Here is a 55,755-nt window from a genome sequence, read left to right as displayed (position 1 = left end):
CAGCCGAAGCCCTGGCCCGCGGTGATCAGCCCGGTCCGGACCAGTTCTACTTCCGGACGACCGTGTCGATCGAGACGTCGACGCCGCGGTGGGCCCACCTGGAACGGTCCCTGTTCATCGCGTCAGGTCTGCGTGACGCGGACACCGTGCGCTACACCGCCTACCGGGTGAGCTGACCGTGCACGACGGCGGGCCGCCGGCCGTGAGCAAGGTGCGGCGCCGCCGTCGTCGTCGGTCAGTTCACAGTCTGTTCGCGTGCAGCGGGCCGCCGCAGGAAGACGGCGAGCAGGACGGCCATCGCCAGGCAGACGCCTGCGTTGACGATGATGGCCGTGGAGAGGCCGCCCAGGATCGCGTCCGGTCCGGCGGCCCCGGCGCCCGCTCCGGCCAGGTGTGCCGTGACGATGGCGCTCATGATCGGGATCCCGAGCGTGATCCCGATCTGCTGGCTCATGGTCGCCAGACCGGTGGCGAGGCCTTGCTCGCTGTCGGGCAGTCCCGAGGTCGCAGTCACGGTGAAGCCGACGATGACCACGAGGTTGGCCACTCCGCCGACGAAGGTCGCGATCAGAAGGAGGATGATCGACCCGGGTTCCGGACGCAGCAGCACCAGGATGCCGGTGGCGATGGCCTGCACGGCGAAACCTCCGGCCAACGCCCCCTTGGTGTCGAACCGGGCGATCGCCCGGGGCCCCAGGAGACCACCCAGGACGGTGCCGAGACCCAGGACCGCGAAGGACAACCCTGCGCCGAGCGGGCTGTACCCGAGGACACGCTGCAGGTAGAGGGTCAGGAGGAACACGAGGGACGTCTCGGTGGCGAAGGCCATCAGACCGGCCAGATTACCCCACGCGATGGCCGGACGGCGCACCAGCCATAGGGGCACGAGAGGTGCGGCGGCCCGCCGTTCCACCAGGACGAAGGAGAAGAACAGAACGGCTGCGGCCCCCAGCGCGAGGAGCGTGAAGGGTGAGGTCCAGCCGGTCTCGGCGGCCTGAGTGAGCCCGAGGACCAGTGCGAACAGGCCGAGCGTCACGGTGATCGCGCCGGGCACATCCAGGGTCTGCCGCTTGGCCGGACGGCTCTCGTGGAGTACCAGCGGACCGGCGATCAGCACGGCGAGGGCCACCGGGATATTGAGGAAGAAGGCCCAGCGCCAGCTCAAAATGTCGGTCAGGAGGCCGCCCAGCACGGCTCCCGTGGTGAACCCCGCCGCCATGAGCGCGCCGTTCAGACCCAGGGCCTTCTCCCGCAGCGGGCCCTCCTCGAAGGCGGCGAGGAGCAGCGCCAGGGCGGACGGGATCACGAGCGCCGTGGCGACGCCTTGCCCCACCCGGGCCGCCAGGAGCAGTGCCGGTTCGGACGCGATCCCGCCGGCGAGCGATGAGATGCCGAGAAGCGCCATGCCGGTTAAGAACACTCGGCGTCGGCCGAGCAGATCGGCGACCCGTCCGGACAGCAGCGTGAGTCCGGCCGCGCACAGCGAGAACGCCGTGGCGATCCATTGCAGATTCTCCAGCGCGAAGCCCACCTCTCTGCCGATGACCGGAAGCGCGACGTTGAGGATCGAGAAGTCGACGGCGAGCGTGAAGCCCGCTGTCAGCAGCACCACGAGCGCAATTCGCTGGTGCCGGGTCATCGTGGTGCTCGTGTCGCCGCCGCCTGGGCTCGCACCGCCGTCCGGTGTGGCGGCGGGCGTCCCGCTGTCCGTGTGCGGTCCCGAGGGAATGGTCATGCCATGGCTCCTTGCTCGTGGGGTCGATCCCGCCTCAGGTGGCGGTGCCTTCACTGTGCGGCGGTTGCCGGATCGCAACCAGACCCGGCCCTGCCTAGCACTCCCAGGGACAGGACAGCCGCCTCTCCACGGGGCAGAATGGCTTCCATGAATCCTCAGAGCGAACTCGGCGAGTTCCTTCGGCTCCGCCGCGCCGGCATCCAGCCGGATGACGTGGGCCTGCTGCACCACGGGGTGCGGCGCGTGCCCGGGCTGAGGCGCGAGGAGCTGGCGATGCTCGCCGGGGTGAGCCTGACCTACTACACCCGGCTGGAACAAGGTCTCAGCACCAATGCGTCGGATGCCGTGCTCGACTCTCTGGCCCGGGCCCTCCGCCTGAGTGCCGACGAACGGATCCACTTGTTCGATCTGGCCCGGCCGACGAAGAGGCCTGGCCGTCGCAGGCCGGCCCGCCCGGATGCAGCCCGGCCGGGCACCATCCGGTTGGTTCAGGCCATGACGGGAGTGCCCGCCGTCGTCCTGGGCCGTCTCGGCGACGTGCTCGCGTGGAATCCGCTGGGGCACCGCCTGGTGGCGGGCCATCTGGACTTCGAGGCGCCTGCCGTGCCGGAGACGAGACCTAATCTGCACCGGCTTCTCTTCCTCGACCCGCACACGCGCGAGCTCTACTCGCGCTGGCCCGAGGAAGCGTCCCGCGCCGTCGCATCGCTGCGCCTGCTGGCGGGACGGGCCGACGACGGCGCGCTGGCCGCGCTGATCGGTGAACTGACGCTCCACAGTGAGGAGTTCGCCCGGCTCTGGTCCCGGCATCCCGTGCAGAATTGCGTCTCGGGCGTCAAGCTGCTGAAGCACCCCGAGCTGGGTGAACTGGAGCTGTCGTTCGAGGTGCTGGACTCCCCCGACGACTCGGGACACCGCATCCTCCTGTACACGGCGGAGCCGGGCAGCCCGGCCGAGGAGTCGCTGAAGCTTCTGGGGATCCTGGCGGGGTCGACCGGCAACGCCGTGCCGGACGCCGGAATCAGGCCCGGGCCATCCTCTCGACCAGTCGTCTGAGAGGATCCGGGACCTCGCTCGGCTCCAGTTCGGCCGCGAGAGCACCGGCCAGGAGCTCCTTGCGTCCTGACGCGACCCCGCAGAAGCGGTGAAGCTGGTCGGCCAGGGGCCGGCCCTGCCACGCGGGCTGCTGCTGCAGCGTGGCGAGCTTGGGCCCGAGCCCGAGTCTTTCGATGACCGCCACCGTCCGGGCCGTCCCCAGAGCGCGGATCAACTCCTCCTCGAGGTCGGCGTGGCACACGAAGAACCCTCGGGAGGGCAGCTCACGTTCGTGAGCCACTCCGAGGCCTGCCGCTTCCAGTGCCCACAGCACGAAGCGCACCTCGCCGGCGTCGCAGAGACCGAGAACGTCGGATTCGGGCCTGGTGTGGACGATCTCCAGCAGGACCCGCCGAACGTTGGTCACTCCTCCGAGATCGACCAGATGCACGGACGAGAGATCGACGCCGAGGCGGAGGGCGACCGCCCGTACGGCCGCGACATCACTGACTCCCTCGAGGAGCACGGTGGACGCGCAGAACATCTCATCGGTCTCCGCCCAGGTCAAGCCCTCCATAGCGGCCCAGTCTGGCAGTCCCGTGCCCAGCGGACAAGGCCTCTGCTGGCCAGAAGGTGCTGCCCTGGCCTTGGATCCCCCGCTCGTGAAGCCTAGATTCGAATCATGCTGGTCATCGGTTCGGTGGTGTTCCGTGTTCGCGATCTGGCCGCGCAGACCGCCTTCTGGTCCGCGGCGCTCCACTATGTGGTGAGGGAGCCGCCAGGCGACGACTTCGTCCTGCTCCACTCCCCTGACGGGCGCGGCCCCAATGTGTCGCTGGACGCTTCGCCCTCGGACCGCATGCTGCCGCCGCGCCTCCATCTCGACCTGTACGCAGAGGACCAGGCGGTGGAGGTCGAACGGCTCGAGACGCTGGGGGCGCGCCTCGTCCACTGGGCGGGCAGGCCTGACGACGCCGACTACCTCATCATGGAGGACCCCGAAGGCAACCGCTTCTGCGTGATCGACGCCGCCGAGTGGGGTGGGTGGGGCGGGTGGGCGCGCGCTGAGCCGCGCCCAGGACTCACCTGACGATCGAGGGTCCCCAAGACTCTTCCCATTCGCACGGCTAACTTGCTAGCATGCTCGCATGACAGAGAAACAGCCGAAAGTGCAGTTCAACGTCTACCTCCCTCCGGAGCTGATCAAAGCCGTCAAGCATCGCGCGGTGGATGAGGGCGTCTCGCTCTCAGCCCTCGTGGAGAACGCCCTGTCGGAATACTTGAAGGAGAAGCCATGATCCCCGAACTGACCGTCAGGCCTATCGTCTACACCACACACTGCGACGAGTGGCTTGCCCTGCTGGAGTGCCTCGGCGCAGTCCGGTTGACCAACGACCCGTCGTGGACCGTCCTCGGATTCCGCAGCGGGCGGGTCGCTCTCCACGCGGCCGAAGGCGACTACCCGGACGGCACCGTGAGCCTGGGGTTTGAAACGGAGAGCCTTGAAGCCTTCCTGGAGGCCGTGCCGTCCACTCCTGCCCTGCGCGTCGAGCGTCATCTCGCGGGGCACGGTGAATCGGTCCAGGTCACGACGGCGGACGGCCTGCGGTTCCTCGTGGACCCTCGAACGCCCTCCGGCTCCGAGCGGGCCGGCCTGGACACCTGGGTGGAAGCTCTGAGGATGAGCGCAGATGTCCCCGGGGCCGCGGCCGAACTCGAGCACCTCGGCTTGAAGCGCCACCTGAGCGAGACCAATGGTCAGACCATCACGCTGCGTGCCGCGGAGGGAACGGTGCTGGTGCACATCGGCGACGCCGGAGCGCCCGCCGCCGCATTCGCCGTCGGGACTTCGGATCTGCAGCGCTGCCATCAGCGCCTCCTGAACGCGGGCATCCAGCACGATGTTATTGACGAGACATTCGGCAGGACCTTGCACGTCCCGTGCCCCGGACCGGAAGGGAGCACGCTCTGGATCTCCCAGCCGGACGATGATCCGGTCGGCGCTGTCCAGCATCCCTGACGCAGCAGGCAGAATGGACTCATGAGTGTCATCAAGATCAACGCCATCACCGTTCCCCCAGACTCCGGCGACGAGCTCGCCAAACGCTTCGCCGCCCGCGCCACCTCGGTGGACGGCCAGCCCGGCTTCGAGGGCTTCGAGCTCCTGCAGCCGTCCGACGGCCGCAACGTCTGGCTCGTGCTGACCCGCTGGGCCGATGAGGAGAGCTTCAACGCGTGGCGCGAGTCGGCGTCGTTCGGTCATGGTCACCGCCCTTCCGGAGACGACGACGGCGCGCGCCAGCGCCCGGTGGGAGTGTCCGCCGAGCTGTGGAGCTACAGCGTCGCGGACCTCAGCAGCGGAGAGTGACGTGGAGGGGGCGGTCGCGGGCGAAGATCCCGCGGCCGCCCCTTCGTCGAGCAGGTCAGAGCGGCAACAGACGGAGCGGAAACGCGGGAGGCTAGACTCCCCGTGTGCCGATCTTCCACCACCTCGAGCTCTGGACTCGCGATCTTCCCGGGGCCGAGCCGTCCTTCGACTGGCTCCTGTCCCGCCTCGGTTTCGTCAAAGAGGACTCCACAGATTGGCCGCAGGGCAGGATCTGGCGGCATCCGGAGGGAAGCTATCTGGTGCTGGAGCAGTCCCCCGCGGTGCTGGACGAACCGCATGACCGGCTCCGTCCGGGGCTGAACCATGTGGCCTTCACGGTTCCAGGACGAGCCTTGCTCGATGAGCTGCGCCGGGACGCCGCGGCGCACGACTGGCAGGAGCTCTTTCCAGAGGTCTACCCGCATGCCGGCGGACCGCAGCACACCGCGCTGTACCTGGTGAACGGGCAGGGCTTCGAGGTCGAACTGGTCGCCTGAGCGGATCAGTGCAGGAACACCAACTGCGCGGCGATGATCAGCATCGTCACGGCGATGGCCGCGTCGAGGAGGCGCCAAGCGGCCGGTCGGGCGAAGACCGGGGCCAGGAATCGAGCGCCGAAACCCAGCAGGCTGAACCAGACGACGCTCGCCGCCGCGGCACCCGCGCCGAAGGACCACCGCGCCTCCCCGTGCGCAGCACCCAGAGAGCCGAGCAACAGCACCGTGTCCAAGTAGACGTGCGGGTTCAGCCAGGTCAGGGCCGCCACCGTGCCGAGAGTCGCCCAGAGACCGGCGCTTCCTCCGCATTCTGCGGAGAGGAGGGAGCTCTTGCTCATCACTCGCCGTGCCGCCGTGAAGGCGTAGACCAGAAGGAACGCGGCACCGGCCCAGCGCGCCACCACCAGAATCCACGGCGCTGCCTCGATCGCCGCGCCCACTCCCGAGATCCCGGCCAGGATGAGCACGGCGTCACTGCCCATGCAGAGCAGCACGACCGGCACCACATACTCTCGCAGGAGACCCTGGCGGAGCACGAAGGCGTTCTGCGCGCCGATGGCGATGATGAGGGACAGTCCGGCGCCGAAGCCGGCGAGAAGCACGGGGATATCAGGGGAAATCACCCGCTCACGCTATCCACGCCCTGGCCGGAAGTGAAGCTAATCCTTCTTCAGGATCATTAGAATCATTCATGTGATAGCTCATCCCGATCAGCTCCGCGCCCTGAGCGCCGTCGTGGAACATGGCACCTTCGACGCCGCAGCCGCCGCCCTGCACCTCACGCCGTCCGCGATCAGCCAGCGCATCCGAGCGCTGGAACAACAGGTCGGGAAGGTACTGCTCCTGCGCTCCAAGCCCGCCGTGGCCACGGCCCCCGGTCGGGCGGTGCTGCGTCTGGCACGTCAGATCGCACTCCTGGAACAGGAGACGGCGGTGGAGCTCGGGCTGGAGGACCCGCACGGGGCGCGCATCCCCCTGGTGGTCAATGCGGACTCGCTCGCCACCTGGGTGCTCCCGGCCCTCGCCACCGTGCCCGGGGTGCGTTTCGAGATCCTCGTGGACGATCAGGATCACACGACCGCGTGGCTCCGCGAGGGTGTTGCGATGGCGGCGATCACCTCGGACACGAGCCCGGTGCCGGGCTGCCGCGTGACGTCACTGGGGGTGATGCGGTATCACGCCATGGCGAGTCCGGAATTCCGCGACCGCTGGTTCCCCGAGGGTCTGAGTGCCGACAGGCTCTCCCGTGCCCCTATGCTCAATTTCAACCGCAAAGACAGCCTGCAGGACCGCTTTCTGGCTCTCCACAGCCCGGAGAAGATCCTGGATCCGCCGTGCACTCATGTCCCCTCCAGTTCGGAATTCGTCAAGGCGACCGAGCTGGGGCTCGGCTGGGCGATGCTGCCGGACATCCAGACCGAGGAGGGCCGTGCCGCGGGCCGATTGGTCGTGCTGGATGCCGGCAACACGGTGGATGTCAGCCTTCACTGGCAGCAGTGGGCGGTGGGCTCGGCCGCTCTCGATTCCGTCGCGGCCGCGCTGCGCGAGACCGCCGACCGTGTGCTGCACTGAGCTCGTGTTCTGCTCGTGTTCTGCTGGCGCGCCAGGGTCAGTCGCCCCGGAAGTACTCCGCCATCCCGGGAATGGCGAACCGCAGTTTCCCGTGTCCCGCCGCCTCGATGAGACCGGCATCGATGAGCCGGGTCCGGTAGTTGCCGACGGCGCTGGCCCTCATGCCGATCCGCTGACCGATGTCCCCGCTGGTGGAGATCCCGTCCGGGTCTTCGGCCATCGCTTCGAGGAACTCCCGGTCCCTCGGCGAGACGGAGGCCAGCGCCGCTTCGATCACGGTCCGGTCATGACGACGGCGTGCGGCCGCTACCGCGCGCTGAACGGCTTCGTCGCCGAGCGGCCCGACCTCGGCTTCCTTCCAGAGGAAGTACCCCACCAGCTGGATGAGGAAGGGGTACCCGCCCGTCGCCTCGGCGGCCCGCGCGGCCTGATCCGTGCCCAGTGCCCAGCCGCCTTCGGCGAGGGTGTCGCGGAGGGACCGTTCGACGTCGTCGAGCGCGGCGGCATGCAGGTCGATGCGGTCGGCGCGGCGCAGGAAGGTCGCCACGCCCTCGTTGAGGAGGTCCGAGACGGCGGAGGGCAGCCCCGCGAAGACGAGCCCGATCGGCAGCGACTCCCGGATCAGGTGCTGGACGTCGGCGGCCAGGAGGGCCAGCTCGGAACGGTTGGCGGCGTGGATCTCGTCCACGGTCAGGATGAGACCGGTTCCCTTCTCGGCGAGGAGGGCGAGCAGGGCGATCGCCTGATCACGCCACTGGACCTGCTCCTCGGGCGCCAGCTGCGTGGTGATCCCGAATCCGGCGACCGAGAGTGCGGTGACCCGCCGGGCCGCCCGCCCCTCCCCCAGTTCCTGGGTGAGCCGGCGCATGTGCTCGCCGATCCTGGCCACGAATCCCGGTGTCGCAGTCTCGGAGATGACCGCCCAGCCGGCTTCCAACGCCGCATCCTCGGCGGCGCCTAGCATGACGGTCTTCCCCACACCTCGCACACCTGTGAAGATGGTCAGCAGACCCGGCGCGCCCGAGCCCAGGTGTAGTCCGTACGTGAACTCGTCCAGGAGGCCTTCCCTGCCGATCAGTTCAGGCGGAGTGGCCCCGGCGGTCGGGCGGAACGGGTTCTTCATGGGGTGAGTCTAGCGATGAGTTTGTGTGAATTCTATGAATTTTATGAATTTACGCGAACGGGCGCTCCGCAAGATGCCGCAGCCTGCTGACGAACCGCGCGGCGTCCCGCACCCGGAGGGCCAGCTCCTCCTCTGACGGCAGCGGGGACTCCGACGCGAAGAGGACGTCCACCCGCTCGTCGTACAGCACGTCGACCAGGTGCGCCCAGCGCTGTGCCGGCTCACGCTCCAGGCGCTCGACGCCGGGCACCCCGGTCACCGCCCATGTCCTCCACTGCCGTGCGAGGACCAGATAGTCCTGCGCTGAGAGCGGGTCTTCGCAGAGCCTGGCGAACTCCACGACGAAAACGCCATCGCGGGTCAGCCCTGCCCGCAGGCTCCGGCTGCCGCCTCCGAGAGGCACTTTCAGCTCCTGCGAACCTCCGGCACGGCCCCTGCTGTCGGACGGCGTGTACGGCCCTCTGAGCCAGCCCGGCCGGCCTGGTCCGTCCGGGGTCCCGGTCCGCCGGTGATCCCACGTCCCTGTCAGCTCGATGACCTGGAAGCCGGATTCGATCGCCCGGATGGCCGGCAGGGCGGCTTCATGGAACAGCGGATCGGGCAGGAGGCTGTGCGGTGGGTAATTCGATGTGGCGAGGATCCGCACCCCGGCCCCGAGCGCGCGCGGGAGCCAGCGATTCAAGAGGTGGGCATCGGCGACGTCATGGAGGAGGAATTCGTCGAAGAGCAACACCGGGGCTTCCGTGCGGTAGTCCGCCAGCACGTGCTCGGCGCGTCCGGGAGCGGCTGCCAGCGCGGACTGCAGTCCGCTGAGGAAGGTGTGGAGGTGGACGCGCTGCCGGGATTCCACCGGGAGGAGGGTGAAGTGCTCCTCCAGTAACCAGGATTTGCCGCGGCCGACGGCGCCCCAGAGGTAGATGGAGGCTGAGCCGGCTGCTTCCAGCCGGTCGAGGGCCTCCTCTTGGGCTTCGTCGAGCTGCCGGCCTTGGGCTTGGACGTTCCGACGGACCGCTGCCGCGGTGGGCAGCGCGGAGGTTTCGCCGATGGAACGGAACAGGCGGGACAGCATGCCAGTACTCTACATCTATAGAGGAAATGGACATCTACAGAGGATGACATCTACAGAGGATTGGGAGGCGGCGTGATGAGACAGGACCGGCGAGACGCGATCTGCGAGGCTGCGGTGGGATTGCTGGCGCGGGATGGCGCGCGGGGGCTGACCCACCATGCGGTGGACCGGAGCCTGGGCCTGCCGCTCGGTTCGGTCTCGTACTACTTCAGGACACGGCACGCTCTGCTGGAGGCGACTGCCCGCTGGATCGCGGAACGGTCCCGCGCCGAACTGGACCGGGGTCTCCCCGGCCCGGCGGACGCCGGCCCTGGGGCACTGAGGCGCGATGGCCTTCCCGGGGCTGCCGCCGTCGTCGCCCGTCAAGTGGAGCTGCTCCTGACGGTCCGACGCGATCAGGCTCTCGCGCGGACCGCTCTGCTTGGTGAGACGTCGCTGCCGGGTGGACTCCGCAGCGCCCTGGCGCACTGTCTGTTCTCGCGCCGGCTGGCCGAGGGTCTGATGGCCGGTCTCGGGGCTCGGGAACCCCGGGAGGCTGCGCAGGACCTCGTGACGTTCCTGGAGGGCCTGGTCGCCGAGGACCTGTGGAGCGTCTCCGGGAGTCCCGCTCCTTCCGTGCTGGCCACTCGCGTGGAGCGGCATCTGGAGCGGCTGCTCGCCGTCGCCTGAGCAACGGCGGTCTTCTACGCGATCACCAGGGCGCCACCCAGCCCGAGGGCCGCGACCAGGGCCGTGGACCCGGCGGCCAGAGCGAGCAGCCTCCCGCTGCCGGACAGGAGTGACTTCACGTGGACTCCGGCGCCGAGCGCGAACATGGCGGCCGACAGCAGGAATTCCTGGGCTGATGAGGCCAGCGCCAGCACCTCGTGCGGCACCGGCAGAATGCTCCGGACCACCGCTGCGATGATGAACCCCACGAGGAAGAGGGGAATCACGGGAGGGTTTTTCGACGTGGCGCCCTGACTCACGTCACCCTCCGGCGCGAGCGCGCGTGAACGGGCGCCGAGGATGGCCGCCACCGGGGCCAGCAGCAGCACGCGGGCGAGCTTCATACTGACCGCCAGGCCAAGCGCTCCCCCGCCGAGCAGACCTCCGATCGCGACCACCTGCCCGACTTCATGCACCGACGCGCCCGCCCAGAGCGCCGTCTGGTCCGTGCTGAGGCCCAGGAGGGCTCCGAGGCCGGGGATCAGCGGGATCATGAGGGTTCCGAAGAGGACCACGAGTGCGACGGCGGTCACCGTCTCCTTCTCGCGGGCATCCACGCTCGACTCGACGCCGGCGACGGCGGCGGCTCCGCAGATCGAGAATCCACACGCCACGAGCAATGCTTGCTTGCGCTCCACCCCGAGCAGGCGGCCGAGGCCGAGCGTCCCCACGATGCCGACGCCGACCACGAGGACCGCCAGCACCGGGATTCCCCAGCCACGCGCGAACAGCTCGGGCAGGGACAGCTGCAGGCCCAGCAGCACGATGCCCAGGCGCAGCGGCACCCGGGAGGCATAGCCCAGGCCGGGTTCGCTCGTGCGGGGCAGGATGCCGGCATTGCGCGCGACGACCCCCACGATGATCGCGATCAGCAGCGCACTCACTCCCGGAGCGAGGTGGGAGATCACACAGGCCACGAGGGCCACGGCTCCAGAGAGGAGCAGTCCGGGACGTTGCAGAGCGGTAGGCATGTTTCCATGCTGTCAACGACGGTCGACGGCCAGTAGACGGCAAACGGGCATGGAGCCATATGCTGGTGATATGACCGTACGAGACTGGGATCTGCGCCATTTCCGCTTGCTGGACGCGCTGGCCGAAGCGGGCAGCATCGGCGCTGCGGCCCGCCTTCTGGGACTCGCGCAGCCCAACGCGTCCCGGCTGCTGGACTCCATGGAACGCAGTGCCGGCTTCCCTCTGGCAGAACGGTCCGCGCGGGGAAGCCGCCTCACCGACCGTGGCCTGGTGCTGGCGGGTCTGGCCTCGGAAGTCCTCGCGGCGGCGACCCGGGTGACCCACGCCGTGGACGCCCTCGCCGGCCAGGGTGGCAGCCTCCGCATCTGTGCGAGCCTCACGGTGGCCGAACACCTCATGCCCGGCTGGCTGGCGACCGCCCAGCAGCGGCTTCCCTCCCTTTCCATCACCCTCGACGTCGGCAATTCGGCGTCCGTGTTCGAACGGCTGCGCGACGGCAGCGTCGATCTCGGCTTCGTCGAAGGGCCCACCATCGAGACGGGGTTCCACTACCTGGATCTGCTACGGGACGACCTCGTGGTGGTCGTGCCGGCCTCGCACCCCTGGGCCGGACGCGGAACCGTTGGTGCCGAGGAGCTCGCGGGCGCCACCTTGGTGGTCCGCGAAGCCGGCTCCGGGACACGGCAGGTGGCCGAGCGGGCCCTTGCGGCCCATGCGCGAGGCGACACCGGACCGTCACGGCTCGAGGTGGGGAGTAACGCCGCACTCGTGGCGAGCGTGGCCGCGGGACTGGGCCCCGGCGTCGTCAGCCGCCTGGCGGTCGGCTCCGAACTCCAGACGGGCCGGCTCACGGCCGTGACCGTGCCCGGTCTCGTGCTGGCGCGGACGCTCCGGGCGGTCTGGCCTTCCAGAGTGCCGCTCAGCCGGGAGACGGGTGAGTTCCTGGCCCTGGTGCGGTCGCTGATCGGTGACTGAGCCCCGCGGACGGACGGACCGGCCCCGAGCAGTTGCTCAGGTCTCGTAGCTGTCGAAGCTGTCCTGCCCCACGATGAGACCGTCACGCACCGTGAAGACGGAGAGGATGCGGGCCTTCATGGTGTCGCCCACATTCCAGTAGGGCAGGTCCATCCGCGCCACCGCCTGCCATGCCAGTTCCACGGCCACCTCGGAGCCGTCGGCCAGCACCCGCTGCACGGTGTACTCCTGATCCCCCACCACGAGGTGCGCCTGAGCGAATCCGTTCAGGGTCTGTTCCCGGTCCCGGGTGGCCTCCTGGGGCGACAGGGCGTTGGGCCATTCGCGGAACCGGAAGTCCGGCGCCAGGAAGGCGGCGAGCTCCTCCACAGGGGCCTGACGGCCCACGGCATGCACATAGTCGAGAACGATCCGGCGGGCAGTCTCAGCTGTCATAGACTGCATCCTAGCCGTGCCGCCGGCCCGCCCTTCCGACGAGCCGTCGCCCCCTGACCTGAGGAGAGCCGTGTCCGCCCCTGCCCCCACCCTGAGTGATGAGGAGATCCGCGACCTGGTCCTGGCGCTCCTGAAGTCCCCGGACGAGATCGCGATCGTGCAGGCCGGCCACCCCGTCCTCCGGCAGCAGGCGATGGACTTCACCGGGCAGCTCAGCGCCGCGGAACTCTCGGCGTTCCTCGACCTGATGCGGGCCGTCATGCATGCGGCACCGGGGGTCGGACTCGCCGCGCCACAGCTGGGCATCCCTCTTCGCATCGCGGTTCTGGAGGACCAGTGGCCCATCCCGGAGGAAGTCGCCGCGGAGCGGCACCGTGAAGCACTGCCTTATTTCGCCGTGATAAACCCGGTATATCACAGCGTGGGCGAGGAGCTGGCTCCCTTCTATGAGGGGTGCCTCTCGGTCCACGGTCTGCAGGCGGTCGTTGCACGTCACCAGCGCGTGCGGCTCGACTGGACCTCCCCGGAGGGCGAGACCCGCAGCGAGGAGTTCAGCGGCTGGCAGGCCCGCATCGTTCAGCATGAGACCGATCATCTGGGCGGCACACTGTACGTGGACAAGGCCATCACCCGATCCCTGACCTTCAATCCGGAGTACGCGGAGTACTGGGCCGCGCCAGGTATCGACGGCGCCAGGAAGGGCCTGGGTTTCTGACCGTGCGGGATGTCGTCAGGGCGCTCCTCCACTGTCCCCACTGCGGTGCGCCGTTCCTGCCCGGTCCGGGACCGCGCCTCCAGTGCCCCGCGGGCCACAGCTTCGACGCGGCCAAACAGGGGTACTACAACTTCCTCACCGGCAAGGGCACGGCGTTCACGGCGGACAGTGCCGCCATGGCCGCCTCCCGGGCTGCATTCCTGGAAAGCGGGCACTACGCTCCCCTGGCGGAGGCACTCACCGGCATGGTGCGTGACGGGATGGCCTCAACGGCTCCGTCGCGCGACGGAGGCCTGCCGGTCGTGGTCGACGCCGGCGCCGGCACGGGCTACTACCTCCACCAGGTGGTCGCGCGACTGAGCCCGCAGGACCCCGGGTCCTCCGCCCCCGCCGCGGTCGCCTTCGACATCTCGAAGTTCGCCCTGCGCCGCGCCGCACGCCTGAACCCCGACGCCGCGGTGTTCGTCTGGGACGTCTGGCGTCCGCTTCCGCTGGCCGACGGCAGCGCCGACGCCCTCCTGGTGGTCTTCGCGCCCCGGAACCCGGCCGAGTTCCGCCGCGTCCTGCGGCCGGGCGGGGTCGCCGTCGTCGTGACGCCGCTGCCCACCCATCTCCGGGAGATCGCCGACGTCGCCGGGCTGCTGGACATCGAGGAAGGCAAGACTGAGCGGCTCGACGCCGGCATGGGCGAGGACTTCGAACTGGTCGAACGGCGGACGCTCGAGTTCGGCCTATCGCTCACTCCGGTGGACGTCGCCGCCGTCGCGCTCATGGGACCTGCCGGGCACCACCTCGATCCCGTCGAGCTCACCCGCCGCACCGAAACCCTGGGCGACCTCACCCCGGTCACTGCGGCGTTCACCCTCTCCGCCTACCGCCCTCGCCGGGCCTGAGCAGGCAGACCTCCCGACACGGAAACGCACATCGTGACCCCCGCGAGAGGGCCCCGGGAGCCTGGTGTGACTAGGATGGCTTAAACGATCGTGGGGAGTCGTCGCCGAAGGAGGCGTTGGTCTCACCCACAGCAAAGGGGTGGCACGATGGACTGGCTCATCGACAATCTCTGGGCCCTCTGGCTCGTCACGTTGCTGGTCTTCGGGGTGATCGAGCTCCTCAGCCTCGACCTGATCTTCCTCATGATGGCCGGCTCTTCCCTGGTGACCCTCTTCGTCGCCCTCGCGGGAGCGCCTTTCTGGCTCCAAGTGGTCGTGTTCTGCCTGGTCTCCCTCCTGATGATCTTCTTCGTCCGGCCCATCGCGCTGAAGCATCTGCGCAAGGGGCCGAAGGACTCCCTCAGCAATGTCGACCGGCTGATCGGTGACTCCGCCCTCGTCGTGGAGACCGTGAGCGCGCAGGGCGGGCTCGTCAAGATCGGGGGCGACGTCTGGAGTGCCAGGACGGACGGCCTCAGCTTCCTCACCGGCACCACCGTCCAGGTGCTGCGCATCGACGGCGCACACGCCGTCGTCGGACTTCCCGAGCAGCCCACGGCTGCTTCCTGACTTTCTCAGCGGGCAAGGCGCTTGCCCGTCCCGCCAACCCAGGAAAGGCACCTGCTGATGTTCAATCCCTTACCTGTCGTACTCTCCTTCCTCCTGATCGCCCTGGTGATCTTCGTCCTGATCGTGCTGATCCGCTCCGTCCGGATCGTGCCGCAGGCCCGCGCCGGGGTGGTGGAACGGCTCGGAAAGTACCAGCGCACGCTGAACCCGGGCTTGACCATCCTCATTCCGTTCGTGGACCGGCTGCTGCCGCTCCTGGACCTCCGCGAACAGGTGGTGTCCTTCCCGCCGCAGCCCGTCATCACCGAGGACAACCTGGTGGTCTCCATCGACACCGTGGTGTACTTCCAGGTCACGGACGCCCGCGCGGCCACCTATGAGATCGCCAATTACATCCAGGCCGTCGAGCAGCTCACCACCACCACGCTCCGTAACGTGGTGGGTGGCCTCAATCTGGAGCAGGCTCTGACCAGCCGCGACCAGATCAACGGCCAGCTGCGCGGTGTCCTGGACGAGGCCACCGGCCGCTGGGGCATCCGCGTCTCCCGCGTCGAGCTCAAGGCCATCGATCCGCCCCTCTCCATCCAGGACTCGATGGAGAAGCAGATGCGCGCCGAGCGTGACCGCCGTGCCGCGATCCTGACCGCGGAAGGCACCAAGCAGTCCCAGATCCTGACCGCGGAAGGTGAGCGTCAGGCCGCCATCCTCAAGGCCGAGGGTGATGCGAAGGCGGCCATCCTGCGGGCCGACGGTGAAGCCCAGGCCATCCAGAAGGTCTTCGACGCGATCCACGCCGGACGTCCCGATCAGAAGCTGCTGGCCTACCAGTACCTCCAGACGCTTCCCAAGCTCGCCGAAGGCTCGTCCAACAAGCTCTGGATCATCCCGAGCGAGGTGGGCGAGGCCCTCAAGGGCATCGGCGGCGTCCTCGGCAATGTGGCGCCCGACGCCGGCGACTCCACCGGTGGGGTGCCGCGCCACTGACGCGTCCCCTCCGGAACCGTCGCGGCCGGATCAGCTCAGCCGGCCCCGTTTCGACGGGGCCGGCGGCATATGGCCCGCGAACGGGCTCCGGTGCCGTAAAATAGGTGGTTGCGCCCTGGAGCGGGAACAAGTCCCCCTCTGGAAGCGTTGCATTCGACAGGGTATCCTCCCTGGCTCACCAAGCCAGGGTGAGTGCCGTGGAACCCGGTCAGCGAGGGAGAACAAATGAGCGATCGCAGCCTGCGAGGCATGCGCCTTGGCGCACAGAGCATGGAGAGCGAATCCGGTGTGGAGCCGGCGCCGCGCCAGCGCGTGGAGTACCGCTGCGCCGATGGTGAGCAGGTTTTCGTGACCTTTGCCGCCGAAGCGGAGATCCCCCCGGTCTGGACGTCCAAGACCGGCAAGGAAGCCATTCTGGTGGACGGTGAGAAGCCGGTCGACGTCAATGAGAAGGCCGCCCGTACCCACTGGGACATGCTGCTGGAACGCCGTTCCATCCCCGAGCTGGAGCAGATCCTTGAGGACCGCCTCAAGATCCTCCGCGAACGCCGGGGAGCACGCGCCAGCTGACACTGCTGGACGACGACATGAAGGAAGGGCCGGAACCCGTGGGTTCCGGCCCTTCCTCTGTCTCAGTTCGCTGTCTCCGGTCTACCACGAACAGGGTCCACCCCGAGCGAGGTCTACCCTGAGCGAGGTCCACCCCGAGCGAGGTCTACCCTGAGCGGAGCGCCTTCCGGCGCTGGTTGATCAGCGCCCTGGTGGATCAGCGCTTGCGGCCGCCCGTGAGGGCGTTCCAGCGGGCGTTCAGGCCCCACTTGGTCACGTTGATCATGGCTTCCACCACGATGTTGCCGCTCATCTTCGAGGTGCCGAACTCGCGCTCGACGAAAGTGATCGGAACCTCCTTGATGGTGAGGCCGGCCTTGGCCGTACGCCACTTGAGGTCCACCTGGAAGCCGTAACCCTTCGACTCCACGAGATCCAGATCGATGGCCCGCAGAGTGGAGGCGCGGAAGGCGTTGTACCCGCCGGTGAGGTCACGGATCGGGAGCCCGAGCATGGTCCGCGCGTAGAAGGAGCCGCACCGGGAGATCAGCTGACGGTGAGCCGGCCAGTTGACGGCCTCTCCCCCGGGCACCCAGCGTGAGCCGATCGCCAGATCGGCGCCGTTTTCAAGGGCAGTCAGAAGCTCGGGGAGCTGCTCCGGCTGGTGCGAACCGTCGGCGTCGAGCTCCACCAGGACGTCATAGCCTTCGCCGAGGCCCCACTTGAAGCCGGCGATGTACGCCGCGCCGAGCCCTTCCTTGCCCTTGCGGTGCAGCACCTTGACCTGGGAGTCCTCGGCCGCGATCTGATCCGCCAGGCGTCCCGTCCCGTCCGGGCTGTTGTCATCGACCACGAGGACATCGGAGGCCGGAACCGCGGCGCGCACCCGAGCGAGCGTCTTCGGGAGGGACTCGAGTTCGTTGAACGTGGGGATGATGGTCAGGACGCGCAAAGAGGCTTTCCATTCTGCTCGGGACAGCTGGCCGCGCCGCTCGGTCACCGAGGGTGCCGGCAGGGCGCAAAGTCCCATTATAAGTCACGCGCCCGAGGCCCTCCGGTCAACCCCGGTCCTCCGGGGGCGCTCCCCCGGTCGCGGTCCCGGCTGAGACAAGAACGGGCCCGGTGGAGAAGGACCAGTCGCAGACGGCACACACATGTCCGCTACAACTGTTTTCTGCTACCACCAGGCCCGTTCAGACGTGCCGCCACCGTGACGCGGGGATCTCCGGCCTGGCCGGTTCCCTGAGCTGTCCTGCCGATGAGGCTGGATGGCCTAAGAGACCTCATGACCACCCGTGATGTACAACTCTACGGTCCACGAACTCACTGTCAACCCCGGCCTTGAACTGCAAGGACATGCTTCGTCGCAGTTCAGGAGGGGGTTCAAGGAAGGTCGGTCAACCGGTTTTTCTGAGGGTCTTCCTTCAGATCTCCTCGGAGCGGTACAGCTCCACGCCCTCCGACACGGTCTGGAGGCACCGCGGCTCGGCCCCGTCCAGCGCCGGGAGCAGGGGGGTGCGGGCGCGGGGGTCGGTGCTCCAGGACGCCACCCGGTCGTCGGCGACCTGGACCATGAGGCTTTCGACCTCCCACACGGCGAAATTGGCAGGAGCCCCGGGGACCAGCTGGCCGTTGAGCGGGTTGGAGTCCCGCGCGGCGCGCCACCCGGCCCGGGTGTGCCCGACGAATGCCGCACGTGCAGAGATGCCCTGCCCCTCGGACCGGTGGTCCAGGCAAGCGCGGATGCTGTCCCAGGGGCGCAGCGGCGTGACCGGGGCATCGCTGCCGAAGGCCAGAGGCACGCCGGCGCGGTAGAGGTCGGCGAACGGATTCATCGACGCCCAGCGTGAACCGAGACGCTGGGCATACATGCCGTCGGGTCCACCCCAGGCGGCGTCGAACGCCGGCTGCGCGCTGACACTCACGGAGTGAGAGACGAGCGCCGCGATGTGGCCGGCGTCGAGCATCTCGGCGTGTTCCACGCGGTGACCCGCGCGCCGGACGGCGGACTCCCCCAGCCGCGCCGAGGTGCGGTCCAGGGCGTCGACGACGACGTCGAGTGCGCCGTCGCCGATGGCGTGGAAGCCGCCCTGGAGCCCCAGCTCCGTGCACGCGATGAGGTGCTCCGCGGCCGCCTCCGCGGAGAGGTACTGGGATCCGGCGTTGCCCGGGGCGTCCGTGTAATCGGCGCGGAGCAGGGCCGTGCGGGATCCCAGGGAGCCGTCGATGTTCAGATCACCGGCCAGCCCCAGCACGGGGACGTCGAGCTCCTCGAGCAGCGCCCTGGCCTGCTCCACGTTCTCCACGGCCTCTCCCCAGTACGGAAGGACCCGCGGCCCGGCGCCCGGCACGTCGTTCCAGGCCACGGCCCTCCGCAGATCGTCCATCCCGGCGATGGTCGGCCCGGACATCTCGGCGAGAGCCACATAGCCCTGACGCGCCGCCGCGTCCAGGGCCACCTTCTGGTACTCCTCGCGCTGCACAGAACCGAAGCGACGCACGGCCTGCCGCACCGCTGCGTGGGCTTCGAGGCTCAGCACGGAACCGCCGGAATTCCCGCGCAGTCCGGTGAGGTCTCCCGCCACGGCCAGCGAAGCACGGTTGACGAGCGCCGAATGGACATCGATGCGCGTCAGGTACAGCGGACGTCCGCCCGCGGCCCTCTCGAGCTCGTCGAGCGTGGGAAGCGTGGAATCCACCCACCGGGACTCGTCCCAGGAGTGCCCGAACACGGTCGCTCCCGCTTCGAGTCCGGAGGCGGCGCCGGACACCGCGTCCAGGAGCTCACGGGCCGAGCGGACCGTGCTCAGGTCCAGGGAGGCGAGGGCCAGACCCGTCTCCGTCAGATGGACGTGCGAGTCCACGAACCCGGGCACCACGAGCGCCCCGCGGAGATCGATCAGCTCCATGCGGTCGTCGCGGAGGGACTGCGCCGCCTGTTCCGAGCCGATCCAGGCGACCGTGTCGCCGTCCACCAGCATGGCCGTGGCGAACGGGTCCGCCGCCGAATACACGCTGCCGTTGACATACAGCCTGAGCCCTGATGCGGTGCCGGACCGTCCGTCGTTCATTGCTGACCTCACACTTCCTGTTTCCTCTGCCCCTGGCTCACTCGCTCAGGGATGAATAGGACACCACGCCGCGGCGGACCCGGGTGATCGCTTCGCGGCAGATGCGCTGGACCCGCGGGTCCAGACCGGGGACGCCCGCGATCTGATCGAGCAGGTCGATGACCTGCCGGACCCAGCGGACGAAGTCACCGGCGGCCAGATCGCTGCCGGTCAGAACCTCTTGCAAACGGCGTCCCTTGGCCCATTTGTACATGGGCCAGATGAGCTGCAGCTCGGGTTCGGCCGTGAGCGGGAGCTTGTGCCGCTTCTCCGCTTCGGAGAGGCGCTCCCATTCCCGGACCACGATCTCCACCGCGCTCTCCAGCGAGATGCTCGGCATGCGCGGAGGCACCGTGCCGTCGTCGCGCTTGGACTGATACAGGAGCACGGTGACGAACGCCGCCATCTCCGCGGCGTCCAGATCGTCGAAGGCGCCTTCCCGCAGGGCCTGGGCGATGAGAAGGTCCCGGTCCCCGTAAATCCTGCGCAGGCGCTTGCCCGTCTCGGTGATCTGCTCCTTGCCGTAGCGGGATTCCAGGTAGCCGAATTCCTCCAGGAGACCGCAGAGGCGGTCGAAGGTGCGGGCGATCGTGTTGGTCCGGCCCTGGATCTGGGCGAGCAGCGTGTCGGTCTCCGCCCTCAGGCGCCACCACCGTTCGCCCCAGCGGGCATGGTTCTCCCGGTCATGGCAGCCGTGACAGGGGTGTGCCGCCATCTCCTTGCGGAGCTGCACGATCCGTGCCTCGGTGTCCCTGCTCCCTTCGGCCTTACGGCGCGCCTTGGGGCCGTTGAGACCGGTCGTGCCGTCGAGGATGCCCCGCTTGTACAGCTCGTGGCGCATGGTCGAGGCCAGAGCGCGCCGGTCCTTGGGCGTCTTGGCGTTGAAGTTCTTCCCGATGCGCACCCGGAACAGTGCGTCCACCGGACCCTGCAGATCGCCCAGGCCGATGCGCCGCAGCTGGTGATCGTTGGTCAGCACCGCGGGGCGCGGCTCGTGCGCGTTGGTGTCCGCATTGAGGACGACGGCGTATCCCTGCACCCGCTCACCGTCCAGGTGGATGACGTCGCCGGGCATGAGTTTGGTGAGTGAGGACACCATCCAGTTCCGGGCGGCCCGCTTGTTCTCCTTGGCCGCCTGGCCCTCCAGGCTGGAGAGCTCCTGGCGCAGCCGGGCGTATTCCTCGAAGTCACCGAGATGGCAGCGCATGGCCTCCGCGTACCCTTCGAGGGACTCCTCGCGGCTGCGGACCTGCCGGGCGAGGTCCACCACGGACCGGTCCGCCTGGAACTGCGCGAACGACGACTCGAGGATCTCCCGGGACCGGCCACGCCCGAACTGGGCGAGCAGGTTGATGGACATGTTGTACCCGGGACGGAAACTCGAGTTGAGGGGGTAGGTTCGCTTGGAGGCCAGACCGGCCACCGCTTGCGGATCGATGCCTTCGTGCCACAGGACCACGGCATGGCCTTCGACGTCGATCCCCCGCCGTCCGGCGCGGCCCGTCAGCTGGGTGTACTCCCCCGCGGTGATGCCCACCCGGGATTCGCCGTTGAACTTGTCGAGCTTCTCCAGGACGACGGCGCGGGCCGGCATGTTGACGCCGAGAGCGAGCGTCTCGGTGGCGAACACGACCCGCACGAGGCCCTCCGCGAAGAGGTCCTCGACCGTCTCCTTGAAGGCCGGCAGGAGCCCGGCGTGGTGCGAGGCGATACCCCGCAGCAGACCGTCCCGCCACGCCCAGAAGCCCAGGACATCCAGGTCTTCACTGGGGATGTCCCGGCTGGCCTGATCGACACGGGCGGCGATGATCTGCCGTTCCCGCTCGGTGGTCAGCCAGAGGTCGGCGGCCGCGCACTGCTGCACGGCGGCGTCACAGGCGGCGCGGGAGAAGATGAAGTAGATCGCCGGCAGCAGCCCGCGGGATTCGAGCGCCTGGATGGCGGCCGGCCGCGAGACCCGCGGCACGGTGGTCCGCGGTTCGCTCCGGCCATGAGCGCGGTCGTGGCGCTTCCTGCCACGGACCGACTGCGGGCCGCGGCGGCCGGACGAGCCGGAAGGGCTGCGGACCATCTTGAGCAGCTCAGGGTTGACCTCGAGATGAACCGGGGCTTCGGCGTCGTCCTCGGCGCCGGTCGGTTCCGGCTCAGCGAACAGGTCCAGGACCTGCCGCCCGGCCATCACGTGCTGCCACAGGGGCACGGGCCGGTGCTCGGAGACGACGATCGCCGTGTCGCCTCGGACGGCGGCCAGCCAGGCGCCGAACTCCTCCGCGTTGGACACGGTGGCGCTCAGGGAGACCAGCTGGACCTCGCGCGGGAGATGGATGATGACCTCCTCCCAGACGGCGCCCCGGAACCGGTCGGCGAGGTAGTGCACCTCGTCCATGACCACATAGGCGAGGCCCGTCAGAGCATCCGAATCGGCGTACAGCATGTTCCGCAGCACTTCGGTGGTCATCACCACGATGGGCGCGTGCGCGTTGATGTTCGTGTCGCCCGTGAGCAGACCCACCTGGTCGGCGCCGTACTTCTCGGCCAGCTCGCTGTATTTCTGATTGCTCAGCGCCTTGATGGGCGTGGTGTAGAAGGCCTTCCGACCCTGACGCAGCGCACAGAAGACGGCGAACTCACCGAGGATGGTCTTTCCGGCGCCCGTCGGCGCCGCGAGCAGGACTCCGCGGCCCTCTTCCAAAGCGCGGCAGGCGTCGACCTGGAAGTCGTCGAGCTCGAAGGCGAGGGTCTGCCGGAATGCCCGGAGTGCGCTGTTGCTCTCGCTGTTCCTGGCTTTGGCCGCGGCGTACTTCTCGGCGGGAGTCAGGGGCTCACTCATTTGAGGCATTACTCAAGGGTATCGGCATTCAGCTCCGCTCCGTGCCGGGCCACGACGGCTTAAACAGCAAGACCGGCCCCTCGGGACCGGTCTTGTGAAGAGTGTCTCAGAGTTTCCCGAGATCCTCCGTCGGCGTCGCGACGTCCGCCGAGGCATCCGTCTCCTCGGCCTCCTTGCCTTCACGGCGTGCGCGGCGCTTGTCGTTGAACAGGCAGATCCCGATGGCCAGGAAGAACAGGGCCAGCAGCGGAAGCGCCAGCATGAACATGGAGATCGCGTCTGCGCCCGGAGCCGCGATGGCCGCCAGAACGAAGACGGCGAACACCGTGATGCGCCAGGCCTTCAGGATCGTCTTGCCACTCACGACACCCATGAGGTTGACGCCCACCAGGATCACCGGGACCAGGAAGGCCAGCCCGAGGAAGAGCATGGTGTGCGTCGCGAACGTCAGGTAGTCATCGGCACTGATGAGGTTGGATGCGTTGTCCGGTGTGAAGTGCAGCAGTGCCCGGACGATGTTGGGGATCACGGACCACGCCACGTACACGCCGACCAGGAACAGCGGAATGGCCGCCGCCATGAAGCCCAGGGTGAACTTGCGTTCCTTACGGGTCAGACCCGGCGTGACGAAAGCCCAGATCTGGTAGATCCACACCGGGCTGGAGATGACCAGACCGATCTGGATCGCGATCCGCAGCTGGAACTCGAACGGCGACGCGATCGACGAGAAGTTCATCGAGGCGTTCCGGTGCATCTCCTGAGCGATCTGCTCCAGAGGAGCCGACAACGAGGCGATCACCGGCGGATAGAGGAACCACCCGACCACGGTGGTGACAGCCAGGGCGACCAGGCTCTTGAGGAGCCGGTTCTTCAGTTCCTTGAAGTGATCGAGGAGGGCCATGCGGCCCTCGGGATTCCTCCGAGGGCCTTTGCTGAGTGCCACTTCGCCTTAGGCGTTGCCGGACGGCGGGGTCTGCTCGCCGTTGTCCTTCGGGGCAGCTTCGGGGTGCTGCACGACCTTGCCCTCAACGGGCTCCTCGGCCTTGTTCTTGGAAGGGCTCTCGTCCTTCATCTGCTTGACCTCGGACTTCATGATGCGCATCGACTGTCCGAGGCTGCGCGCCATCTGAGGAAGCTTGGGGGCCGCGAACAGCAGCAGCGCCACGATGATGATGATCACGATGGGCCAGGGGCCATCAAAAAGTCGTCCCATGTCGGGGTCCTTTCTCTTTCTTAAATCATAGGGCGCTCAAGGCCCACATCGCGCAGCTTCTGTGCCCGGTGGGCCGCTGCACGACGGACCACACGACGTTGCCGCCGAAGTTCCCGGCGCTCGGCCTTCCCCGCCTCATAGCGGATGCGCATCTCCTCGGGATCAGCGTGAATTCCGAGGACTTCCAGACGATGTTCGGGAAGCGGTGTGCGCGGACTGTCCGAGTCCAACCCGGACAGCATATCCGCCGCGGACCCGAGCTGACGCATCATGGCCGTGAACTGTCGGAAAAGCTTGATTCCGAGCACCACGAACAGCAGAGCGCTGAGGGCGAGGATCGCCACCCAGATCAGAATCCAGGACCACCACGGCATCACTCCAGCCTACCTTTCCCTGCCTGAGAATTCTCTCTGAGTGACGGGACGCCGTAGGAATCCAGCCCCTTGGCGAGCCACTCGTTCACCTGGTCCACGACAGACGACGGCGAGACCACCCGCACGGTGCCCGCGGTCTGGGCCACGAGCCCGGCCAGCCAGGAAGGGGACGCGACGGCGAGCTCCGCCAGCACGTCGCCGTCGTCCAGGGTCGCGGTGCGGAGCGCGTTGTAGCGCGCGGCGAGCCAGCGGGACTCCTGGGAGAAGATCACCAGGACGCGCGGGGCCCGTTCACGGACGGTGAACGGCTCCTCGTCCACCGCGCCGTCCCACAGGCTGGCGTCGACGGGTTCCGCGGTCACGTCGAGGGAGGCGATCCGGTCGAGACGGAAGTTCCGAGGGGCGCCGGCCCGGTGGCACCAGGCATCCAGGTACCACTGCTGATCGACCGAGCGCAGCCTGCGGGGGTCGATGAGCCGCTCGGTCAGCTCGTCGCGGCTCGGGACCACATAGCCGATGCGGACACGGACTCCGCGGCCGATCGCGTCCCGCAGCTGCTCCAGGTGCCGGCCGAGGCTGCCGGACGGCGCCATGCGGACCTTGATCGCCTCCGCGAGGGCGAGCGAGTCCCCCGCCGCGCCCGCCAACCGGAGCCGCAGCGACTCGATCGACCCGGCGTCCCCGCCGATGCCCAGTTCGGAGAGCGCGTCAAGGCCCACCAGGAGCGTCCAGGCCTCCTCCGGGGAGAACCGGATCGGCTGGGCGAGATCCAGGGCGTTGTTGATCCACACCCGCTCGCCGTCGTCCACGATGTCCATGAGGTCGTTGTGGTACCCCTCGGGACGGCCGACCATCATGATGCGCTCGAGGTCGTCGTCGAGCTGGCGGCCGGTGATGCCGAACTCGGCCGCGAGTTCCGATTTGAGGATCCCGCCATGGCGCACGAGGAACGGGATCATCCCCAGGAGCCGACGAACCGTCGTCTCCGACGAGGACTTCGGCCCCCGTTTGACGGGCGGAGTCCGGAATTCGGTCACCCCGGCGGGACGGGACAGGGCCTCCGCAGCACTCCGGAGACGGGCGATCACGGCGTCCCGCAGCCGGGCCGGTTCGACGACCTGCACCGTCGGGGCAAGGGCGGCCAGTTCGTCCAGGAAGGCTGATTCATCCTGGTAGCTGATGGTGGCGTGGTCCCCGTCGACCTGAGCGGCCCTGACGCGCCACTGCGCTCCCCCGCCGTGCGGCAGACGGACCACGGCGTGCTGCTCCGGATAGGCCTCCATCGAATCGAGGGCGGCGGCGATGGAGAAGTCCCGCGGCGGGGCGAACCGCTTCCGCTCCTCGACCTCGACGGAGGTGGTGATCCTGCTCAGCCGGAAGGTCCGCTCCGCGTCGCGGTCCAGATCATGGCCGACGACGTACCACTGGCCCGAGCGGTTGCCGAGTCCATGGGGTTCGAGACGACGTGTGGCGGTCTCCCCCGCCCCGGCGGCCCGGTAGCCGAACCGGACCGGATGGCGGCCCGCCAGCGCATGGTGGAGCGTTTCGAGGGCCGCGCCGCCCGTCGTGACGCGGGGCAGCACGGGCGCCGGGGCGCCGTCGTCGGGATCCTGGCCGTCCGTGAGCTTGCGGAGCGCTGCACTGCCCGCCGAGCGGAGGCTCGCCTGCTCCCAGAGCTGGGCGGCGAGCTGCAGCAGCAGCCGCTCCTCGGCGGTGAGCTGCAGGACGGGCAGCAGGTAGTCGTCCGGGTTGACGCGGTACCGGGTGCCGGAGGACTCATCGACGTCGAACGTCTCGTCGTCCACGACCTCCAGGGGGACGCCCATGTCCCGGAGTTCGGCCTTGTCGCGTTCGAACATGCGTTCGATCGCGGCGTCGTTCATGCCCTCCGCGCGGCAGTAGGCGTAGACGGTGGACTCCAGGTAGGCCCTGGTGTGGCCGCGGGGGCTGGACAGCAACGCGATCAGCAGGTTGAGGATTCGTTCGGTCTTTCGTGCGGACACCAGCCCAGCGTACTAAAGACCGGCCCTGACATGCGCCAAGGGCCGCCTCCCCTGAGGGAAGCGGCCCTTGCGATGTCCTGACGGACGGAGACTCAGCGGACTCCGACGAGGTCCACCACGAAGATGAGGGACTCGTTCGGAGCGATCGCCCCGCCGGCGCCACGGGAGCCGTACGCCAGCTCGGACGGGATCTCCAGACGACGGCGGCCGCCCACCTTCATGCCGAGGAGGCCCTGGTCCCAGCCCTGGATGACCTGGCCGACGCCGACGCGGAAGTCGAGCGGTGCGCCACGGCCCCAGGAGGAGTCGAACTCCTCACCGGTGGACCAGGCGACGCCGACGTAGTGGGTCGAGACGGTGGAGCCGGGAGTGGCTTCGGCGCCGTCGCCCTCGATGAGGTCGACGATGCGCAGCTCGGTGGGGACATCCCCTTCCGGGAACTCGATCTCCGGCTTGGTGCGGTCGTAATCACGCTGACCGAATGACATGGGTGCTCCTCTTCAGGTTTCGGGTGGTGCCGGGTTTCAGGCGGTGTGAAGTTTACTGGACGCCGAGGATGTCCACGACGAAGACCAGATCACCCGCGGGACGGCCGTCGGTCGGCTTGGCGCCATAGGCATCCGCTGCCGGAATGACGAGCAGCACGCGGGAGCCGACGGTCTTACCCGTGAGTCCCTTGGTCCAGCCCGGGATGACCCCGGTGAGCGGGAAGGTCGCCGGCTTGCCGGTCTTGAAGCTCGAGTCGAAAACCTTGCCGTCTGCGAGGCGGACACCCGTGTAGTTGGCCACGATGGTGTCGGTGCTCTTGACCTCGGCGCCCTTGCCCTTGATGAGGTCCTGGGCGATGAGCTGCTTGGGAGCGGCGACGCCCTTGACGTCGATCGTCGCCTCCTGCTTGTCGTTCACCGTGACCTTCGGCAGGCCGGCCGGCGGGGTGACGGCGTCGCCTTCCGGCTTGGAGAGGACCGGCGCGATGTCGGAGGCGCTGAAGACGTGGAGCACCAGCAGCTGCGTGGGGCCGGTCCCGCCCTGGCCGGGCATGGCGATCGCCAGATCGGAGCCCTGCTTCACGCCGAGGATGGCCTTGTAGAGGGGCTCATTGCCCTTCTTCAGCGCATCGTTGACCGGAAGGGACTCGTGCTTGGAAAGATAGGTGTCCGCCAGCTGGGAGCCGTCCTGGCCGTTGTAGGCGAGGTAGCCGACTTCCGCCTTCTGGTTCTCCTTGATCCGCTCCCCGTTGCCCTCACGCAGGACCTTGATGGTGGTCTCGGAGACGGACAGGGGCTTGGCGAACTCGACGCGAGGGGCCTTGTCGGCTCCCTGATCGCTGATCTTCACCGTGCTGAGTTTGGAGGTGTCGCCGGCCGGCTGGCTGCTGGGCTCGGAGGGGTTGCCACAGGCCGTCAGCAGGAGAACGGCGGGGACGAATGCCGCGAGAATACGTCGCAATGGTCGTCTTTCCACTAGAAATCAGGGGGTCCGGGCCCATCCGGGGACAGGCACGCCCACCATCGTAACGGAGCAGGCTGTGAAGTCGCCCGACGCCGGCCGCTCAGCCCATGCTGGCGATCAGCGCGTCCACCCGCTCGTCATGTGCGGCGAACGGGTCCTTGCAGATGACGGTCTGGTGCGCCCGGTCGTTGAGCTTGAGATGGACCCAGTCCACCGTGTAGTCCCGGCCGAGCTCCTGGGCCTTCCGGACGAACTCACCACGGAGCCGGGCGCGGGTGGTCTGGGGCGCCGTCGTGCCCGCCTCCCGGGTGGCCTCCTCCGTGACCACACGACGCGCCAGACCGCGCTGCTCGGTCAGATAGAAGAGGCCCCGCTTCCGGGAGATGTCGTGGTAGGTGAGGTCGATCTGCGCCAGACGCGGCGAATCCAACCCGAGCCCGTGCCGCAGCGCATAGCGGTCCATGAGCTTCTTCTTGATGGCCCAGTCGATCTCGGTGTCGATGCCGCTGTGATCACCGGAACGGACCGCCTCCAAGGTGCGGCCCCACAGGTCCAGGATCTGGCCGACGTGCTCGTGGTGCGCCCCTTCGCGTTCCACGAAGTCGGTGACCCACTGCAAGTACTCCTCCTGGATCTGGAGCGCGGTGAGCTGACGACCCGTGGCGAGCTTGACGAGCACCTGCCCGCTGAGGTCTCGGGAGATCTCCCGGATGCTTCTGATGGGGTTCTCCATCCGCATGTCCCGCATCATGGCGCCGGCTTCGAGCGCACGGAGCACCAGGTCCACCGCACCGGTCTTCAGCAGAGCCGTGGTCTCGGACATGGTGGAGTCGCCCACGATCACGTGGAGCCGCCGGAAGTACTCGGCGTCGGCGTGCGGCTCGTCCCGGGTGTTGATGATCGGACGGGAGCGGGTGGTGGCCGAGGAGACGCCTTCCCAGATGTGGTCGGCGCGCTGCGAGAACGCGTACAGCGAGCCCTGCGGCGTGTTGATGATCTTCCCCGCGCCCACGAGCAGCTGCCGGGTGACCAGGAACGGGATGAGGACGTCCGCCAGGCGGTTGAACTCCCCCTTCCGCGGAATCAGGTAGTTCTCGTGGCTCCCGTAGGAGTTGCCCGCGGAGTCGGTGTTGTTCTTGAACAGGAAGATCCTGCCCTCGAAGCCGTCGGCTGCCAGACGCTCCTCGGCCTCATGGCAGAGCTCCTCCAGGATGAGCTCACCCGCCTTGTCATGGGCGATGAGCTGAGGCAGTGAATCGCACTCGGCGGTGGCGTACTCCGGGTGGGAGCCGACGTCGAGATAGAGGCGGGAGCCATTGGCCAGGAAGACGTTCGAGGAGCGCCCCCAGCTCACGACTTTGCGGAACAGGTAACGCGCCGCTTCCTCCGGGGCCAGGCGGCGGGTGTTGCTCCCCACGTAGGAGATGCCGAACTCCGTCTCAATGCCAAAAATCCGCCGGTCCATGCCGCCCTTTCCATTCAGTCCACAGACATTCAGCTCACGTTCACCCAGCTGCGTCCGCCATCACCACATCCGTTCGTCCCGAGGTCGGGACCGATCGCCGCCTTCGGCCGCGGTCACTCCTCCAGCAGCCGTTGGAGCGCATCCTGCCCGATCCGCCGGAACGCTCTGCGGCGGGATCGCCAGCTGGCCGGTTCGCGGTCCAGGACGGCGACCTCAAGGCCCACCGCCGCCACCGGAGCCGGGGGTTCCGGACGTTCGGGCACTCGCGCGGCGCCGCCGTCGGGCTCATTCGTCCCGCCGGTCGCGACGGCGTCCTGTGCCGCCGTGGCCGCAGCCAGGGCCCGCGTGGCCAGCCGCAGCGTTTCGCCCAGCGCCAGATCGGCGCGCCATCCCGCGCGGAGCACTTCCGTCACCCGGTCGCTGCGACCGCCCATGGCCACGAAGCTGCGTTCATCCGTGATCGAGCCGTCGAAGGTCAGACGGAAGATGTGGTCCCCCGCCTGGGTGGCGCCCACTTCGGCGACGGCCAGCTCCACCTCGAACGGCTTCTGCTCCGCGGTGAAGACGGTGCCCAGACTCTGGGCGTACACGCTCGCCAGGCCCCGGGCCGTCACGTCGCTCCGGTCATAGGAATAGCCCCGGACATCGGCGTACCGCACCCCGGCCTGCCGCAGGCTCTCGAACTCGTTGTACTTGCCCACCGCCGCGAAGGCGATGCGGTCGTAGATCTCCCCGATCTTGTGCAGGGAGTTGGAGGTGTTCTCGGCGACCAGGGCGATGCCCGCCGCACACGACACCACCACCACGGACCGGCCGCGGGCGATGCCTTTCCGGGCGAAGTCGGCCCGGTCCTTCATGATCTGTTCCGGCGAGACGTAGAACTGCTGTGACATCTCAGGCCTCCCGTCCCTGTGCGGTGCGTCCCGACAGCACCTGAGCGGCGATGCCCTTCACCACGTCGTCCGGCACCCGCCGGCTTCCTTCGGCGTCGGCCACATAGACCACGGGCCAGAGCTGGCGCACGAGGTCCGGCCCACCGGTGGCGGAGTCGTCGTCCGCGGCGTCATACAGCGCCTCGACCGCGACCCGCACGGCGTCGGCCTCCTCGAGCCCGGGCTTCCAGAGCTTCTTGAGGGCACCGCGGGCGAACGTGGAGCCGGACCCCACGCTGTGGTGCTCGTGCTCCTCGTAGCGGCCGCCCGTCACGTCGTAGGAATAGATCCGACCGGAGGCCAGGGCGGGTTCGAAGCCGGCATAGAGCGGCACGACGGCCAGGCCCTGCTGCGCCATGCCGAGGTTGCCCCGCACCATGGCCGCGAGCCGGTTGGCCCGGCCCTCGAGGCTGAGCGGGGTGCCCTCGATCTTCTCGTAGTGCTCCAGCTCCACCTGGAAGAGCTTGACGATGTCCACGGCCAGGCCCGCGGTGCCCGCGATGCCCAGGAGGGAACTCTCGTCCGCGGCGAACACCTTCTCCATGGTCCGCGACGCGATCAGATTGCCCATGGTCGCGCGCCGGTCCCCCGCCATCAGGACGCCGCCGGCGGTCTGCAGCGCCACGATCGTGGTGGCATGGGGCACCTGAAGGCTCACGGTGCCCTGCGCCGCCGCCTGACCGAACGGCAGCAGCTCCGGCCTGGTGGCCGTCAGGTGCTCCAGGAAGGAGGCGCTGGCCTCAGCGGGCAGGCGGGCGGCGTCCCTGGACACGGCCTACTGGCCGCCCTTCTGGACGAAGCCGCGGACGAACTCCTCGGCGTTCTGTTCCAGCACGCCGTCGATCTCGTCGAGCAGGTCGTCCACGCCCTGCGTCGCCTCACTGGCCTGAGCCGCGGGGGCTGCGGGCGCCGGGGCGTCCGACTCCTCGATCTGCTCCTCGCCGCGCGAGCTCGGGTTGATCTGTTCCTGGCCTGCCATGGTTCCTCCTCGGATTGTCCTCTCCTGCCATCCTGCCACTTCAAGGGCCTGTTCGCAGCAGCTCAGCTCACGGTGAGCTCAGGAGCGCGCGGAGGAAATCCCCCGCGTCCTCATGTTCCTCGAAGAGCGCGCCGGTGAGTTCCCGGGTGCCGCGCAGAGGTTCGCGCGTGGGGATCCTCGTGGCCCGGCTCTGCCCGGGCAGGCGGAAGATCACCGAGTCCCAGCTGGCGCCCGTGACGGCGCGGGGGAAGCGGCTCAGGCACATGCCGCGGAAATAGGCGCGTGTGTCGGCAGGCGGCGTGTTCGCCGCGGCCGCGATCTCGGCGTCGTCCACCAGTTTGGCCATACGCCCGTGCTGCACCAGCCGGTGGTACAGGCCCTTCTCCGGGCGGATGTCCGACCACTGCAGGTCGATCAGTCCGAGGCGTGCGTCATCCCAGGCCAGTCCTCCACGGTCACGGTAGCCCTCGAGGAGCCGGAGTTTCGCGAGCCACTCGACGCGCTGGGCGGCGCGCTCATCGCCCTGCTCGAGCCAGCCGAGGGTCTCCTCCCATGCGGTGAGGACCGCGTGAGTCTGGCCGTCGCCCTGGGTGGGATGGCCGGCGCCGCTCTCCTCAGCGAACTCACGGGCCGCCTCGAAGTACAGCCATTGGAGCTCGACGGCGGTCATCCGTCGGCCGTCGATCAGGCGCACCTGGTGGGCGAGCGTGGTGTCGTGGCTGATCTCCTGGAGCGCGGCGACCGGTTCGAACACCTGGAGGCGCGGGACGCGACCCGCCTCGATGAGACCCAGCACCAGGGACGTCGTGCCGAACTTGAGGTAGTTCGCGTACTCCGAGAGGTTGGCGTCCCCGATGATGACGTGCAGCCGGCGGTACTTGTCCGCGGTGGCGTGCGGTTCGTCACGGGTGTTGACGATGGGCCGCCGGATGGTCGTCTCCAGTCCGACCTCCGCTTCGAAGAAGTCGGCCCGCTGACTGATCTGGTACCCGCTGCCGCGCCCATCCTGGCCCATGCCGAGCCGGCCTGCGCCGCACAGCACCTGACGGCTCAGGAAGAACGGGATCAGGCCCTCCGCGATCGAGGAGAACGGCACGGCCCGCGGCATGAGGTAGTTCTCGTGACTGCCGTAGGAGACGGCCTTGTTGTCCGTGTTGTTCTTGTAGAGATTGACCGGGCCGGAGCCGTCGTCGGCATCGAGTGCGCGGATCGCGTCGAGAGCCACCAGGTCACCGGCGGCGTCCCAGATGACCGCGTCCCGGGGGTTGGTGACCTCGGGGCTCGAATACTCGGGGTGGGCGTGATCCACATAGAAGCGTGCGCCGTTGCCGAGCACCATGTTCATGAGGGGCTGCTCCCCCGATTCGACATCGGAGTAGTCCAGCTCGGCACGGCCGTGCGCGAGAGCCACGGCCGTCGCATCCAGCACGGGCGCGACGTCGGTCAGCTGGCTCGGGTGAGCCTGGGCCCGGGGAAGGGACCAGCCGCGCGCGTCGTGCAGCGGTTCCTCATCGCTGTAGTCCCAGCCCGCAGCCGTCCGCCGGCTCCCGCCGGCTTCACCCGCGGTTGCGCTCCCGGCCGCCGACTGACGCGCCGAGGTGAGGCGGGCATAGGCGTCGATGACCCGCGCGGAGAGGACGGTCGCATTGGCGGTCGGCGCCTGCGGGGCGTGGATGCCGTACTCGGTCTCCGATCCCATGACACGGATGACCCCGCCGTCGCCGGCTCCGGGCAGTCCGGATGCGCTCACAGATACTGTCCCGTGTTGGTGGCGGTCTCCAGGCTCTTGCCGGGCTCCTGCCCGCCCTTGCCCTGGACGATCGTCCGGATGTAGGTGATCCGCTCACCCTTCTTGCCGGAGATGCGGGCCCAGTCGTCCGGGTTAGTGGTGTTCGGCATGTCCTCGTGCTCGCGGAACTCGTCCGTGACGGCCCGCAGCAGGTGGTCGATGCGCAAGCCCTTCTCACCGCTCGTGAGGAGGTCCTTGATGGCGTACTTCTTCGCGCGGTCCACCACGTTCTGGATGACGGCGCCGGAGTTGAAGTCCTTGAAATAGAGGATTTCGCTGTCACCGTTGGCATAGGTCACTTCGAGGTACTCGTTGGACTTGTCCGTCGAGTACATCGACTCCACGGTGCGCTGGATCATCCCACGGACCGTGGCGGCCTGGTCACCGCCATGTTCGGCCACATCCTGCGGGTGCAGCGGCAGCTCGGTGGTGATGTACTTCGCGAAGATGTCCGCGGCCGCTTCGGCGTCCGGGCGCTGGATCTTGACCTTCACATCGAGGCGTCCAGGGCGGAGGATCGCGGGATCGATCATGTCCTCGCGGTTGGAGGCGCCGATCACGATCACATTGTCCAGGCGCTCGACGCCGTCGATCTCGCTGAGGAGCTGGGGCACGATGGTGGTCTCGACGTCGGAGGAGACACCGGTGCCGCGGGTGCGGAACAGCGAGTCCATCTCGTCGAAGAACACCACCACGGGGCTGCCGTCGCTGGCCTTCTCCCGGGCGCGGGCGAAGATCAGGCGGATGTGCCGTTCGGTCTCGCCGACGTACTTGTCCAGCAGCTCCGGGCCCTTGATGTTCAGGAAGTAACTCTTCAGCTCGGCCGCGCCGGAACGCTCCGCGGCTCGGGCCGCCAGGGAATTGGCGACGGCCTTGGCGATCAGCGTCTTGCCACAGCCCGGAGGGCCGTACAGGAGGATGCCCTTCGGCGCTTTGAGACCGTGTTCCCGGTACAGGCCCGGGTGCAGGAACGGGAGCTCGACGGAGTCCCTGATCTGCTCGATCTGAGGGCCCAGGCCGCCGATGTCCTCGTAACTGATGTCCGGGACGTCTTCGAGGACCAGGGTCTCGACTTCGCTGCGGTCCACCTTCTCCAGGGCGAAACCCGTGCGCCCGTCCACGGACACGGCGTCGCCCACGCGCACACCCCGGTGGCGCAGCGGGCCCGAGAGGCGGATGACCCGCTCGTCATCGGTGCGGCCGACCACCAGCACGCGGTCGTGACCGATCAGCTCCTTGACGGTGACCACTTCACCGGCCTGCTCGAAGCCCAGCCCCGCGATCACCACGAGGGCCTCGTTCAGCAGCACCTCCTGGCCGACGGCGAGCTGATGGATGTTGACCAGTGGACTGATCCCCACGCGCATCTTCCGCCCGCCGTTGAAGACGTCCACGGACTCCTCCACGGCGGCGTTGGCGCTGGCGCCTGGAACCGGTTCCTTGCGGTGGTTCAGCTGGGCGATCGTGGCGAAACTGTAGGGCGGCTGCCCTTCCTGTTCCAGCGCGGCCTTGAGCCGCTGGATCTCGGTCTTGGCGGTCTCGAGCATGCCGACCAGCCGGGAGTTGTTCTGGGTCGCGGAGGACAGCTGACGGTCCACATTGCGGAGTTTGTCCCGCAGCACGTTGATCTGCCGTTCGGCGATGCTCTGGTGGGCCGCGTTGCTCCGCGCCTCATTCCCGCCGTCACCGTTGGTGCCCAGTGTGTCCTCGCTCATGGTGGCCAGCCCTCTCGTGGAAAGTCCGTGTGCCGTCACGTTCGACACTAGCGCGTTCCGACGGGGATCGCGGACCGGTGCCCACGATGTGACTGCCGATGGCCTCCGACCTGGGATTACTCCCCTGCGTGCGGCTCCTCAGGGTCCTCCACCTGGGTGCCGGCCATGGCGTCACGGGCGGCGCGGCGGAGCTTGCGGTCCGAGTAGGGACGCTCCCCCACGCTGGCCGGGGTCCAGGCGTTCATGTCCTCTTCAGTGAACTCCGTCTTGGCCCGCTTCTTGAGCGCCAGACCGTCGACGCCGTCCGCCAGACGGCGCGTGACCAGCAGGAAGCCGGTGTGGCCCACCATGCGGTGGTTCGGGCGCACGGCCAGGCCTTCCAGGTGCCAGCCACGGACCATGGACTCCCAGGCGTCGGGCTCGGTGAAGCGGCCGTCGGCGCGGATCGCTTCCGCGGTGCGGGACAGCTGGGTCGCCGTCGCGACGTAGTTGATCCAGACACCGCCGGGCGCCAGCACCGTGGCGACGGCGTCGAGGCACTCCCACGGCGCGAGCATGTCGAGGACCACGCGGTCCACGCTGCCGGGCGCCTCGGCCTTGACGACCTCATCCTGGAAGTCGCCCAGGCTGATCTGCCAGGCCGGGTGCGGGCCGCCGAAGATGGTCTCGACGTTGCCGCGGGCGATGTCGGCGAACTCCTCGCGGCGTTCGAACGAGTGGAGGTAGCCCATGTCACCGACGGCGCGGAGCAGGGAGATGGACAGCGCTCCGGAGCCGACCCCGGCCTCGACGACGCGGGCGCCCGGGAAGATGTCCGCCATGGTCACGATCTGGCCGGCGTCCTTCGGGTAGACCACCGCCGCACCACGCGGCATCGAGAGGACGAAGTCGCTCAGCAGCGGACGGAGCGCCTGGTACTGCTGGCCGATGTTGTTCACGGCCACGCTGCCGTCAGGCTGCCCGATCAGATCGTCATGGTTGAGGAAGCCTCGGTGGGTGTGGAACGCGCCGCCCCGTTCGAGGGTGATGGTGTTCATCCGCCCCTTCTCATCGGTGAGCTGGACCCGCTCGCCCACCCGGAACGGCCCACGGCGTCGAGCGGCGCCGACCGCCTGGCGGCCTTCCGCGGGGGTGGCCTGGGGGGTTTCCTGGTTGCTCATGGCGTGTTCCTTCTCCTGTGCGCCGCGTCGGGCGCGCATGGGGTGTGGGCGAAATGTCCGGGAATCAACTTTACCCGTCAGCGGGTCCCGGAACGGCCGGGGCCTTCCGGTCGTCCCGTCAGGGCCGCCACGACCGTCGCCTGGCGCAGGAGACCGGTCACCCGGCCCTGAGAGTCGACGACGGCGTACTGGTTGCCGTCCAGCGCGGACAGGTAGTCGATCAGTTCCTTGCCTGCGGCGTGGTCCGGCACGTAGGCGCCGGGAGCGAGCGGCACGCTGACCGCGGAGACCGGCGTCGTCGGCAGGAGGCCGGCAGGGACCGCCGCGACGGCGGAGGGGTCGACGACGGCCTGCGGGCTGCCGTCCGGCGCGATGACGACGAACACGGTTCCCGCCCGTGCCGCGGAGAAGAGCTGCGCCACGGGGAGATCCTGCGGGACACCGTGGGCGGGTTCGGCCAGCTGGGCGGCCCGGATGTCGGGAAGCCTGCTCCGCATGCGGGCGACGCGGATCGCCTCGCTCGCCCCCATCCAGAGGAATCCGGCGACGAGCAACGTGATGATGGCGAACTTGAAGTCGAGGCCTTCCCCCAGCAGGAAGGGGCGGACGATGAAGTAGAGCACGATCAGGATGACGAGGATGCGGCCGGTCCAGCCTGCTGCGATGGTGCCCTTCTCGCGGTTCCCGGTGCTCGTCCACACGATCGTCTCCACGAGACGGCCGCCGTCGAGCGGCAGACCGGGCAGGACGTTGAAGATCGCGATGACGAAGTTCGCCCAGGTGAAGATCCAGAGGAGGATCCCCGCCACCCCGTCGGGCTGCGCGAGCGTGGCGACGAGCCAGCCGAGGCCCGCCAGGACGAAGTTGGCGACCGGCCCGGCGAACGCGACCAGGACGGAACGCCACGGCGTCGCTTTGAACTCAGTGAACTGGGTGTGCCCGCCCCAGAGGTTCAGCACGATCTTCTCCGACGCCCAGCCGAAGATCATGGCGGTCAGCGCGTGGGCCAGTTCGTGCGCCAGCACGGAGAGGAGCAGCAGCACCGCGTACATGAAGGCGACGACATAAGCGCCGAACCCCAGGGCCGGCTGCGACCCCGCGAGCATCGGTCCGAACGTCACCACGGTGAACGCGGCGATGATGAACCAGGAGTACGCCAGATAGATGGGGATGCCCCAGAGCCGGCCGAGCCGCAGCCCGTCCCGGCTGGTCACAGAGCTCACGCGCTGACCTTCCCGTCTTCGGGGTCGAGCCCGGCGGGCGTGCCGGACCAGTGCCCGTTCAGGATGCGCTGCATCGCGTGGTGGTCCTTCTGCGCCAGAGTGTCCCAGCGGGTGAAGCGGCCGGGGAATTCCGGCAGTGGCACGGTGTGCGGGATGCCGATGGTCACGGCGCCGGACGCCAGCGCCGCGCCCACACCCGGAACGGAATCCTCCAGGGCCACGAAGTTCTCCACCCGCAGCGCGGATTCGGTGGACTGCATCGTGGCCATCGCCTGAAGGTAGGCCTCGGGATCGGGCTTGCCGTTCGTCACGTCGTCGCCGGTGACCAGGAATTCGAAGTACTTCTGCGGCAGCTTCTCCACGACGAGGCTGGCGAGGGGGCGTTCGCTCATCGTCACGAGAGCGCAGCGCACGCCGTTGGCCGTCAGCGACTCCAGCATCTCCTGAGCGCCGGGCCGCCATGGCACCGCCTCTTCGATGCGTTCCATGACGCGCGTCGAGAGTGTGGAGATGATCTGGCGTTCGGGCATCCGGACGCCAGCGGCCTGCAGGATCCGGGCGCTGCGGTCCAGTGCCTGGCCCACCAGCTGGATCGCCTGAGCGTGGCTCCAGGTGCCTCCGAAGCTCTCCACGAGTTCGTGTTCGGCCGCGATCCAGTACGGCTCTGTGTCCACCAATGTGCCGTCCATGTCCCACAGCACGGCCCGCAACGGGGCATCGGGACGGCGATCACCGGAGGACAGAGGCGCTGGAGACAACATGGGCCAAGTCTACGGGGCGGTGATGTGCGAAGACGTCTCTTGAGCTGGGCCGGGTCCGTCGTAGGGTAGAGCCCATGGAGAACTTCGACGACCCCGAGACTCTGCAGGACGAGGCATTCCTTCCCCTGCACCAGGGCGGGAAGCGCAGCACGGTTCTCATTGCGGCCTTCGAGGGGTGGAATGACGCCGGTGAAGCTGCGAGCGACACCATCAAGTTCCTGAGCAAGGCGTGGAATGCCCGGAAGGTGTCCGTCCTGGAGCCTGACGATTACTACGACTTCCAGTTCACCCGGCCCACGGTGCGCACCACGGGTTCCGGAGAACGGCGGCTGCGCTGGCCAGGCACCCGGATCCACCAGGCGAGCATCCCCGGCGTGCCGGTGGACGTCGTCCTGGTCAGCGGTGTGGAACCGTCCTACCGCTGGCGCGCGTTCACCGCGGAGATCCTGGCCCAGGCCGAGGAACTCGGGGTGGACCGGGTGGTCCTGCTGGGCGCGCTCCTGGCGGATGTCCCCCACACACGGCCCCTCCCCGTCACCGTGACGACGGATGACCGCGCCCTCCAGGAGCGCCTGGACCTCGAACCGTCCACATACCAGGGCCCCACCGGCATCGTGGGCGTCTTCGGCGAGCTCGCGCGGCTCGCGGGGCTTCCGGCAATCTCCCTCTGGGCGACCGTTCCCCACTACGTGGCCCAGTCCCCCTCGCCCAAGGCACAGCTCGCGCTGCTGCACCGCATTGAGGAGCTGCTCCAGATCCCCCTCGATCCCGGAGATCTGGTCGAGGACGCCGAGGCCTGGGAGCGCGGCGTCGACGAACTGTCCTCGGAGGATCCGGACATCGCGGGCTACGTCCGCCAGCTGGAGGAGGCCACCGACACGGCCGAGCTGCCGGAGGCCTCGGGCGAGTCGATCGCCCGGGAGTTCGAACGCTATCTGCGGCGCCGCGGCAAGGGCAACGGCCACCCGCACGCCGATCCATCCTGAGCGCTTCCGCCGGGAGCGCCTGACACCTTGACAGCAGACGACGACGGCGGTCACCCGCCGTCGTCGTCTCTTTCAGGAGCGTGCCCCGCGCCTCAGCCCGGAGGCCGTCCTCAGAGCTCCACGCCGAGGAGCGCGTTGACGGAGTCGGAGACCAGGCTGGCGTCCGGCACGCTGGCGGCCCCACCCGCGGCGAGAGCTGCGTCCGCCCAGGCGTCCAGGGCCTTCAGCGCGCCCGGCGCATCCAGATCGTCGGCGAGACGCTCCCGCATCGCCGCCAGGAGCGGTCCGGCGGAACCCTCCGGGGCGTGCTCCAGGGCCTCGCGCCAGCGGGTCACGCGACGTTCCGCCTCCTGGAGGAGCTCATCGGTCCAGAACCAGTCGGTGCGGTAGTGGTTCGCCAGAACGGCGCTGCGGATGACCGCGGGCTCCACGCCCTCCCGGCGCAGCGCCGAGACCAGGACCAGATTGCCCCGAGACTTACTCATCTTCTCGCCGTCCAGGCCCACCATGCCCGTGTGGGCGTAGTGCTTCGCCATGGGCTCGCCCGTGAGGGAGTACCAGTGCCCGGCGCCCATCTCGTGGTGCGGGAAGATCAGGTCCGAGCCGCCGGCCTGAACCGTGAACGGCGACGGCAGGAAGCGCTGGGCGATGACGGTGCATTCGATGTGCCAGCCGGGACGGCCCCGGCCGAGTGAACCGCCGTCCCAGCAGGGCTCGCCGTCGCGCGCGACGCGCCAGAGGAGCGGGTCGAGGCGGTTGCGCTTGCCGGGGCGGTCGGGGTCCCCGCCGCGCTCGGCGAAGAGGGGAAGCATCTCGTCCTCACTCAGCCCGGAGACGGCGCCCAGTTCCCAGGCTTCGACATTCTGCCCCTCGGCGTCGGCAGCGGCGACGTCGTAGTACACGTCGCCGTCGGGTTCGCCGTCCGTCCCCGGCACGCGGTACGCCAGGCCCGAGGCCACGAGGCGCTCGATCTCGGGGACGATCCACGGGATCGCCTCGACGGCGCCGACGTAATGAGCGGGCGCCACGACATTGAGTGCTTCCATGTCCTCGTGGAACAGGCTCGTCTGATCGACGGCCAGCTCGCGCCAGTCCTGGCCGGTCGCGGTGGCCCGCTCCAGGAGCGGGTCGTCCACGTCCGTCACGTTCTGCACGTAGTCGACCTGGCTGCCGGCGTCGCGCCAGGCGCGATTCAGCAGATCGAAGGCCAGATATGTCGCCGCGTGACCCATGTGGGTCGCGTCATAAGGCGTGATCCCGCAGACGTACATGGACTGTTCGGCCTGCGGCTGGATGGTGGCGAAGTCACCGCGCGAGGTGTCGTAGATCCTGAGCGGCGGCATGGTTCCGGGCAGTTCAGGGACAGGGCGCGTCTTCCACGATTTCACGCCTGTCAGCCTATCGCTCAGGCGGGGATGACCCCGAATCCGAGCAGCAGGTACAGCGCGGCGCCGAGTCCGATCCGGTACCAGACGAACGCCTGGTATCCCCGGCTGGAGATGAACTTGAGGAACCAGCCGATGATCACATAGCCGACCGCGAAGGCGATCAGGGTCGCGAGGGCGGTCTCCCCCAGACCGTACGGTCCGGCGGCTTCGGAGCCTTTGAGGACCTTGAAGAGCTGATAGAAGCCGGAGCCGAAGACGGCGGGGATGGCCAGGAGGAAGGAGTACCGGGCCGCCGCTTCACGGGTGTAGCCCATGAACAGACCCGCGGTGATGGTGCCGCCCGAGCGGGACACGCCGGGGATGAGGGCGAGTGCCTGCGCGAAACCGTAGAGGATGCCGTGGTTGACGGTCAGGTCCTTGAGCTGGCGTTCCTGCTTGCCGAACACGTCGGCCACGGCCAGGATCATGCCGAACACGATCAGCGTGGTGGCCACGATCCACAGGGAGCGGAAGGTGTTCTCGATGTAGTCCTGGAGCAGGATCCCGAGCACGACGATCGGGACGCTGCCCAGGATCACGAGCCAGCCCATGCGGGCGTCCGGATCGTCCCGGGGCACACTGCCGCGGAGCGAGCCGAACCACGCCTTGACGATCCTGACGATGTCCTTCCAGAAGAAGATCAGGACGGCGGTTTCGGTGCCGAGCTGGGTGATGGCGGTGAAGGCCGCCCCGGGATCGGAGGCATTCGGCAGGAACTCCCCCAGGATGCGCAGATGAGCGCTCGATGAAATGGGGAGGAACTCGGTCAGGCCCTGTACCAGGCCGAGAAGTATGGCTTCGATCCAATTCATGTAGACGACCTTACGTCATGGCCTGTGACCTGCCAGGAAGCCCTCGCGGCACCCCCGGCGAAATGTGTCGGAGGGCAGGAAATTCGCCCCCAGGAGTGGTAGACATCTCACATGAAGGAACAGATTCTGCCGCGGTCCGTGGAACAACGTCTGTACCAGGGCCAGAATTACGAGTACATGGTCATCAGCGTCGAGCGCGACGAGTCGCTGCCCGAAGCGCGACGGCGCGTGCTGGAGCACAGCGAATACGGCAAATGGGAACTTCACCGCTCCGTCCTCTATCTGGGCGGGCATCGGCGCTACTGGATGCGGCGCAAGGTCATGAACGTCGCGCGGACGATCTGAGGGCAGGCACAGGTCCGGCAGCACTGACCCGGCAGCACAGGCCCGTCGGCTCAGCCGCCGACGGGCCCGCCCTGTCAGTAGTTCTGGAGCAGATCGGACAGGACGCGGGTGCCGAAGCGCAGGGAATCCAGCGGGACCCGCTCGTCAACACCGTGGAACATGCCGGTGAAGTCGAGCTCGTCCGGCAGCTGCAAGGGCGCGAAGCCGTAGCCGGTGATGCCCAGCTGGCTCAGCGACTTGTTGTCCGTGCCGCCCGAGAGCGTGTACGGGAGGACCGTCGCCTCGGGATCGTGCCGCTTGAGGGAGTCGACCATCGCGTCCACGAGATTGCCCGCGAACGGCACCTCCAAGGACACGTCCTTGTTCACGTAGCTGAGTTCGATGCCCTCACCGGCGAGCTGGCGGATGGTCTCGAAGACCTGTTCCTGCTGGCCCGGCAGCGTGCGGCAGTCCACGAGCGCCTCGGCCGTCTCGGGGATCACGTTGTGCTTGTACCCGCCGCTGAGCAGCGTGGGGTTGGACGTGTTCTGCAGCGTGGCGCCGACGAAACGCGCCACGGTGCCCAGTTCCTTGAGGATGATCTCGGGATTGTCCGGATCGAACTCGACGCCGGTCAGCTCGGTCACGCCGTCCAGGAACTGACGGGTGGTGGGCGTGAGTTCGATCGGCCACTCGTGCTGGCCGATGCGAGCGACGGCGGCCGCGAGCCGAGTCACGGCGTTGTCCGTGTTGATCTGCGAGCCGTGGCCCGCTCGGCCGTGGGCGACCAGGCGGAGCCAGGACAGACCCTTCTCCGCCGTCTGGAGCAAGTACGCGCGCTTGCCGCCGATGGTGGAGGAGAAACCGCCGACTTCCGAGATGGCCTCGGTGGCGCCGTCGAACAATTCGGGACGCTTGTCCACCGCATACCGGGCGCCGTAGTCCCCGCCGGCTTCCTCGTCGGCGAAGAACGCGAACACGAGGTCCCGCTTCGGCTTGATCCCCCGCCGCGCGAAGTCACGGAGGGTCGCCAGGATCATGGCGTCCATGTCCTTCATGTCCACGGCGCCGCGTCCCCAGATCATGCCGTCCTTGACTTCGGCGGCGAACGGATCGACGCTCCACTGCTCGCGCAGCGCCGGCACGACGTCGAGGTGCCCATGCACCACCAGTGCACTGGCGCTGGGGTCCTGGCCCTCCATCCGGGTCACGACGCTCGCGCGGCCGGGCGCGGACTCGAAGATCTCCGGCTCCAGGCCGACCTCGGCCATGAGTCCGGCCACGTACTCGGCGGCCTTCCGTTCTCCGGGACCCTGGTTGTCGCCGAAGTTGGTGGTGTCGAAGCGGATGAGTTCGCGGCAGATGTCCACCACTTCCGCTTCGGCCGGAGATGTCCCCTGGGAGGGGGTGACGGATTCCTGAGTGCTCATCGTTTCGCCTTTCCGCGCCGCTGCCGAACTGATCACTCCTCAGCCTAGTGGGGACGTTCCAGCGTCGGGCGTTCTCCCGTTCATGACCCGAAACCTTGCGAAGCCCCAGCTCAGCCAGGATTTCGCGTTTCCGCGAAATGCGTGTAGAGTATTTCTCGTTGCCCCGGCGGCCTGAACAGCGGAAACGCGGTCCAGACGGCTGGATCACCCAGATGCGCGGGTGGCGGAATGGCAGACGCGCTAGCTTGAGGTGCTAGTGCCCGAATAGGGCGTGGGGGTTCAAGTCCCCCTCCGCGCACAGAATGAAGGCTCCCGGTTTGAGACCGGGAGCCTTCAGTGTTTTCCGGGTGTCCCCTGCCAGAATGACCTCATGACGCCCCGGCTTTTCGACCTCCGGTCCACCTGGCATCTGCCCGCACCGGTCGACCAGGTGTGGGACGTTCTGACCGCACTGGATCTCCGTCCGGGCGAACCGGTGTGGTGGCCAGGCTGCACCGTGGCCGCTCCCCTGACCAGGACGGACTCCTCGGGCGATCCTGATGCCCCCGAACTGACGGCCATCACCGCCCATCTGCGTTTCCGGACGCTGCTCGGCTATTCGATCACGGTCAGCATCCACCCGACGCTCGCGGTCAGGACCCGGCAGCTCGCGTTCGAAGCGCACGGGGATCTCGAAGGGGACGGCGGCATCGTGCTCACCGCGGAGTCCGCCGGCGCCACGACCAGAATGGACATCCGATGGACCGTGCGCCCGGCCCTCCGATGGATGAACGCGCTGTCGCCCGTGGCCGCACGGGTGTTCGTGGCCGCGCATGCTCACACGATGCGGAAGGGTGAACAGGGGCTCGCCGCGGCGCTCGCGTCCGGCTGATCCGACGAGCCCGTCATACCCGCGCCGCCAAACCGCTGATCCCGGTCCTGAGGAACGCGAACGGATACAGCAGCAGCGGCACCACCAGGAGGACGTCGCCGCCCGTGAGGTCTCCGCCGAGCACGAGCCACGGGAGGGCGAAGGTGAGGACCAGCGCGCCGGCCAGATAGAGCCAGAGCTGCCACCACGGGTTCGGTGGTGGCTTCTTGTCCGGATCGCTGGACCGGGTCCGTGATTTCTTCCGGCGACGTTCCAGCAGCCCGTGGAGGCCGCTCCAGAGCATGCCGTTCAGCACCCAGATCTGGACTGCCGTCAGGACGAGTGTGGAAGCCGCCTGAAGCGACCAGTCGGCGGGGTCCGCCCAGCGGTACGGGCCGTCAGCGCACAGCCACCCGAGCCAGGACACCGGATCCGCGTCGCAGCGGGCAGAACCGCGCACCACTCCTCGTCCGGCGAACCAGGTCGTGAGGGCAGGAGCCGTGAGCAGGGCCGCCACGAGGGCGGCCACCCTGGTCACGCCGAGACTCTTGACCATGACGCGATGCGGCCGGAGACGGACGTCCCCGGGAACGCCCGTGAAGTGCAGCGGCACCTGCTCCCCCGCCGTCGGCCACGGGGGTTCCCGGTGCGGCGTCGCGAGGATGAGCCTGGCCAGCGGATCGATCACTTCGATCCGGTTGCGCGAATAGACCACGTGGTCATAGACCAAGGCCGAGCGGTTGTAGACCGGGTGCTCCTCCGGGCCGGGACCACCGGCGCCCGGCCCCTGACGGTCGAAGATCTTGCGGAGGATGGCGGCACGGCCGTCCACGGCACGGGAAATGGGACCGGCCGGGACGAAGTCGAGTTTGCCCCACACATTGATCCACCGCGGACGGTCCGGGACGTCGAGCCAGTCCTGCACCGGGTCACTGCCATCGGTGCCGCCCCATTCCGCATACCCGAGAAGGTCGATCCCGCTGCCGACGCTCACGAAGTTGGTGGCGCGCACGGGATCCTCACTCCGCTGAAACAGCACCTGCCCCACGATCGCAGCGCCCTGACTGTGCGCCACCACGGTGACGGGAACGCCGTCGTCGCCGTTCCAGGGCGCCAGCGTCTCCCGGATCCGCTGCCGCATGGCCGCGGCCTGCATCTGCTTGCGTTTCCAGACCTGAGGGTCGCCGAGGAAGTCCGCGAACAGAGACAGGAGCCGGCTGACGAACTGACCGAGGGCCGGGATCTTCGCCAGGACCATGAGGACGAGTCCCAGCACGAGGATCCCGAAGATCAGGAGGAAGCCCAGGACCGCCACCGCGCTGATGAACGGGATCACGAGCACCCAGTTGAGCAGCCGGGCCGGGAAGATGCGTTCGTGGTCCGCCGGCCGGAAAGTCCACCACAGGAGCCGCAGGCACCGCTTGTACACGGTCTTCGCCTGGCTGGCGGCCCACCAGAAGGTGGCGCCGACGGTCGCCGGTTCGAAGTCCTTCGCCCACGAGGCCTCGGTCATCAGGACGTCGAGGTATTCGGGATCGCCCGACGGCGAGCAGCCGGTGAGCACTTTCACGCGGGCCTGCGGGGCATCCCCCACGGCTGTCGCCTCGGTGATGATGAGCGGCGGGTGGTCTCCGGCGTCGTCGCATTCGAGGGCCTCGTCGTGGAGGCTGAGCATGAGCGGCTGCGCCCATTCCTGCAGCGTCCCGCCTTTGAGGGCTCGTCCCATGCCGTGGACGAAGAGCACCACGTGGTCCGGCTTCGCCGCTTCAGGCGCGCTGTCGGCCCGCTGACCGGGAGGACGGCAGAGGAGTTTCCGACGAGTCCACATGACTCATCTTCCGCCCGTGTGGCGGAGAAGGAAAGGGTGGAGGCGGCACGCACGGCGACCGCGAAACGATCAGGAGAGCAACAGGAACGCTCCTCCTCACTTTCAATCTATAGCGCACCCGGGGGCTTGCGGCAAGGCCCCCCGGATGCTGCACAGTAAGGGGTCCAACGACACGATCCGAGGAGACCCCACCGTGGCAGCCACCACCCCGTCCAGCGTTTTCCAGCTCCCCGAACGTCTCGCAGCGAAGGCGGACCCCATCCTGATCGCGGACGACGAACGCCACTTCGCCGCCATCGCCGAAAGCCTCGAACGGACCCGCGCCGAACTGGCCGAGCGGCTCGATGCCGCACGCCGTGCCCCCGGCCGTTCGGGGCAGCAGGCCGTGGACCGGGACGCCGAGATCCGCCGCCTCAGCGGCCGGCTGCGCGCCCTCGAGAGATACGGACTCGACCTCTGCCTGGGGCGTTTCGTGGCATCGGACGGCTCGGCCCCTGTGTACATCGGCCGGCTGGGCCTGACCGACGCCGACGGCGAGCGCCTCCTGGTCGACTGGCGCGCCCCCGCCGCGGAGCCGTTCTCCAGTGCGACCCACGCTCACCCGCAGGGCCTCGCGAGCCGGCGTCGTTACCGCTGGAGTGGCGGTCGCGTCACCGACTACTGGGACGAGGCATTCTCCCCCGCCGGTGTCGACGGCGCCGCCTCGCTCGGTGACCTGTCGGCCTTCATCGCGAGCCTCGGGCACAGCCGGACGGCGCGCATGCGGGACGTCCTGGGCACGATTCAGGCGGACCAGGATGCGATCATCCGCGCGTCGTCACGGGGCGCCCTGGTGGTCGACGGCGGGCCGGGCACCGGGAAGACCGTCGTGGCGCTGCACCGCGCCGCGTACCTCTTGTACGCCGACCCCCGCCTCAGCCGCGGTCGGGGCGGCGTCCTGCTCGTCGGGCCGCACCGTCACTATCTGTCGTATGTGGCGGATGTCCTGCCCGGCCTCGGCGAGGAGGGCGTGCAGGCCTGCACCGTCCGAGAGCTGGTGCCGGAAGGCGCCGCGGCCCGCGCCGAGTGCGATCCGGAGGTCACGCGGCTCAAGTCGTCCGCGGAGATGGTGCGTGCGATCGAGCGGGCCGTCCGGTTCTATGAGGAGCCTCCCGCCCGTGGGCTTCTCGTGGAGACCCCCTACCGGGACGTCTGGGTGAGTCCCGAGGACTGGGCCGAAGCCTTCGCGGCCCCTGCGCCCGGGACGCCCCATAACGAGGCTCGCGCCGAAGTCTGGGACGAATTGCTCACGCTGCTGGTCCAAGGAGCCGACGACGGCGAGGCGTCCGAAGGCGCGCTCCGTTCGGCCCTCACCCGGAACGCTGAGCTCGCGGCGGCGTTCAATCGTGCCTGGCCCCTCTTGGAGCACACCGTGCTGGTCGGCGATCTGTGGCGGGTGCCGGCTTATCTGTCCCTCTGCGCGCCGTGGCTCACCCCTGAAGAGGTCCGCCTGCTGCAGCGGGAGGAGCCTCACGCCTGGACCACGGACGACCTGCCCCTGCTGGACGCTGCCCGGCTGCGGCTCGGTGATCCTGAAGCGGCGAGGCGTGCGCGACGGCGCCGGGCGGAGCAGGCGGCCGAGCGGGACCTGATGGGGCGTGTGGTGGAGGACCTGATCGCCGCGGACGACTCCGAGATGCTCGTGATGTCAATGCTGAAGGGCGAGGACCTGCAGGCGAGCCTGGGCGACGAGGGCCTGCTCGCCGCTCCCTCGCCGGACGTTCTCGCGGGGCCTTTCGGGCACCTGATCGTGGATGAGGCCCAGGAGCTCAGTGACGCCGAGTGGCAGATGCTGCTGGCGCGGTGTCCGTCCGGGAGCCTGACGATCGTGGGCGACCGAGCCCAGGCCCGGCGGGGCTTCCCGGAAAGCTGGGTCGAACGGCTCGAGCGGGTGGGAATCCCCGAGGCGCGTCTGGCCACTCTGACGATCAACTACCGCACCCCCGAGGAGGTGATGGCGGAGGCCGAACCGGCGATCCGCGCGGCGCTGCCCGATGCCAATGTGCCCACCTCGGTCCGCAGCAGCGGGATCCCGGTCCGGCGGGGCGATCTCAGCGAGCTGGACACCGTCCTGAGGGGATGGCTGGAGCGGAACGCGGAGGGCGTCGCGTGTGTCATCGCCTCCGTTCCGGACGAGGTCGCCTCCCCCTGGATTGCGGACCACGCACGGGTGAGTCTCCTGACGGCCGAGGAGGCGAAGGGTCTGGAGTTCGATCTCGTGGTGCTCGTGGACCCGGACGGTTTCGGCGCGGACGTCGACGGTGCCGTGGACCGGTACGTCGCCATGACGAGGGCGACGCGGGAACTGGTGATCCTCTCGTCGTGAAGCGCACGCCCGGGTGGCTGGCAGCCGTCGTCGTCGGCCGTATCCCCCAGGGCGTGCAGCCCAGCGGTGCTTCAGCCGGCGGGAGCGGTGGAAGGTTCGTCCGGCCTGCTCGGCGCACCCTCCGGGGCACGGGGTGAGGGCGCGTCGGTGGCCTGTGTTCCAGGGGACTGTGTTCCAGCGGTCTGTGAGCCGGTGGGTTGTGCGCCGGGCGTCGGCGACGGCGGATCGGCCGCGGCCGGCGCGAATCGCACCGTGATGACACTGCCCGCCGGGGCCCTCGACCCTTCAGTCGCCGAGAGCCCCGTCACCGGTTCGACGCCTTGCCGGCTGCGACCGCCGTCGGTCACGACGACGGCGAATCCCGCGGTGCGCAGCGCCTGCACTACGTTCGCGACGCTCCGTCCGAGCAGACCACGCGGCACCTGCTGGAGACCGCTGGCCACGGTCAGATCCACGAGGGCACCGGGGCGGAGCACCTCGCGTACCCCGGGCGAGGAGGACAGCACTGTTCCGACCGGAGAGGCGGAATCGGATTCCGTGATCGTCCCGACGGCGAGACCGAGTGACGACAGTTCCCTGGTCGCCTCGTCGAGGCGCCGGCCGCTCAGGGTGGGCACCGGGATGCCCGGCACGGTCGTCGATGGCAGGGCTGTCGCCTTGACGGTCGGCGCCGGGCCGTCCGAGATGCGCAGCACGACCGCGCTGCCCGGCCTCACCTGTGCGCCCGCTCCCGGGTCGGTTCCGGTGACTTGTCCGCGGGGCACCGTGGGGTGGAACCCATGGGTCTCGCCGCCGGGCAGGAGCCCTGCGCCGCGCAGGGCGGCACCGGCCTGCGCGGTGGACAGGCCGAGCACCCTCGGGACGGCCACCGGGGCCGCAGTGGCCGCCCCGGCCCAAGGCTTGAGCAGCAACAGCGTGCCTCCGGCGGCCAACAGCACCAGGAGGAACAGCACGATGCCCGCGGACCTCGCCGTCCGGCCGGGGGCGTGTCCGCCCTCGGGTCCGGGGTGGGCGGGTCCGGAGCCGGGCACGCTGCCGCGCCGGCGGTCCTGGGAGGTGGGCTCCTTGGTCCAGGAACCGGCCCGTTCCGCGGCGGCCGTCATCGCCCGCTCGTGCCGCAACGCCCTCTCCTCCTGGAGGGTCGGGGGCGTGGAGGCCTCCCGTGCCGCCTCGATCACCGAGGCCGTGCGGAGCGACGCGGGCACCGGGACGAGCGGCAGCGGTTCGGTGATCGCGTCGTCAGCCATGGCTCATGTCCCCGTCCAGCTGGGCGTAGACCACGAAGTTCTGGTCCGACTCCGCCCGGTGGTTGTACTGGAAGCACGTCACCAGGACCAAGCGCCCCGGGACCGCTTCCCAGAGTTTCCGGGCGCCGAGGATGTCCGTCTTCACGTAGCGGGCAGAACCGGTGACCGTGTAGCTGTAACCCCCTTCCGGGGTGGTGACGAGGATCTTCTGGCCCGCGTGCACCGCGCCTCCCACGGCGCCCCGGTCCAGGAGCGGGTTGAAGGCCGCAGGCCCCACGGATGAGGAATGCGCGGCGATGTAGACGGTGTTGCGGGACGCCGGTCCCGCGGCGCCGAAGTCCATCACCCAGAAGGCGTCGGGGACGGTCGGCGGATCAAGCGTCCGATCTCTGGGCAGTCGGCTGGCGTACACCCGGACATCCAGCCCAACACCGGGCAGCTGGACTCTCAGGGGCTGGCCGGGCACGGGCGGCACCACCCGGCCCGGTCCGCCATCTCCGGTCGAAGCGGCGGGTCCGCCGTCGAGCACCGGCGCACCAGGCGGCGGGCCGCCCGGCAACGAGGCAGGCACGGGCTTCGGGGAAGGCATTCCTGCACCCGTATCTGGTCCCGCTCGGCCCGGCCCCGGGCGATTGCTTCCGAGCAGGGCGCCTGCCGTGACCAGCACAGCGACGGCCAGAAGTCCGGCGCACAGCATCCGCCAGGTCTTCCTCACGGCGCCCCTCTTCCTCATGGTTCTCCTGTTCCTCATGGCTCCCGGGTCCGCGTCGCGTAGGCGTCGGCCGCGGCCAGGACTTTGTCCACATAGGGCTGGGAGTGGTTGTAGGCGAACACGGCCCGGGTCCAGCCGGCGGCGGTCCGGAGGTCGCCGCCCGCCGCGCACAGATAGCGGGCGGCGGTCAGGGCGGCGTCGTCCATGTTGTGCGGGCTGGCCGCGGCGCCGTCGCCTGCTGCACGGCTCGCGTACCGGGCCCACGTCGAGGGGATGAACTGGAAGGGGCCCACCGCGCGGTCCCAGCGGGTGTCGCCGTCGAGCGCCCCGCCGTCGGTGTCGCGGATCATGGCGAAGCCGTTCCCGTCCAGCGCCGGTCCGAGGATGGGTCCGGAGACCTGGCCGTCGAGCTGCACCCGGTGGCCCCCGAAGGTTCCGTGGCGCGATTCGATGTACCCGATGCCGGCGAGGGTGTTCCACCCGATGCCACAGCCGGGAACACTCCGCTCCGACTGGACGGCGGCCCCCGCGTAAGACTGCAGGGCCCGTGCGGGGATGCCCGTGCGCTGGGCGGTCCTGAGAAGCCAGCCCCGGTCGATGCCGGCGGTGTCCTTGCCGAGGCCGTCTCCTTCGGCATTGGTGTCCACCGGCAGATCGGCGCCTGGTCCGGCGGTGGTGGCCGTTCCCGGCCGGGGCGTGGACTCCCCCGACATCGCCGTGATCTTGCCCGGGACGGGTGCGGGGACCGCGGACCAGCCCGCGGCGTGATCGATCTCCGACTGCCAGAGCGGTCTGCCCGTCTCCGAGGGCGCCGGCTGCCGCCCGCTCCCCCGCAGGGCCGCGAGCGCGGTGTCCGCGGCGTCGACCGTCTGAGGCGGTTCGGACCCTGACACGCGGGATCCGCTCATGGTGTGGACGCTCCAGCCGGTCCCGGCCAGCAGCACGAGGGCGGCCAGTCCGGTGGTCCAGTGCGAACGCCGTGTCATGGTCATCGGTGGGTCTCAGCCGAACCGGCCGTTGACGTAGTCCCCGGTGCGCTCATCCTGGGGCTCCTGGAACATGAGCCGGGTGGGGCCGTGCTCCACGATGACACCCGGCGTGTTCTGCGCCGCGAGGAAGAATGCGCAATGATCCGAGACGCGCGCCGCCTGCTGCATGTTGTGGGTGACGATCACGATGGTCACCTGGTCCCGCAAGGACTCGATGGTCTCCTCGACGCGGCGGGTGGAGGTCGGGTCCAGGGCGGAGCAGGGCTCGTCCATGAGAAGGACCCGCGGTGCGACGGCGAGCGACCGGGCGATGCACAATCGCTGCTGCTGCCCGCCGGAGAGGCCGCCGCCGGGCTGAAGGAGGCGGTCCTTCACTTCGTCCCACAGGGAGGCCTTCCGCAGGGAATCCTCCACCAGGAAGTCCTTCTCCTCCCGCGAGGCTTTGATGCCGGTGAGTTTCAGACCGGCCACCGTGTTGTCGTAGATGGACATGGCCGGGAACGGGTTGGCTTTCTGGAACACCATGCCGATATCGCGCCTGGCCTGCGTGATACGGCGGTTCGGATCGTAGACGTCCTCGCCGTCCAGGAGCACCCGGCCGGCCAGGGAGGCGGAGGGGATCATCTCGTGCATCCGGTTCAGGATGCGCAGGAACGTCGACTTCCCGCAGCCGGAGGGTCCGATCAGGGACGTGACTTTTCCCGCCTGCATGGACAGGGAGACACGGTCCAGCACCTTGTGGTCGCCGAACCAGGCGGAGATGTCCTGGGCGTGGAGCTCGGCCGGTTCGGAGAGCCGGATGGCCTGCGGCGGGGTCGCCGGCAGCGGGTCTTCGATGTCGTGCAGCATGAGTTCGTCCAGAGGCGCCTGCGCCTCGAGGCTGGAATCACGGCGGCCGCGGCGGGCCCGGAGCAGATGAGTCATGGCGGGTTTCCTTCGACGTTTCAGAGGAGGTTGGGCAGCAACAGGCCCAAGGGGGTGGCGATGAGCACGCCGAGGGTGAGGAAGGCCGGAACGAAGATCAGCCAGCTCTGCCAGCGACCCCATTTCTTCAGGCTCCAGACGCAGGCGACACCCGCCACGACGGCGAGCTGCAGGAGGAACACCAGGCCGACCAGTCCGGAGGTGTCGGAACCCAGGGGTTTCTCCGCCTCGGTGATCGAACCGACACGGATCGCGTCGAGCGCTTTGGGGGCGGCCGTCGAGACGAGCTTGGCGTCCACGCGGAGGACGTCGTCCGGCAGGAACGGCAGACCACCGGCCGTGGCGAGCGTCATGCGGCCTTCGGTGGGCTTCATGGCCCCGGGATCCGGATCTCCGGGATTCCGGATCCCCGAGACCTCGTAGGTGAATCGGCCCTGGCCGGTGGAGACGACGAACCGGTCTCCGAGCTGAAGCTGGTTCAGGCCGCCGAAAACCCCGCCGTAGGCGCCGCTGCGGCCCATGACGACGGCATTGCCCGCCTGCCCGGGGAAGGCCGTGTCGCGCTGGTGTCCGACCCCCTGGGCCGTCTGCGACGAGGTCGTGCCCTCCACCATCACCTCCTTGAGGTCCAGCCGCGGGATCTCCAGGTACGCGATGGGCGTCCCCAGGGGAACCAGCGCGCCGTCGGCGTCGCTCGGCCCGACCGGAATGGAACCTTCGGCCAGGGTGAGACGCAACTGAGTGGTCAGCTGCTGCTGGGCCGCGGCGTGCTGGACCCGGGAGACGAACACCAGCTGGAGCAGAAAGCCGAGGATGATGATCGCGACCAGCTGCAGCATCGAGGAGAAGTCCAGTTCCCAACGTCGTGGCGCTGGCGCGGCGGGAGGGCGGGGCGGTTCGAACAACGACGGCGGGGGCGGCGCGCTTCCCGGTGCGGCCGCCTCAAGGGTCGCCGTCATGAGTCGGTCCCCTTCCCGCGTCGTCCGCTCTTGATGTAGCGCGCTGCGAGCGGAGGCGTCAGGACGAGCAGCAGGAGGAACAATGAGGCCACCACGAGGAGGTTCTGAGACGTCCCCCAGCCCGTGTTCCCCGCCAGCACCAGGGGAACGGCCTTCGCACCGGGCCCGGAGGCCTCAGGCGCGTCATCCAGGTACTGTTGCGCCTGTTCCGCGGCCAGCACGTTCCCCTTGGCGTCGGTGCACTGCCCGGTGGCACGGTTGCAGGACACGCTGGGCTTGTTCGCTGCGGTGGGTTGCTTTTTGGCGGCGGCCGGGCTGTTGCCCTGCGGTGTCGCTCCGTTGGCGACCGGACCCTGTGCGGCCGCGGGGCCTTGCGCCGCCGCGGGACCGTCGGAACCGCCCGCCACCTGGCCGGGTTTGGCGCCCGGGCCGGCGTTGTAGCCGACGTTCTTGCCCCTCCAGGGCGCCTGGCATGCGGCATCACAACCGCTAGGGAACGGGGCCGTGTAGACGAGCTGGTTGTTGTTCACGTCCTGGCCCGGTTTGAAGGTGGGGTTGTTACAGGGGTTCCCGGAACTGCTCTGGGCCGCGTTGATCGTGGAATCCAGGCGCTTCCCGGTGTCCGAGTCCAGCCCGGGGATCTTCTTGACCTGCTGCATGGCGGACATCACCAGGTTCATGGGCAGAGGCGAGTAGCCCAGCGCTCCCATGGTCTGCTGGCCCTCGCAGAGGGAGTAGCTCGCGAAGTTGCCGAGCGCGGCGCCCTTGCTGTTGTCGAAGCTGCCCCGCGTCTGGGCCGGCACCAGCATGTACGTGTACGCGGAGAGGGCGTAGACACGGGGGTCCTTGTGCGTGTAGACCGCAGAGAGGTCCTGACTGAGGTAGTTGGGCGAACTCGCGTCCATGTTGATCTTCGCCTTGGTCAGCGCCACGGCCACCGCGGTGTCGGTGGGGATCGTGAAGAACCCTGCCGCGTTGCCGACCTGTGCCACCGGGAAGTTCGCCCCGAGCGCGTAAGAGTACTCGTCGTAGTTGATGGTGTACGGGGTGTTCGCCGTGTAGGTCGTCACGCCGCTGGATCCGTTCTGGGCCGAGAAGTTGGCGATGCCCTGCCCCGGGAAGTAGGACGTCGCGCCCCCGTTCGGACAGCCTCCCGTCTTGCCGCAGAGCTCGGCGTAGTACGACGGGAACTGACGCTTCATCCACAGGGTGAACTGTGCGGTGGCGCCGGAGCCCTCGGAACGCACGACGACGCGGATCTGCTGGTCGGGCAGGTTCACTCCGGGGTTCGTCTTGGCGATCGCAGGATCATTCCAGCGGGTCACCTTTCCCGTGAAGATCCTGGCCAGAGCATCCTGAGTGAGTTTGAGTTCGGAAAACCGCTTTCCGTTCACCGGCAGGTTGTACATGAAGCTCGTGCCGCCGGCGGCGATGGGCAGCATCGAGTATTTGAACCCGGGGAACACCGTGTCCTGCGGATCGGCGGTGTCACCCTTGTACGGGATCTCCGAGACCGCGAAGTCGACCAGGCCGTTGGCGAACTCCTTGCGGCCGGTGGAGGACCCGCTGGGGTTGTAGTCCACGGTGCTTCCCTGGGAGCGGATGTCCGTGACCCATTGATTGACCGCGTTCCCCGCCCAGGAGGACCCGGATCCACCGATCCGGGTGTAGCTGGCGGCGAGGGCCGCGGGGATGAAAGTCCCGGAGGCGAGGGCCAGGGCCGTCAGGAGGGCGAGGAACCGCCGGGTCACCCGCCCGTGGCTCCGCCGGTTCTTGTGGGGATCATGCGTCATGGTCGTTCGTCCTCCGGGGTGGATGTCGGGTGGCTGACCAGCCACCCACTGCGGTTTTCTTCGATACGTCGGAGCCACGCGCGGGACCTCGCCGCGCGTCGTCGTTGCTGTCCTGCCGTGAGCTTGCCCGCCTGCTGCCCGCCGAGCACGCGGGCCAGGATGAACAGCACGAGCACCACGAAGAGGAGGAAGGTGGCCGTGGCGAAGCCGCGGGCCACCATGTTGGGCTGGCCCGACTTCACGAATTCCAGCGCGGCCAGCGGAAGCGAGACCTGAGGTCCTTCGAACGGGTTGAAGTTGAGGTTGTTCGTGACCCCGGCGGTGAGCAGGACCGGGGCGGTCTCTCCGATGCCGTGCGCCGTGCCCAGGATGATCGCGGTCACGAGCCCCGAGCGCACGGTCGGCAGGACCACGTGCAGCACCACGCTCCACTGCCCGGCGCCGAGAGCCAGCCCCGCCTCCCGCAGATTGCCGGGCACCAGCCGCAGCACCACGTCGGCGGACCGGATCATGATGGGGATCATCAGCACGGTGATCGCCAGGGAAGCGGCGAATCCATTGAACTGCCGGGTGATCCCGATGATGACGGCCGCGTAGATGAACAGCCCGGCGACCACGGAGGGCAGGGCGGTCATCGCCTCGACCACGGTGCGGACGAGCCGCGCGAAACGCCCGCCGACCTCATTGAGGAAGACGGCGGTGGTCACGCTGAACGGGACCGAGATGGCCAGGGCGATCCCGATCTGCTCCAGAGTCCCGACCAGTGCGTGGATGATGCCGCCCTTCTCGAGCGGGGCCAGCGGGCCTGCGACTCCCATGTCCTGGATGAAGAAGTTGGCGTTGCCGAACACGTCCCATCCCCGCGTGCTGGTGAACCCGATGACCAGGGCCAGCGAGGCGACCACGACGATCGCGGCGGACCAGAGCATGACGCTCCAGAACCTGTCCCGCACCGCGGGGCCACGGTTCGTGATGAAGACGAGGGCGGCGTAGGTGCCCAGGAACCAGAGATAGCTCAGGAGCGGCATCCACCCGAGCGGCACGATGCCCAGACCGAGGCAGAGCAGGGCGCCCACCGAGAGGCCGGCCACACCGGCGCCTGCGATGGAGAGGACCTCCTCCTTGGACACGCCGATCCGGATCCGCTCCTGAGGCGGCGCCCCTTCCGGCAGGTCGAGGCGCGGCAGAGTCGTCTTCTCCGCGTCCAGCTGCTCTTCCAGTTCCTTGGTTCCGATGATGTCCGTCGTCATCTCAGGCCTCGCTTTCCGCGCCCGACCGCGACCGCGCGATGATGGCGGACGCGGTGAAGTTGACCAGCATGGTCAGCACGAACAGGGCGAGCCCCGCCGCCATCAGGGCCGACATGGTGAATTCGTTGGCTTCCCCGTATTTCAGGGCGATGAGGGCCGCCACCGAGTTGGCCCCGGTCTGGAGGATGTGGAAGTTGATGGCGTACGACGCCGTGTTGATGATCAGGTAGATCGCGATCGTCTCGCCGAGCGCCCGGCCCAGCCCGAGCATGGTCCCGCCGATGATCCCGCCCTTGCCGAACGGGATCACGACCGAACGGATCATGCCCCAGCGGGTCGCGCCGAGCGCATAAGCACCTTCCCGTTCCCCGATCGGCGCCCGCGAGAAGGACTCCATCATCACCGACGTCTGAATGGGCAGGATCATGAGCGCCACGACGAGTCCCGCGATGAACGTCGACGAGGTGTAGAGCGAATCATTGGGCAGTGGATTGTCCGGTTCCACGCCATCGACGGCGAAAAGGGGGATCCAGCCGAACCAGGTGGACAGCCAGCGGGCGAAGGGGACGATCTGGACCTGGAGATAACTCAGGCCCCAGAGCCCGAAGACCACC

General features: G+C 68.7%; 56 protein-coding genes and 1 tRNA gene (2 of these 57 only partly in view). 20 read left to right on the top strand and 37 right to left on the bottom strand.

From position 1 onward, the window contains the following. Positions 1 to 176, top strand: partial view of a DUF3237 domain-containing protein gene (locus tag AB6732_RS06725; RefSeq protein ID WP_370959228.1) — the 3' end only. Its footprint begins 292 nt before the window's first position; only the last 176 of its 468 coding nucleotides appear in the window; its start codon lies beyond the left edge, outside the window; it ends in the stop codon at positions 174 to 176. A gap of 59 nt (positions 177 to 235) precedes the next feature. Here AB6732_RS06725 and AB6732_RS06720 read toward each other — a convergent pair whose 3' ends face one another. Further along, positions 236 to 1,639, bottom strand: a complete 1,404-nt coding sequence (locus AB6732_RS06720) for an MFS transporter (protein ID WP_370959610.1) — start codon at positions 1,637 to 1,639, stop codon at positions 236 to 238. A 243-nt stretch (positions 1,640 to 1,882) separates the two neighbouring features. Between AB6732_RS06720 and AB6732_RS06715 the strand changes: the two genes are divergently transcribed. After that, a complete protein-coding gene (locus tag AB6732_RS06715; protein ID WP_370959227.1) occupies positions 1,883 to 2,791 on the top strand; it encodes a helix-turn-helix domain-containing protein in 909 nt (302 codons plus the stop codon). Here AB6732_RS06715 and AB6732_RS06710 read toward each other — a convergent pair. Beyond that, positions 2,757 to 3,347 carry a hypothetical protein gene (locus tag AB6732_RS06710; RefSeq protein WP_370959226.1) on the bottom strand — a complete coding sequence of 197 codons (591 nt, stop codon included), beginning with the start codon at positions 3,345 to 3,347 and terminating at the stop codon, positions 2,757 to 2,759. The genes AB6732_RS06715 and AB6732_RS06710 overlap by 35 nt on opposite strands. Positions 3,348 to 3,452: 105 nt before the next feature. On the opposite strand from AB6732_RS06710, the gene AB6732_RS06705 reads away from it, so the two are divergent. From AB6732_RS06705 to AB6732_RS06685, 5 genes are all read left to right on the top strand, one after another. Next, complete coding sequence (locus AB6732_RS06705; RefSeq protein ID WP_370959225.1) at positions 3,453 to 3,860, top strand: VOC family protein; 408 nt, start codon at positions 3,453 to 3,455, stop codon at positions 3,858 to 3,860. A 58-nt stretch (positions 3,861 to 3,918) separates the two neighbouring features. Beyond that, entirely contained in the window at positions 3,919 to 4,068 is a 150-nt protein-coding gene (locus AB6732_RS06700) for a ribbon-helix-helix protein, CopG family (protein ID WP_370959224.1), read from the top strand. Further along, positions 4,065 to 4,790, top strand: a complete 726-nt coding sequence (locus AB6732_RS06695) for a hypothetical protein (RefSeq protein WP_370959223.1) — start codon at positions 4,065 to 4,067, stop codon at positions 4,788 to 4,790. The genes AB6732_RS06700 and AB6732_RS06695 overlap by 4 nt, the downstream gene beginning before the upstream one ends. A gap of 21 nt (positions 4,791 to 4,811) precedes the next feature. Then, positions 4,812 to 5,138, top strand: a complete 327-nt coding sequence (locus AB6732_RS06690; protein ID WP_370959222.1) for an antibiotic biosynthesis monooxygenase — start codon at positions 4,812 to 4,814, stop codon at positions 5,136 to 5,138. Between the two features lie 104 nt (positions 5,139 to 5,242). Then, positions 5,243 to 5,635, top strand: coding sequence for a VOC family protein (locus AB6732_RS06685; protein WP_370959221.1), 393 nt, complete (start codon positions 5,243 to 5,245; stop codon positions 5,633 to 5,635). 5 nt (positions 5,636 to 5,640) lie between these two features. Here AB6732_RS06685 and AB6732_RS06680 read toward each other — a convergent pair whose 3' ends face one another. Continuing rightward, positions 5,641 to 6,258: a LysE/ArgO family amino acid transporter gene (locus AB6732_RS06680; RefSeq protein WP_370959220.1), complete on the bottom strand. Its 618-nt coding sequence runs from the start codon at positions 6,256 to 6,258 to the stop codon at positions 5,641 to 5,643. 70 nt (positions 6,259 to 6,328) lie between these two features. On the opposite strand from AB6732_RS06680, the gene AB6732_RS06675 reads away from it, so the two are divergent. Beyond that, a complete protein-coding gene (locus AB6732_RS06675; protein ID WP_370959219.1) occupies positions 6,329 to 7,207 on the top strand; it encodes a LysR family transcriptional regulator ArgP in 879 nt (292 codons plus the stop codon). A 37-nt stretch (positions 7,208 to 7,244) separates the two neighbouring features. Here AB6732_RS06675 and AB6732_RS06670 read toward each other — a convergent pair whose 3' ends face one another. Further along, positions 7,245 to 8,330, bottom strand: coding sequence for an AAA family ATPase (locus AB6732_RS06670; RefSeq protein ID WP_370959218.1), 1,086 nt, complete (start codon positions 8,328 to 8,330; stop codon positions 7,245 to 7,247). Between the two features lie 49 nt (positions 8,331 to 8,379). Beyond that, the gene (zapE, locus tag AB6732_RS06665; protein WP_370959217.1) at positions 8,380 to 9,399 is read right to left on the bottom strand and encodes a cell division protein ZapE; all 1,020 of its coding nucleotides are present in this window, start codon (positions 9,397 to 9,399) and stop codon (positions 8,380 to 8,382) included. Positions 9,400 to 9,474: 75 nt separating this feature from the next. On the opposite strand from zapE, the gene AB6732_RS06660 reads away from it, so the two are divergent. Beyond that, a complete protein-coding gene (locus AB6732_RS06660) occupies positions 9,475 to 10,068 on the top strand; it encodes a TetR/AcrR family transcriptional regulator (RefSeq protein WP_370959216.1) in 594 nt (197 codons plus the stop codon). Between the two features lie 14 nt (positions 10,069 to 10,082). Here AB6732_RS06660 and AB6732_RS06655 read toward each other — a convergent pair whose 3' ends face one another. Beyond that, positions 10,083 to 11,078 (bottom strand): YeiH family protein, encoded by a 996-nt coding sequence (locus tag AB6732_RS06655; protein WP_370959215.1) that lies wholly within the window; start codon positions 11,076 to 11,078, stop codon positions 10,083 to 10,085. Between the two features lie 70 nt (positions 11,079 to 11,148). On the opposite strand from AB6732_RS06655, the gene AB6732_RS06650 reads away from it, so the two are divergent. Continuing rightward, the gene (locus AB6732_RS06650; RefSeq protein ID WP_370959214.1) at positions 11,149 to 12,054 is read left to right on the top strand and encodes a LysR family transcriptional regulator; all 906 of its coding nucleotides are present in this window, start codon (positions 11,149 to 11,151) and stop codon (positions 12,052 to 12,054) included. 36 nt (positions 12,055 to 12,090) lie between these two features. Here the strand turns inward: AB6732_RS06650 and AB6732_RS06645 are convergent, their stop codons facing one another. Next, a complete protein-coding gene (locus tag AB6732_RS06645) occupies positions 12,091 to 12,489 on the bottom strand; it encodes a nuclear transport factor 2 family protein (protein WP_370959213.1) in 399 nt (132 codons plus the stop codon). Positions 12,490 to 12,559: 70 nt separating this feature from the next. Between AB6732_RS06645 and AB6732_RS06640 the strand changes: the two genes are divergently transcribed. The 5 genes from AB6732_RS06640 to AB6732_RS06620 all read left to right on the top strand — a co-directional run bounded on the left by AB6732_RS06640 (position 12,560) and on the right by AB6732_RS06620 (position 16,260). Continuing rightward, positions 12,560 to 13,204: a peptide deformylase gene (locus AB6732_RS06640; RefSeq protein WP_370959212.1), complete on the top strand. Its 645-nt coding sequence runs from the start codon at positions 12,560 to 12,562 to the stop codon at positions 13,202 to 13,204. 2 nt (positions 13,205 to 13,206) lie between these two features. After that, on the top strand, positions 13,207 to 14,097 hold the full coding sequence (locus tag AB6732_RS06635) for a putative RNA methyltransferase (RefSeq protein WP_370959211.1): 891 nt from the start codon (positions 13,207 to 13,209) through the stop codon (positions 14,095 to 14,097). A 147-nt stretch (positions 14,098 to 14,244) separates the two neighbouring features. Beyond that, positions 14,245 to 14,706, top strand: a complete 462-nt coding sequence (locus AB6732_RS06630) for an NfeD family protein (RefSeq protein ID WP_066212481.1) — start codon at positions 14,245 to 14,247, stop codon at positions 14,704 to 14,706. A gap of 57 nt (positions 14,707 to 14,763) precedes the next feature. Beyond that, a complete protein-coding gene (locus tag AB6732_RS06625; protein WP_370959210.1) occupies positions 14,764 to 15,690 on the top strand; it encodes an SPFH domain-containing protein in 927 nt (308 codons plus the stop codon). 225 nt (positions 15,691 to 15,915) lie between these two features. Beyond that, complete coding sequence (locus tag AB6732_RS06620; protein ID WP_370959209.1) at positions 15,916 to 16,260, top strand: RNA polymerase-binding protein RbpA; 345 nt, start codon at positions 15,916 to 15,918, stop codon at positions 16,258 to 16,260. 196 nt (positions 16,261 to 16,456) lie between these two features. On the opposite strand, the gene AB6732_RS06615 is transcribed toward AB6732_RS06620, so the two are convergent. The 18 genes from AB6732_RS06615 to AB6732_RS06530 all read right to left on the bottom strand — a co-directional run bounded on the left by AB6732_RS06615 (position 16,457) and on the right by AB6732_RS06530 (position 37,245). Then, positions 16,457 to 17,191: a polyprenol monophosphomannose synthase gene (locus tag AB6732_RS06615; RefSeq protein ID WP_370959208.1), complete on the bottom strand. Its 735-nt coding sequence runs from the start codon at positions 17,189 to 17,191 to the stop codon at positions 16,457 to 16,459. A gap of 472 nt (positions 17,192 to 17,663) precedes the next feature. Then, the gene (locus tag AB6732_RS06610; protein ID WP_370959609.1) at positions 17,664 to 19,310 is read right to left on the bottom strand and encodes an amidohydrolase; all 1,647 of its coding nucleotides are present in this window, start codon (positions 19,308 to 19,310) and stop codon (positions 17,664 to 17,666) included. 37 nt (positions 19,311 to 19,347) lie between these two features. Further along, on the bottom strand, positions 19,348 to 22,188 hold the full coding sequence (locus AB6732_RS06605; RefSeq protein WP_370959207.1) for a DEAD/DEAH box helicase: 2,841 nt from the start codon (positions 22,186 to 22,188) through the stop codon (positions 19,348 to 19,350). A gap of 97 nt (positions 22,189 to 22,285) precedes the next feature. Further along, the gene (gene tatC / locus AB6732_RS06600) at positions 22,286 to 23,080 is read right to left on the bottom strand and encodes a twin-arginine translocase subunit TatC (RefSeq protein ID WP_370959608.1); all 795 of its coding nucleotides are present in this window, start codon (positions 23,078 to 23,080) and stop codon (positions 22,286 to 22,288) included. Positions 23,081 to 23,128: 48 nt separating this feature from the next. After that, positions 23,129 to 23,392 (bottom strand): Sec-independent protein translocase subunit TatA, encoded by a 264-nt coding sequence (tatA, locus tag AB6732_RS06595; RefSeq protein ID WP_370959206.1) that lies wholly within the window; start codon positions 23,390 to 23,392, stop codon positions 23,129 to 23,131. Between the two features lie 20 nt (positions 23,393 to 23,412). Next, entirely contained in the window at positions 23,413 to 23,766 is a 354-nt protein-coding gene (locus AB6732_RS06590) for a hypothetical protein (protein WP_370959205.1), read from the bottom strand. After that, positions 23,766 to 25,769, bottom strand: a complete 2,004-nt coding sequence (locus tag AB6732_RS06585) for a helix-turn-helix transcriptional regulator (protein WP_370959204.1) — start codon at positions 25,767 to 25,769, stop codon at positions 23,766 to 23,768. Before AB6732_RS06585 ends, AB6732_RS06590 begins: the two co-directional genes overlap by 1 nt. A 92-nt stretch (positions 25,770 to 25,861) precedes the next feature. Continuing rightward, entirely contained in the window at positions 25,862 to 26,257 is a 396-nt protein-coding gene (locus AB6732_RS06580) for an FKBP-type peptidyl-prolyl cis-trans isomerase (protein ID WP_066212464.1), read from the bottom strand. Between the two features lie 52 nt (positions 26,258 to 26,309). Beyond that, positions 26,310 to 27,218: an FKBP-type peptidyl-prolyl cis-trans isomerase gene (locus AB6732_RS06575; protein WP_370959203.1), complete on the bottom strand. Its 909-nt coding sequence runs from the start codon at positions 27,216 to 27,218 to the stop codon at positions 26,310 to 26,312. 103 nt (positions 27,219 to 27,321) lie between these two features. Further along, on the bottom strand, positions 27,322 to 28,686 hold the full coding sequence (gene pafA, locus AB6732_RS06570) for a Pup--protein ligase (RefSeq protein ID WP_370959202.1): 1,365 nt from the start codon (positions 28,684 to 28,686) through the stop codon (positions 27,322 to 27,324). A gap of 113 nt (positions 28,687 to 28,799) precedes the next feature. Beyond that, positions 28,800 to 29,579 (bottom strand): proteasome subunit alpha, encoded by a 780-nt coding sequence (gene prcA, locus AB6732_RS06565; protein WP_370959201.1) that lies wholly within the window; start codon positions 29,577 to 29,579, stop codon positions 28,800 to 28,802. Between the two features lies 1 nt (position 29,580). Continuing rightward, entirely contained in the window at positions 29,581 to 30,390 is an 810-nt protein-coding gene (gene prcB / locus AB6732_RS06560) for a proteasome subunit beta (RefSeq protein WP_370959200.1), read from the bottom strand. A 3-nt stretch (positions 30,391 to 30,393) separates the two neighbouring features. Further along, positions 30,394 to 30,597, bottom strand: coding sequence for a ubiquitin-like protein Pup (locus AB6732_RS06555; protein ID WP_370959199.1), 204 nt, complete (start codon positions 30,595 to 30,597; stop codon positions 30,394 to 30,396). Between the two features lie 67 nt (positions 30,598 to 30,664). Beyond that, positions 30,665 to 32,347 (bottom strand): depupylase/deamidase Dop, encoded by a 1,683-nt coding sequence (gene dop / locus AB6732_RS06550; RefSeq protein WP_370959198.1) that lies wholly within the window; start codon positions 32,345 to 32,347, stop codon positions 30,665 to 30,667. Then, positions 32,344 to 34,101, bottom strand: a complete 1,758-nt coding sequence (gene arc / locus AB6732_RS06545) for a proteasome ATPase (RefSeq protein ID WP_370959197.1) — start codon at positions 34,099 to 34,101, stop codon at positions 32,344 to 32,346. Before arc ends, dop begins: the two co-directional genes overlap by 4 nt. 116 nt (positions 34,102 to 34,217) lie before the next feature. After that, positions 34,218 to 35,261, bottom strand: coding sequence for a tRNA (adenine-N1)-methyltransferase (locus tag AB6732_RS06540; RefSeq protein ID WP_370959196.1), 1,044 nt, complete (start codon positions 35,259 to 35,261; stop codon positions 34,218 to 34,220). A 77-nt stretch (positions 35,262 to 35,338) separates the two neighbouring features. Further along, entirely contained in the window at positions 35,339 to 36,484 is a 1,146-nt protein-coding gene (locus tag AB6732_RS06535; RefSeq protein ID WP_370959195.1) for a site-2 protease family protein, read from the bottom strand. Continuing rightward, positions 36,481 to 37,245 (bottom strand): HAD family hydrolase, encoded by a 765-nt coding sequence (locus tag AB6732_RS06530; RefSeq protein WP_370959194.1) that lies wholly within the window; start codon positions 37,243 to 37,245, stop codon positions 36,481 to 36,483. Before AB6732_RS06530 ends, AB6732_RS06535 begins: the two co-directional genes overlap by 4 nt. Before the next feature lie 74 nt (positions 37,246 to 37,319). Between AB6732_RS06530 and AB6732_RS06525 the strand changes: the two genes are divergently transcribed. Further along, positions 37,320 to 38,231 carry a PAC2 family protein gene (locus AB6732_RS06525; RefSeq protein WP_370959193.1) on the top strand — a complete coding sequence of 304 codons (912 nt, stop codon included), beginning with the start codon at positions 37,320 to 37,322 and terminating at the stop codon, positions 38,229 to 38,231. A gap of 110 nt (positions 38,232 to 38,341) precedes the next feature. Here AB6732_RS06525 and mshC read toward each other — a convergent pair whose 3' ends face one another. Continuing rightward, positions 38,342 to 39,619, bottom strand: coding sequence for a cysteine--1-D-myo-inosityl 2-amino-2-deoxy-alpha-D-glucopyranoside ligase (gene mshC / locus AB6732_RS06520; RefSeq protein ID WP_370959192.1), 1,278 nt, complete (start codon positions 39,617 to 39,619; stop codon positions 38,342 to 38,344). A gap of 17 nt (positions 39,620 to 39,636) precedes the next feature. Continuing rightward, on the bottom strand, positions 39,637 to 40,470 hold the full coding sequence (locus AB6732_RS06515) for an undecaprenyl-diphosphate phosphatase (RefSeq protein ID WP_370959191.1): 834 nt from the start codon (positions 40,468 to 40,470) through the stop codon (positions 39,637 to 39,639). A 111-nt stretch (positions 40,471 to 40,581) separates the two neighbouring features. Between AB6732_RS06515 and AB6732_RS06510 the strand changes: the two genes are divergently transcribed. Then, positions 40,582 to 40,815 (top strand): DUF5703 family protein, encoded by a 234-nt coding sequence (locus tag AB6732_RS06510; RefSeq protein WP_066212440.1) that lies wholly within the window; start codon positions 40,582 to 40,584, stop codon positions 40,813 to 40,815. Between the two features lie 74 nt (positions 40,816 to 40,889). Here AB6732_RS06510 and AB6732_RS06505 read toward each other — a convergent pair whose 3' ends face one another. Then, positions 40,890 to 42,224, bottom strand: coding sequence for a M20/M25/M40 family metallo-hydrolase (locus AB6732_RS06505; RefSeq protein WP_066212439.1), 1,335 nt, complete (start codon positions 42,222 to 42,224; stop codon positions 40,890 to 40,892). Positions 42,225 to 42,438: 214 nt separating this feature from the next. Between AB6732_RS06505 and AB6732_RS06500 the strand changes: the two genes are divergently transcribed. Together AB6732_RS06500 and AB6732_RS06495 are read left to right on the top strand one after the other, a co-directional pair. Next, positions 42,439 to 42,522, top strand: a tRNA-Leu gene (locus AB6732_RS06500). A 72-nt stretch (positions 42,523 to 42,594) separates the two neighbouring features. After that, the gene (locus AB6732_RS06495; protein ID WP_370959190.1) at positions 42,595 to 43,095 is read left to right on the top strand and encodes a hypothetical protein; all 501 of its coding nucleotides are present in this window, start codon (positions 42,595 to 42,597) and stop codon (positions 43,093 to 43,095) included. 13 nt (positions 43,096 to 43,108) lie between these two features. On the opposite strand, the gene AB6732_RS06490 is transcribed toward AB6732_RS06495, so the two are convergent. After that, positions 43,109 to 44,902 carry a hypothetical protein gene (locus AB6732_RS06490; protein WP_370959189.1) on the bottom strand — a complete coding sequence of 598 codons (1,794 nt, stop codon included), beginning with the start codon at positions 44,900 to 44,902 and terminating at the stop codon, positions 43,109 to 43,111. Positions 44,903 to 45,047: 145 nt separating this feature from the next. On the opposite strand from AB6732_RS06490, the gene helR reads away from it, so the two are divergent. Continuing rightward, positions 45,048 to 47,267 carry an RNA polymerase recycling motor ATPase HelR gene (gene helR, locus AB6732_RS06485; protein WP_370959188.1) on the top strand — a complete coding sequence of 740 codons (2,220 nt, stop codon included), beginning with the start codon at positions 45,048 to 45,050 and terminating at the stop codon, positions 47,265 to 47,267. Positions 47,268 to 47,338: 71 nt separating this feature from the next. Here the strand turns inward: helR and AB6732_RS06480 are convergent, their stop codons facing one another. The 8 genes from AB6732_RS06480 to pstC form a co-directional block, all read right to left on the bottom strand. After that, the gene (locus AB6732_RS06480) at positions 47,339 to 48,514 is read right to left on the bottom strand and encodes a PASTA domain-containing protein (protein WP_370959187.1); all 1,176 of its coding nucleotides are present in this window, start codon (positions 48,512 to 48,514) and stop codon (positions 47,339 to 47,341) included. After that, positions 48,507 to 49,103 carry a class F sortase gene (locus AB6732_RS06475; RefSeq protein ID WP_370959186.1) on the bottom strand — a complete coding sequence of 199 codons (597 nt, stop codon included), beginning with the start codon at positions 49,101 to 49,103 and terminating at the stop codon, positions 48,507 to 48,509. The genes AB6732_RS06480 and AB6732_RS06475 overlap by 8 nt, the downstream gene beginning before the upstream one ends. Before the next feature lie 158 nt (positions 49,104 to 49,261). Continuing rightward, a complete protein-coding gene (locus AB6732_RS06470) occupies positions 49,262 to 50,218 on the bottom strand; it encodes a lytic transglycosylase domain-containing protein (RefSeq protein WP_370959185.1) in 957 nt (318 codons plus the stop codon). 9 nt (positions 50,219 to 50,227) lie between these two features. After that, on the bottom strand, positions 50,228 to 51,139 hold the full coding sequence (locus AB6732_RS06465) for a phosphate ABC transporter ATP-binding protein (protein ID WP_370959184.1): 912 nt from the start codon (positions 51,137 to 51,139) through the stop codon (positions 50,228 to 50,230). A gap of 20 nt (positions 51,140 to 51,159) precedes the next feature. Further along, positions 51,160 to 52,098, bottom strand: a complete 939-nt coding sequence (locus AB6732_RS06460) for a sortase (protein ID WP_370959183.1) — start codon at positions 52,096 to 52,098, stop codon at positions 51,160 to 51,162. Then, positions 52,095 to 53,891 (bottom strand): phosphate ABC transporter substrate-binding protein PstS, encoded by a 1,797-nt coding sequence (pstS, locus tag AB6732_RS06455; RefSeq protein WP_370959182.1) that lies wholly within the window; start codon positions 53,889 to 53,891, stop codon positions 52,095 to 52,097. The genes AB6732_RS06460 and pstS overlap by 4 nt, the downstream gene beginning before the upstream one ends. Continuing rightward, positions 53,888 to 55,141, bottom strand: coding sequence for a PstA family ABC transporter permease (locus AB6732_RS06450; RefSeq protein ID WP_370959181.1), 1,254 nt, complete (start codon positions 55,139 to 55,141; stop codon positions 53,888 to 53,890). The genes pstS and AB6732_RS06450 overlap by 4 nt, the downstream gene beginning before the upstream one ends. A gap of 1 nt (position 55,142) precedes the next feature. After that, positions 55,143 to 55,755, bottom strand: partial view of a phosphate ABC transporter permease subunit PstC gene (gene pstC / locus AB6732_RS06445; protein WP_370959180.1) — the 3' portion only. The gene runs 413 nt beyond the window's last position; the window shows 613 of its 1,026 coding nt (coding positions 414-1,026); its start codon lies off the right edge, out of view; the stop codon is at positions 55,143 to 55,145.

Source organism: Arthrobacter sp. RCC_34 (assembly GCF_041360795.1).
Lineage (GTDB): Bacteria > Actinomycetota > Actinomycetes > Actinomycetales > Micrococcaceae > Arthrobacter_E.
Note: the sequence above shows the minus strand (reverse complement) of the source record. Positions and strands in the feature narration are given on the sequence as shown.

Coding starts and splice junctions, on each gene's coding strand:
- AB6732_RS06715 (WP_370959227.1), top strand. CDS start 1,883: ATGAATCCTCAGAGCGAACTCGGCGAGTTCCTTCGGCTCCGCCGCGCC.
- zapE (WP_370959217.1), bottom strand. CDS start 9,399: ATGCTGTCCCGCCTGTTCCGTTCCATCGGCGAAACCTCCGCGCTGCCC.
- AB6732_RS06700 (WP_370959224.1), top strand. CDS start 3,919: ATGACAGAGAAACAGCCGAAAGTGCAGTTCAACGTCTACCTCCCTCCG.
- AB6732_RS06625 (WP_370959210.1), top strand. CDS start 14,764: ATGTTCAATCCCTTACCTGTCGTACTCTCCTTCCTCCTGATCGCCCTG.
- AB6732_RS06670 (WP_370959218.1), bottom strand. CDS start 8,330: ATGAAGAACCCGTTCCGCCCGACCGCCGGGGCCACTCCGCCTGAACTG.
- tatC (WP_370959608.1), bottom strand. CDS start 23,080: ATGGCCCTCCTCGATCACTTCAAGGAACTGAAGAACCGGCTCCTCAAG.
- AB6732_RS06465 (WP_370959184.1), bottom strand. CDS start 51,139: ATGACTCATCTGCTCCGGGCCCGCCGCGGCCGCCGTGATTCCAGCCTC.
- AB6732_RS06610 (WP_370959609.1), bottom strand. CDS start 19,310: ATGAACGACGGACGGTCCGGCACCGCATCAGGGCTCAGGCTGTATGTC.
- AB6732_RS06460 (WP_370959183.1), bottom strand. CDS start 52,098: ATGACGGCGACCCTTGAGGCGGCCGCACCGGGAAGCGCGCCGCCCCCG.
- AB6732_RS06515 (WP_370959191.1), bottom strand. CDS start 40,470: ATGAATTGGATCGAAGCCATACTTCTCGGCCTGGTACAGGGCCTGACC.
- AB6732_RS06655 (WP_370959215.1), bottom strand. CDS start 11,078: ATGCCTACCGCTCTGCAACGTCCCGGACTGCTCCTCTCTGGAGCCGTG.
- AB6732_RS06695 (WP_370959223.1), top strand. CDS start 4,065: ATGATCCCCGAACTGACCGTCAGGCCTATCGTCTACACCACACACTGC.
- AB6732_RS06605 (WP_370959207.1), bottom strand. CDS start 22,188: ATGCCTCAAATGAGTGAGCCCCTGACTCCCGCCGAGAAGTACGCCGCG.
- AB6732_RS06645 (WP_370959213.1), bottom strand. CDS start 12,489: ATGACAGCTGAGACTGCCCGCCGGATCGTTCTCGACTATGTGCATGCC.
- pstS (WP_370959182.1), bottom strand. CDS start 53,891: ATGACGCATGATCCCCACAAGAACCGGCGGAGCCACGGGCGGGTGACC.
- AB6732_RS06555 (WP_370959199.1), bottom strand. CDS start 30,597: ATGGCAGGCCAGGAACAGATCAACCCGAGCTCGCGCGGCGAGGAGCAG.
- arc (WP_370959197.1), bottom strand. CDS start 34,101: ATGAGCGAGGACACACTGGGCACCAACGGTGACGGCGGGAATGAGGCG.
- tatA (WP_370959206.1), bottom strand. CDS start 23,392: ATGGGACGACTTTTTGATGGCCCCTGGCCCATCGTGATCATCATCATC.
- AB6732_RS06540 (WP_370959196.1), bottom strand. CDS start 35,261: ATGAGCAACCAGGAAACCCCCCAGGCCACCCCCGCGGAAGGCCGCCAG.
- AB6732_RS06505 (WP_066212439.1), bottom strand. CDS start 42,224: ATGAGCACTCAGGAATCCGTCACCCCCTCCCAGGGGACATCTCCGGCC.
- AB6732_RS06620 (WP_370959209.1), top strand. CDS start 15,916: ATGAGCGATCGCAGCCTGCGAGGCATGCGCCTTGGCGCACAGAGCATG.
- AB6732_RS06475 (WP_370959186.1), bottom strand. CDS start 49,103: ATGCCTTCCCCGAAGCCCGTGCCTGCCTCGTTGCCGGGCGGCCCGCCG.
- AB6732_RS06525 (WP_370959193.1), top strand. CDS start 37,320: ATGGAGAACTTCGACGACCCCGAGACTCTGCAGGACGAGGCATTCCTT.
- AB6732_RS06705 (WP_370959225.1), top strand. CDS start 3,453: ATGCTGGTCATCGGTTCGGTGGTGTTCCGTGTTCGCGATCTGGCCGCG.
- pafA (WP_370959202.1), bottom strand. CDS start 28,686: ATGGACCGGCGGATTTTTGGCATTGAGACGGAGTTCGGCATCTCCTAC.
- AB6732_RS06690 (WP_370959222.1), top strand. CDS start 4,812: ATGAGTGTCATCAAGATCAACGCCATCACCGTTCCCCCAGACTCCGGC.
- AB6732_RS06490 (WP_370959189.1), bottom strand. CDS start 44,902: ATGTGGACTCGTCGGAAACTCCTCTGCCGTCCTCCCGGTCAGCGGGCC.
- AB6732_RS06710 (WP_370959226.1), bottom strand. CDS start 3,347: ATGGAGGGCTTGACCTGGGCGGAGACCGATGAGATGTTCTGCGCGTCC.
- AB6732_RS06650 (WP_370959214.1), top strand. CDS start 11,149: ATGACCGTACGAGACTGGGATCTGCGCCATTTCCGCTTGCTGGACGCG.
- AB6732_RS06510 (WP_066212440.1), top strand. CDS start 40,582: ATGAAGGAACAGATTCTGCCGCGGTCCGTGGAACAACGTCTGTACCAG.
- AB6732_RS06480 (WP_370959187.1), bottom strand. CDS start 48,514: ATGGCTGACGACGCGATCACCGAACCGCTGCCGCTCGTCCCGGTGCCC.
- AB6732_RS06450 (WP_370959181.1), bottom strand. CDS start 55,141: ATGACGACGGACATCATCGGAACCAAGGAACTGGAAGAGCAGCTGGAC.
- AB6732_RS06530 (WP_370959194.1), bottom strand. CDS start 37,245: ATGTTGTCTCCAGCGCCTCTGTCCTCCGGTGATCGCCGTCCCGATGCC.
- helR (WP_370959188.1), top strand. CDS start 45,048: ATGCTGCACAGTAAGGGGTCCAACGACACGATCCGAGGAGACCCCACC.
- AB6732_RS06720 (WP_370959610.1), bottom strand. CDS start 1,639: ATGACCCGGCACCAGCGAATTGCGCTCGTGGTGCTGCTGACAGCGGGC.
- AB6732_RS06580 (WP_066212464.1), bottom strand. CDS start 26,257: ATGTCATTCGGTCAGCGTGATTACGACCGCACCAAGCCGGAGATCGAG.
- AB6732_RS06470 (WP_370959185.1), bottom strand. CDS start 50,218: ATGACCATGACACGGCGTTCGCACTGGACCACCGGACTGGCCGCCCTC.
- AB6732_RS06660 (WP_370959216.1), top strand. CDS start 9,475: ATGAGACAGGACCGGCGAGACGCGATCTGCGAGGCTGCGGTGGGATTG.
- AB6732_RS06495 (WP_370959190.1), top strand. CDS start 42,595: ATGACGCCCCGGCTTTTCGACCTCCGGTCCACCTGGCATCTGCCCGCA.
- AB6732_RS06590 (WP_370959205.1), bottom strand. CDS start 23,766: ATGCCGTGGTGGTCCTGGATTCTGATCTGGGTGGCGATCCTCGCCCTC.
- AB6732_RS06630 (WP_066212481.1), top strand. CDS start 14,245: ATGGACTGGCTCATCGACAATCTCTGGGCCCTCTGGCTCGTCACGTTG.
- prcA (WP_370959201.1), bottom strand. CDS start 29,579: ATGTCACAGCAGTTCTACGTCTCGCCGGAACAGATCATGAAGGACCGG.